Annotated in this window: 40 protein-coding genes and 1 tRNA gene (2 of these 41 cut by a window edge); 22 read left to right on the plus strand and 19 right to left on the minus strand. The window is 71.2% G+C overall.

What is annotated here, in order from left to right; genetic code table 11:
• Both Q9R33_RS06210 and Q9R33_RS06215 read right to left on the minus strand, forming a co-directional pair.
• On the minus strand, window positions 1-1,019 hold the 5' portion of the coding sequence (locus Q9R33_RS06210; RefSeq protein ID WP_311293171.1) for a substrate-binding domain-containing protein. 79 nt of this gene lie to the left of the window's left edge; 1,019 of the gene's 1,098 nt are visible here — the first part of the coding sequence; it begins with the start codon at window positions 1,017-1,019; its stop codon lies beyond the left edge, outside the window.
• 9 nt (window positions 1,020-1,028) lie between these two features.
• Window positions 1,029-2,231: an ROK family transcriptional regulator gene (locus tag Q9R33_RS06215; RefSeq protein WP_310245876.1), complete on the minus strand. Its 1,203-nt coding sequence runs from the start codon at window positions 2,229-2,231 to the stop codon at window positions 1,029-1,031.
• 89 nt (window positions 2,232-2,320) lie between these two features.
• On the opposite strand from Q9R33_RS06215, the gene Q9R33_RS06220 reads away from it, so the two are divergent.
• Window positions 2,321-3,706, plus strand: coding sequence for an FAD-linked oxidase C-terminal domain-containing protein (locus Q9R33_RS06220; protein ID WP_311293172.1), 1,386 nt, complete (start codon window positions 2,321-2,323; stop codon window positions 3,704-3,706).
• Window position 3,707: 1 nt separating this feature from the next.
• Window positions 3,708-4,520, plus strand: coding sequence for an alpha/beta hydrolase (locus tag Q9R33_RS06225; RefSeq protein ID WP_310245882.1), 813 nt, complete (start codon window positions 3,708-3,710; stop codon window positions 4,518-4,520).
• A 1-nt stretch (window position 4,521) separates the two neighbouring features.
• Here the strand turns inward: Q9R33_RS06225 and Q9R33_RS06230 are convergent, their stop codons facing one another.
• Genes Q9R33_RS06230 through Q9R33_RS06240 form a run of 3 tightly spaced genes read right to left on the minus strand, consistent with a single transcriptional unit; the run spans window position 4,522 to window position 7,803 of the window.
• Window positions 4,522-5,397, minus strand: a complete 876-nt coding sequence (locus Q9R33_RS06230; RefSeq protein ID WP_056368154.1) for an NYN domain-containing protein — start codon at window positions 5,395-5,397, stop codon at window positions 4,522-4,524.
• Between the two features lies 1 nt (window position 5,398).
• Complete coding sequence (locus Q9R33_RS06235; RefSeq protein ID WP_311293173.1) at window positions 5,399-6,391, minus strand: Gfo/Idh/MocA family oxidoreductase; 993 nt, start codon at window positions 6,389-6,391, stop codon at window positions 5,399-5,401.
• Window positions 6,392-6,432: 41 nt separating this feature from the next.
• Complete coding sequence (locus Q9R33_RS06240; protein WP_311293174.1) at window positions 6,433-7,803, minus strand: aminotransferase class I/II-fold pyridoxal phosphate-dependent enzyme; 1,371 nt, start codon at window positions 7,801-7,803, stop codon at window positions 6,433-6,435.
• Window positions 7,804-7,918: 115 nt separating this feature from the next.
• On the opposite strand from Q9R33_RS06240, the gene Q9R33_RS06245 reads away from it, so the two are divergent.
• Entirely contained in the window at window positions 7,919-8,770 is an 852-nt protein-coding gene (locus Q9R33_RS06245; protein ID WP_310245891.1) for a sulfurtransferase, read from the plus strand.
• Window positions 8,771-8,797: 27 nt separating this feature from the next.
• On the opposite strand, the gene Q9R33_RS06250 is transcribed toward Q9R33_RS06245, so the two are convergent.
• Both Q9R33_RS06250 and hrpA read right to left on the minus strand, forming a co-directional pair.
• Window positions 8,798-9,739 carry an NADP-dependent oxidoreductase gene (locus Q9R33_RS06250; protein ID WP_310245892.1) on the minus strand — a complete coding sequence of 314 codons (942 nt, stop codon included), beginning with the start codon at window positions 9,737-9,739 and terminating at the stop codon, window positions 8,798-8,800.
• Between the two features lie 29 nt (window positions 9,740-9,768).
• Entirely contained in the window at window positions 9,769-13,713 is a 3,945-nt protein-coding gene (gene hrpA, locus Q9R33_RS06255; RefSeq protein WP_310245894.1) for an ATP-dependent RNA helicase HrpA, read from the minus strand.
• A 79-nt stretch (window positions 13,714-13,792) separates the two neighbouring features.
• Here hrpA and Q9R33_RS06260 point away from each other — a divergent pair, with 79 nt between their 5' ends.
• Entirely contained in the window at window positions 13,793-14,629 is an 837-nt protein-coding gene (locus Q9R33_RS06260; RefSeq protein WP_310245897.1) for an aldo/keto reductase, read from the plus strand.
• Window positions 14,630-14,654: 25 nt separating this feature from the next.
• Window positions 14,655-16,505: a DUF255 domain-containing protein gene (locus Q9R33_RS06265; RefSeq protein WP_310245900.1), complete on the plus strand. Its 1,851-nt coding sequence runs from the start codon at window positions 14,655-14,657 to the stop codon at window positions 16,503-16,505.
• 7 nt (window positions 16,506-16,512) lie between these two features.
• On the opposite strand, the gene Q9R33_RS06270 is transcribed toward Q9R33_RS06265, so the two are convergent.
• Complete coding sequence (locus Q9R33_RS06270) at window positions 16,513-18,096, minus strand: glycosyltransferase family 39 protein (RefSeq protein WP_310245902.1); 1,584 nt, start codon at window positions 18,094-18,096, stop codon at window positions 16,513-16,515.
• A 23-nt stretch (window positions 18,097-18,119) separates the two neighbouring features.
• Here Q9R33_RS06270 and rsmI point away from each other — a divergent pair, with 23 nt between their 5' ends.
• Window positions 18,120-18,938 (plus strand): 16S rRNA (cytidine(1402)-2'-O)-methyltransferase, encoded by an 819-nt coding sequence (rsmI, locus tag Q9R33_RS06275; RefSeq protein WP_310245904.1) that lies wholly within the window; start codon window positions 18,120-18,122, stop codon window positions 18,936-18,938.
• Here rsmI and Q9R33_RS06280 read toward each other — a convergent pair.
• The 6 genes from Q9R33_RS06280 to Q9R33_RS06305 all read right to left on the minus strand — a co-directional run bounded on the left by Q9R33_RS06280 (window position 18,911) and on the right by Q9R33_RS06305 (window position 32,208).
• Window positions 18,911-23,269, minus strand: coding sequence for a hypothetical protein (locus tag Q9R33_RS06280; RefSeq protein WP_311293175.1), 4,359 nt, complete (start codon window positions 23,267-23,269; stop codon window positions 18,911-18,913). The genes rsmI and Q9R33_RS06280 overlap by 28 nt on opposite strands.
• A gap of 179 nt (window positions 23,270-23,448) precedes the next feature.
• Complete coding sequence (locus tag Q9R33_RS06285; protein WP_311293176.1) at window positions 23,449-26,178, minus strand: glycosyl hydrolase 53 family protein; 2,730 nt, start codon at window positions 26,176-26,178, stop codon at window positions 23,449-23,451.
• Window positions 26,179-26,220: 42 nt separating this feature from the next.
• The gene (locus tag Q9R33_RS06290; RefSeq protein WP_056368128.1) at window positions 26,221-27,141 is read right to left on the minus strand and encodes a sugar ABC transporter permease; all 921 of its coding nucleotides are present in this window, start codon (window positions 27,139-27,141) and stop codon (window positions 26,221-26,223) included.
• On the minus strand, window positions 27,141-28,760 hold the full coding sequence (locus Q9R33_RS06295; RefSeq protein WP_311293177.1) for an ABC transporter permease subunit: 1,620 nt from the start codon (window positions 28,758-28,760) through the stop codon (window positions 27,141-27,143). Before Q9R33_RS06295 ends, Q9R33_RS06290 begins: the two co-directional genes overlap by 1 nt.
• A gap of 158 nt (window positions 28,761-28,918) precedes the next feature.
• Window positions 28,919-30,148: a maltose ABC transporter substrate-binding protein gene (locus tag Q9R33_RS06300; protein WP_311293178.1), complete on the minus strand. Its 1,230-nt coding sequence runs from the start codon at window positions 30,146-30,148 to the stop codon at window positions 28,919-28,921.
• A gap of 41 nt (window positions 30,149-30,189) precedes the next feature.
• Complete coding sequence (locus Q9R33_RS06305; RefSeq protein ID WP_311293179.1) at window positions 30,190-32,208, minus strand: beta-galactosidase; 2,019 nt, start codon at window positions 32,206-32,208, stop codon at window positions 30,190-30,192.
• Window positions 32,209-32,420: 212 nt separating this feature from the next.
• On the opposite strand from Q9R33_RS06305, the gene Q9R33_RS06310 reads away from it, so the two are divergent.
• The 4 genes from Q9R33_RS06310 to Q9R33_RS06325 all read left to right on the plus strand — a co-directional run bounded on the left by Q9R33_RS06310 (window position 32,421) and on the right by Q9R33_RS06325 (window position 36,552).
• Complete coding sequence (locus tag Q9R33_RS06310; RefSeq protein WP_396654068.1) at window positions 32,421-33,419, plus strand: LacI family DNA-binding transcriptional regulator; 999 nt, start codon at window positions 32,421-32,423, stop codon at window positions 33,417-33,419.
• 102 nt (window positions 33,420-33,521) lie between these two features.
• Window positions 33,522-35,102 (plus strand): methionine--tRNA ligase, encoded by a 1,581-nt coding sequence (gene metG, locus Q9R33_RS06315; RefSeq protein ID WP_311293181.1) that lies wholly within the window; start codon window positions 33,522-33,524, stop codon window positions 35,100-35,102.
• Window positions 35,102-36,013, plus strand: coding sequence for a TatD family hydrolase (locus Q9R33_RS06320; RefSeq protein ID WP_056368117.1), 912 nt, complete (start codon window positions 35,102-35,104; stop codon window positions 36,011-36,013). The genes metG and Q9R33_RS06320 overlap by 1 nt, the downstream gene beginning before the upstream one ends.
• Window positions 36,014-36,036: 23 nt before the next feature.
• A complete protein-coding gene (locus Q9R33_RS06325; RefSeq protein ID WP_311293182.1) occupies window positions 36,037-36,552 on the plus strand; it encodes an NUDIX hydrolase in 516 nt (171 codons plus the stop codon).
• A 48-nt stretch (window positions 36,553-36,600) separates the two neighbouring features.
• Here Q9R33_RS06325 and Q9R33_RS06330 read toward each other — a convergent pair whose 3' ends face one another.
• Both Q9R33_RS06330 and Q9R33_RS06335 read right to left on the minus strand, forming a co-directional pair.
• Window positions 36,601-37,905, minus strand: coding sequence for an MFS transporter (locus Q9R33_RS06330; protein WP_311293183.1), 1,305 nt, complete (start codon window positions 37,903-37,905; stop codon window positions 36,601-36,603).
• A gap of 48 nt (window positions 37,906-37,953) precedes the next feature.
• Window positions 37,954-39,414, minus strand: a complete 1,461-nt coding sequence (locus tag Q9R33_RS06335) for a sugar porter family MFS transporter (protein ID WP_310245933.1) — start codon at window positions 39,412-39,414, stop codon at window positions 37,954-37,956.
• Window positions 39,415-39,595: 181 nt separating this feature from the next.
• Between Q9R33_RS06335 and rsmA the strand changes: the two genes are divergently transcribed.
• A complete protein-coding gene (gene rsmA / locus Q9R33_RS06340; protein ID WP_311293184.1) occupies window positions 39,596-40,456 on the plus strand; it encodes a 16S rRNA (adenine(1518)-N(6)/adenine(1519)-N(6))-dimethyltransferase RsmA in 861 nt (286 codons plus the stop codon).
• 117 nt (window positions 40,457-40,573) lie between these two features.
• On the plus strand, window positions 40,574-41,494 hold the full coding sequence (locus tag Q9R33_RS06345) for a phosphodiesterase (protein ID WP_056368110.1): 921 nt from the start codon (window positions 40,574-40,576) through the stop codon (window positions 41,492-41,494).
• Here Q9R33_RS06345 and Q9R33_RS06350 read toward each other — a convergent pair.
• A complete protein-coding gene (locus Q9R33_RS06350) occupies window positions 41,442-43,028 on the minus strand; it encodes a stealth conserved region 3 domain-containing protein (protein WP_056368108.1) in 1,587 nt (528 codons plus the stop codon). The genes Q9R33_RS06345 and Q9R33_RS06350 overlap by 53 nt on opposite strands.
• A 174-nt stretch (window positions 43,029-43,202) precedes the next feature.
• On the opposite strand from Q9R33_RS06350, the gene Q9R33_RS06355 reads away from it, so the two are divergent.
• The 6 genes from Q9R33_RS06355 to Q9R33_RS06380 all read left to right on the plus strand — a co-directional run bounded on the left by Q9R33_RS06355 (window position 43,203) and on the right by Q9R33_RS06380 (window position 50,441).
• On the plus strand, window positions 43,203-44,270 hold the full coding sequence (locus Q9R33_RS06355) for an aldo/keto reductase (protein WP_310245942.1): 1,068 nt from the start codon (window positions 43,203-43,205) through the stop codon (window positions 44,268-44,270).
• On the plus strand, window positions 44,267-45,193 hold the full coding sequence (locus tag Q9R33_RS06360; RefSeq protein ID WP_056368104.1) for a 4-(cytidine 5'-diphospho)-2-C-methyl-D-erythritol kinase: 927 nt from the start codon (window positions 44,267-44,269) through the stop codon (window positions 45,191-45,193). Before Q9R33_RS06355 ends, Q9R33_RS06360 begins: the two co-directional genes overlap by 4 nt.
• A gap of 61 nt (window positions 45,194-45,254) precedes the next feature.
• A complete protein-coding gene (locus tag Q9R33_RS06365) occupies window positions 45,255-46,628 on the plus strand; it encodes a GNAT family N-acetyltransferase (RefSeq protein ID WP_311293185.1) in 1,374 nt (457 codons plus the stop codon).
• 92 nt (window positions 46,629-46,720) lie between these two features.
• Complete coding sequence (locus Q9R33_RS06370; RefSeq protein ID WP_311293186.1) at window positions 46,721-47,770, plus strand: iron ABC transporter substrate-binding protein; 1,050 nt, start codon at window positions 46,721-46,723, stop codon at window positions 47,768-47,770.
• Window positions 47,771-47,847: 77 nt separating this feature from the next.
• Window positions 47,848-49,323: an iron ABC transporter permease gene (locus Q9R33_RS06375; protein ID WP_311293187.1), complete on the plus strand. Its 1,476-nt coding sequence runs from the start codon at window positions 47,848-47,850 to the stop codon at window positions 49,321-49,323.
• Window positions 49,320-50,441, plus strand: coding sequence for an ABC transporter ATP-binding protein (locus tag Q9R33_RS06380; protein ID WP_311293188.1), 1,122 nt, complete (start codon window positions 49,320-49,322; stop codon window positions 50,439-50,441). The genes Q9R33_RS06375 and Q9R33_RS06380 overlap by 4 nt, the downstream gene beginning before the upstream one ends.
• On the opposite strand, the gene Q9R33_RS06385 is transcribed toward Q9R33_RS06380, so the two are convergent.
• Window positions 50,416-53,064: an AMP-binding protein gene (locus Q9R33_RS06385; protein WP_311293189.1), complete on the minus strand. Its 2,649-nt coding sequence runs from the start codon at window positions 53,062-53,064 to the stop codon at window positions 50,416-50,418. The two genes, Q9R33_RS06380 and Q9R33_RS06385, sit on opposite strands and share 26 nt — an antisense overlap.
• A 144-nt stretch (window positions 53,065-53,208) precedes the next feature.
• Here Q9R33_RS06385 and Q9R33_RS06390 point away from each other — a divergent pair, with 144 nt between their 5' ends.
• On the plus strand, window positions 53,209-55,023 hold the full coding sequence (locus tag Q9R33_RS06390; RefSeq protein ID WP_311293190.1) for an ABC-F family ATP-binding cassette domain-containing protein: 1,815 nt from the start codon (window positions 53,209-53,211) through the stop codon (window positions 55,021-55,023).
• A 7-nt stretch (window positions 55,024-55,030) separates the two neighbouring features.
• On the opposite strand, the gene Q9R33_RS06395 is transcribed toward Q9R33_RS06390, so the two are convergent.
• Window positions 55,031-55,534 (minus strand): MarR family winged helix-turn-helix transcriptional regulator, encoded by a 504-nt coding sequence (locus tag Q9R33_RS06395; protein ID WP_045299837.1) that lies wholly within the window; start codon window positions 55,532-55,534, stop codon window positions 55,031-55,033.
• A 104-nt stretch (window positions 55,535-55,638) separates the two neighbouring features.
• Between Q9R33_RS06395 and Q9R33_RS06400 the strand changes: the two genes are divergently transcribed.
• From Q9R33_RS06400 to Q9R33_RS06410, 3 genes are all read left to right on the plus strand, one after another.
• A tRNA-Gln gene (locus Q9R33_RS06400) sits at window positions 55,639-55,710 on the plus strand.
• Window position 55,711: 1 nt separating this feature from the next.
• Window positions 55,712-57,184 (plus strand): bifunctional UDP-N-acetylglucosamine diphosphorylase/glucosamine-1-phosphate N-acetyltransferase GlmU, encoded by a 1,473-nt coding sequence (glmU, locus tag Q9R33_RS06405; RefSeq protein ID WP_056368091.1) that lies wholly within the window; start codon window positions 55,712-55,714, stop codon window positions 57,182-57,184.
• On the plus strand, window positions 57,159-57,671 hold the 5' portion of the coding sequence (locus Q9R33_RS06410; RefSeq protein ID WP_056368089.1) for a ribose-phosphate diphosphokinase. 522 nt of this gene lie beyond the right edge of the window; 513 of the gene's 1,035 nt are visible here — the first part of the coding sequence; it begins with the start codon at window positions 57,159-57,161; its stop codon lies off the right edge, out of view. The genes glmU and Q9R33_RS06410 overlap by 26 nt, the downstream gene beginning before the upstream one ends.

Raw genomic sequence — 57,671 nt, forward strand, 5'->3', positions numbered from 1 at the left:
ACGACGGTGTCCATGATGTCGTCGATCGTGACGGCCACCGGGTCGAGCAGAGTGGCCGGTGTTCCCTGGATCTCGAGCGGGGCGGTGACCTTCTCACCGTGCAGCAGCCTGACCGCGACCTCGGCGGCGAGCTCTGCCTGCGGCTTGATCGCCTTGTAGACGGTCATGTACTGGTCGCCGGTGAGGATGCGCTGAATCGCCGAGAGCTCCGCATCCTGGCCCGTCACGATCGGGAGGGGATCGACGTTCGCGACCCGCAGCGCCGCGATGGCGCCGCCCGCCGTCGCGTCGTTCGCCGCGTACACACCGGCGATCGCCCCGCCGTGCTGAGCGATCTGGCCCGACACCCACTCCTGCGCCTTCTCGGGGCTCCAGCCGGGGGTGTCGTACTCGGCGAGCACGCGCAGGCCGCTCCCGTCGATGATGCTGTGCGCGCCGCGCTTGAACAGCGCCGCGTTGCTGTCGGTGGGGGAGCCGTTGACCATCAGGATGCCGCGGCCCTCGTCCTCCGCGTGCACGCCCTCCACGAACGCGGTGGCCTGCAGCACCCCGACCTTCTCGTTGTCGAACGAGATGTAGTACGCCAGGTCGCCGCCGGCGATGAGGCGGTCGTACGAGATGACGGGCACGCCCTTGGCGTTCGCCGAGCCCACGATGCTGACGGCGGCGTTCGCGTCGACCGGGTCGAGCACGAGCACCCCGGCGCCGGCTGTGAGCGCCGATTCCGCCTGCTGCTGCTGCTTCGCAGCGTCCTGGTCGGCGTTGGCGTAGAGCACCTCGTAGTCGCCGAGTTCGGCGACGCGGGCCTCGAACATCGGCCGGTCGAACGTCTCGTACCGTGCGGTCTTCGCGTCGGGCAGCAGCAGCGCGATCGTGTCGTCCGACGGGGTGCCGCCCGGGCTGGGTGCGCCGGTGCAGGCAGACAGCATCGCTGCGGCGAGGAGGAACCCGGATGCCGCCGCCACCGCGCGACGCCCGCTCGGGCGCCGTCGCGGCCGATCCAGTCGCGTACGGGGCATCGGACGAGCCTATGCGGTGATGGGCAGCGACGGTGCAGTCGGGAGCTGGGCGTCGACCGTGACGTGGTCGAGGGCGATCGCGATGGCGCCACGCGTCTCGGCCCACTCCCCGAACGAGGCGCCCACGATCTCGGGGAGGCCGTCGGCCGACGGGAGCGCGGTGCGCTCGAGCGAGTGACGCATGGGGGCCATGAGGATCTCGCCGGCCTGGCCGAGCTCGCCGCCGACGACGATGATCTCGGGGTCGAAGAGGTTGCACAGGCTCGCCGCGGCGATGCCGATGTGGCGGCCGGCGTCGGCGATCACGCGACGCGCGGCGCCGTCACCGAGTTCGGCCGCGTGCAGCAGGTCGCCGAGGCGGTGCATGCCTTCGCTCGGCGGGAAGAGCGACAGCAGTGCCGGGCCGCCGGCATAGGTCTCGAGGCATCCGCGATTGCTGCAGCGGCAGATGGGGCCGTTCTCGTCGAGCGTCACGTGGCCGATCTGGCCCGCCTTGCCGTTGACGCCGCGGAAGAGGTCGCCGTTCACGACGAGGCCGGCGCTGATCGTGTGGCCGACGCGGATGAACACCGATGATGCCGCAGCCCGCCCGTTGCCCTCGCGGGCCTCGGCGAGCCCGCCGAGGTTCGCCTCGCTGTCGACGTGCACCGGGCGTCCGATGCGGATCGCCAGGCTCTCGGCGACGTCGACGTTCTCCCAGCCGCGCAGCAGGCCCGGCGTCGACACCATCCCTGTGCGGGGGTCGATGGGCGCCGGGAGGGCCAGGCCGACGCCGAGGAGGTCGGTGATGGATCCGCCGAGGGACTCCATCATGTCGCCGAGCAGCAGCGCGAGGCGGTCGAGTTCGGAGTCGTGGCGGTGGTCGAGGGGCAGCGGCAGAGACGACTGCGTCACGATGGTGCGCGCGGTGTCGGCGATCGCGATGTGCAGGTGGCGGGAGCTGTAGTGGACGCCGGCGACGAGGCCGAGGCGGCGTGCGAGCGACACGAGAGTTGCGCGGCGTCCGCTGCTCGTGGTGAATGACGTGTGCAGGAGGCCCGACGCGGTCAGCTCTTTGACGATGTTCGAGACGGTGGCGGGCGAGAGGCCCGTGCTGCCGGCGAGCTCGATCTGGGTGAGACGGCCGTGGCGCTTCAGGGACTCGATGACGCGCGCGCGATTGGCCTCGCGGAGCGAGGTCTGCGAGCCCGGCGGGGCTTGACGGCGTGCCACAGGTCACACTGTATCCCACGGCCGATTTCCCAGGTCGGCTGTGGGATCACGCGCCGTCGCGTACCCGGCTCGCATAGCATCGGTACGCCATGCACACCGTCGTCGAGGCGCTCCGCGCCGCACTGCCCCCGCACGCCGTCGTCACGGACGACGCGACGCGCGACCGTCTGAGCCACGACGACGCCGAATGGGCCGACTACGCGCTGCCCGCCGCGGTCGTCTTCGCATCGTCCATCGACGACGTCGTCGCGGCGGTCCGCATCGCCGCCGCACACGGCGTGCCGGTCGTGCCGCGCGGTGCCGGCACGGGGTTGTCGGGAGGCGCGAATGCGACGGACGGATGCCTCGTCCTCTCGCTCGAGCGCATGACCAGGATCACCGAGGTGAACGTCGCCGAGCGGTATGCGGTGGTCGAGGCGGGCGTGCTCAACGACGACCTGCGCCGGCACGTCGCGGGATCAGGGCTCTGGTATCCGCCGGACCCCGCGAGCCAGGCGATCTCGACGATCGGCGGGAACGTCGCGACGAACGCCGGCGGCATCTGCTGCGTCAAGTACGGAGTGACGCGCGACTACGTGCTCGGCATGACCGTCGTGCTCGCCGACGGGAGCGTGGCGAACCTCGGACGCACCACCGCGAAGGGGGTCACCGGCTACGACCTCGCCGGCCTCTTCGTCGGGTCGGAGGGCACGCTCGGGATCATCGTCGACGTGACACTGAAGCTCCGCCCGCTCGGCGGTCGCGAGGAGCGCGCGGTGGTGGGCTACTTCCACTCCTTGACGGACGCGGGCGCCGCCGTCGCCGCCGTCACCGAGGCGGGCATCGTGCCCTCGGCCCTCGAGCTCATCGACCGCACGTGCCTGCACGCCGTCGCCGAGTGGCAGGGATGGGATCTGCCCGACGAAGCGTCGGCGCTCCTGCTGGCCAAGGTCGACGAAGCCGGCGCCCGCGGCGAGGAGCTCGCCGCGGCCGTCGAAGAGCTGTTCCGCACCGCGGGCGGCAGCCGTGTCGAGCGCGCCGCCGATCCTGACGAGGTCGACCGGCTGTTCACCGCCCGTCGGCTCGCCTACCCCGCGCTCGAAAGGCTCGGTCCCGTGCTGACGGAGGACATCTGCGTACCGCGCGCTGCCGTCCCCGAGATGCTGGCGCGCATCGAGGCCGCCGCCTCGGACGCCGGCGTCGTGATCGCCAACATCGCCCACGCGGGCGACGGCAACCTGCATCCGCTGATCATCGCGCCGGAGGGCGACGACGACGCGAAAGCGCGGGCGAAGGTCGCGTTCGATCGCATCGTCGACGACTGCCGCGCCCTCGGCGGCACGGTGACCGGCGAGCACGGCGTCGGGCTGCTGAAGCTGCCGGGTGCGGCCGCAGAGCTGAGCCCCGCGGTGCTGCGCCTGCACCGCGCGATCAAGGGCGCGCTCGACCCGGCGTCGATCCTCAACCCCGGCAAGGCCTTCCCGAACGGAGAATGACATGCCCTCGATCCGCGCCGACGACGGCGTCCGGCTGGAGTACCAAGAGTCCGGCGATCCTGCGGGCCGCCCCGTGGTGCTTCTCGCCGGGTTCAAGGCCGCCGCATCGAGCTGGACGTACCAGCTGCCGGCGCTGGAAAGCGCCGGGTACCGCGTGGTCGCCGTCGACCTCCGCGGTCACGGCGGCGCCGAACGCCCGTCATCTGGTGTCGACATGGACCGCAGAGGGCAGGACGTGCGCGACCTCCTCGAGGCGCTGGATCTCCGCGGCGCGGTGCTCGTCGGCGGGTCGATGGGCGCCAGCACGATCTGGTCGTATCTCGGGCAGGAGGGCGCCGACCGGGTCGCCGCGGTGGTGAGCGTGGATCAGACGCCGAAGATGCTCAACACCCCGGACTGGCCGCACGGGTTCTACGGCTACACCGAGGGCAACGTCGACACCTATTTCGCCGAAGGCATTCCCGACACGGGGCACGGCACGCCGATGCTGCGCCGGGGGAGGCGACTCGTGCGACTGCTGCGCGCCATGAAGGGCGCCGAACGGGCGTTCACCCACGGCGAGCTCGCGCTCCTGAACGACCACGCCCAGGCGGACTGGCGGAAGGTCATCGCCGCGACCGACGTGCCGGTGCTGTTCGTCGCCGGCGCCGAGAGCGAGTTCTGGCCGAGCTCCCACGCCGCAGCATCGGCGGCGCTCGCCTCGCGAGGCGAGTCGGCCGTGATCGCCCAGGACGGGCACGCCGCCAACATCGAACAGCCGAAGGCCTTCAACGCGGGGATGCTCGAGTTCCTCGCTCGCGTCGCCCCCGCCTGACTCAGCGCCGGTCGGCGGCGAGGCGGATCAGGACGATGTTTCCGGACTCGTCGACCTCGGCGACGCCGGGGTGGGCTTTCACGAACTCCGAGAAGCTCTTGTGCCCCAGGGCCTTCTCACTGAACGACGGGTCGAGCCGCTTGATGAGGCTCTTCACCGCCGAGGCGTGCTGCCACTCCACGCCCTCCTTGTCGCTCTCGAGGCGCAGCGCGCGTTCGAGGAGCGACTCGGTCGGGTCGACGGCGGCCTTCCTCGAGCGCCGGCTGCCGGACGCGCGCTGCGGCGCGGCATCCTTCTTCCCCGTCGGCGGAGCAGCCACACCCGGGAGCGCGTCGTACGAATCGAACTGGTCGCACGCCGCGGCGAGGGACTTGGCGGTCGATCCCGCCACGCCCACCCCCACGACGAAGCGGCCGAGGCGGCGGCAGCGCTGGGCGAGCGGCACGTAGTCGGAGTCGCCGGCGACGATCACCACATGCGTGAGGTCGGGGAGGCGGAACATGTCCTCGACGGTGTCCACGGCGAGGCGGATGTCGGCGCCGTTCTTCGCGTAGGCGGCCGCCGGAAAGAGCTGCACCAGGTCGACGGCGCGCGCCACGAGCTGCGAGCGGTACTCCGCGTTGACGGGTGCCGACCAGTCCGCGTACGCCCGGGTGAGCACCAGGGTGCCGAACGACGTCGCGTAGTCGATGATGGCGCCGACGTCGATCGTCGCGGCCGCGAGGCGCTCGGCGATCTCGGGGTCCGAGGCATCCGTCGCGATCTTCTGACGGTCGCGCGAGTAGGAGTTCTTGCCGTGCACGCGGTCGTACCACGACATCACGATGTTGTCGAAGTCCAGGTACACCGCCACGCGGGGGCTCAGCAGATCGGGCATGTCACTCCTCACCGGGATAGTGGACGCCGACGAGGTCGCGGATCTCGTCGAGCGTGGCCATGATCGCGACGGTCTCGTCGATCGGCAGCACGTCGGAGTCGGTGCGGCCCTCGGCGAGGTACCGCTCGGCTGCGAGCGCCTGGTACTGCATGCCGCGGCCGTCGATGTCGGAGCGGAACTCCTCGATCACCGTGCCGTCGGGGCTGACGAGGCGGAACGAGGTGGCCGAGTACCAGACGCTGTCGATGTCGATGCGGGCCTCGGTGCCGATGATGGTCGCGATGTTGGGGCCGGCGCCGCGGGATGCGGAGATCGACGTCGACAGCGCACCCGATGCGTGCGTCATGATGGTCGCGACCTCGGTGTCGGAACCGGCATCGCCGATGCGTGCGGCGGCCGCGATCGACAGCGGCGCGCCGAGGATGTCCCACGCGAACGAGACCGGGTAGATCCCGAGGTCGAGGAGGGCACCGCCGCCGAGTTCCAGCGCGTTGATGCGGTGCGCCGGGTCGGAGGGAAGCAGCTGCGTGTGGTCGGCGGTGACGGCACGGATCTCGCCCAGGGCGCCCGACTCCACGAGTTCGCGGATGCGGACCATGTGCGGCAGGTACCGCGTCCACATCGCCTCCATCGCGAGGAGACCGCGTTGCGCTGCCGCGTCGCGCACCGCCAGGGCCTCCGCCGCGTTGAGAGTGAACGGCTTCTCGACCAGCACGTGCTTGCCCGCCTCGAGGGCGAGGAGGGCGTTCGCCGCGTGCATCGGATGCGGCGTCGCGATGTACACGATGTCGACATCGGGGTCGGCGACCAGCTCCTCGTACGAGCCGTGGGCGTGCGGGATGCCGAAGTCGGCGGCGAAAGCCTCGGCGGTCTCGCGGCGCCGCGACCCCACCGCGGCGACGTCGAGTCCGGCGGTGCGCAGGTCGCTGGTGAACGCACGGGCGATGCCGCCCGGTCCGAGGATCCCCCAGCGGGGGGAAGAGGGCGAAGTCATGGAACGAGGCTATCGGCGCGATGCCCCCCGTGCGCGGGCGACTAGCGGGCGACGCTCTCCGCGAGCTCGACGCGGCTCTCGGCCACGAGGATCTGGTCGAGAGCGCGGGCGAGGTCGTCGACGATGTCGCGGGCGTCCTCGAGGCCGATCGACAGGCGCACCGTGGTCGGGCCGATGTGCGCCTCGGCGAGCTGCGTCGGGGACATGTGGCTGTGCGTCATCGACGAAGGGTGCGCGACGAGGCTGCGCGCGTCGCCGATGTTCGCCACGAGACGGATCACCTGCAGGCGCGAGATGAACGACTCGACGAGGCGGAAGTCCGCCTCGGCGTCGCCCGTGGCGGGCAGGTCGAACGCGAACACCGAGCTCACGCCGTCGGGGAGGTACGCCTCGGCCTGCGCGCGCCACGGGCTCGACTCGAGCCCGGGGTGGTGCACGCGCGACACGGCGGGGTGGGTCTCGAGGAAGCGGGCGACCGCGAGGGCGCTCGCGGTGTGGCGCTGCATGCGCAGGTCGAGGGTCTCGAGGCCCTGGAGCAGCTGGAAGGCGTTGAAGGCCGACAGAGACGGACCCAGGTCGTGCACGTACTTGGTCTTGACCAGCGCGATGTACGCAGACCCGGTCTCGCCGAAGCGCTCGATGAGGCTGCCGTCCGGTACGCGCGGGTAGGTCTGGGTCAGCTGCGGCCAGCGCTCGGGCTCCGCCGTGAAGTCGAAGGTGCCGAGGTCGACGACGACGCCGCCGAGAGAGGTGCCGTGGCCACCGAGGAACTTCGTGGCGGAGTGCACCACGATGTCGGCGCCGAAGTCCTTCGCGCGCTGCAGGTACGGCGTCGCGACGGTGTTGTCGATCACCAGGGGCACGCCGGCCTCCTTGGCGACGGCGGCGACCGCACCGAGGTCCAGCACCTGCGCGATGGGGTTCGAGATCGACTCGGCGAACAGCGCGCGGGTGGTCGGCCGAACGGCGGCGCGCCACGCGTCGAGGTCGTCCTGATCGACGAAGCTCACCTCGATGCCCCAGTCGGCGAAGGTGTCCTGGAGCAGGTCGATGGTGCCGCCGTAGAGCTGACGGGCGGCGACGATGTGCTCGCCCTGCTTGGCGAGCGCCAGGAGTGCCACGGCGACGGCGGCCTGCCCCGATGCGACACCGGCCGCAGCGATGCCGCCTTCGAGCTCGGCGACGCGACGCTCGAACACGAGAACGGTCGGGTTCGCCGCACGGCTGTAGATGTTGCCGTCCTTGCGCAGCGCGAAGAGGTCGCGTGCCTCGGCGAGCGAGCGGAACTCGAAGCCGTTGGACTGGTGGATCGAGGGGACGGCGGTGTTCTCCGCGATGCCGGAGTCGAACCCGGCCTGCACCTGCGCCGTCGCGAACGAGCGAGGGGCGGCAGGACGAGTCTGTTCAGGCATGCAGACCATTGTCGAGCCGCGGTGCCCGGGGCGGTGTTTCGTGTGTCGAACTGTTGCGCGCCCGGCCCGGCGCCGCTCGAGGAGCGGTAGCGCGCGGGCACGCGAGAATGGTCGGGTGGCGCAGCTGATCACCCCCGCAGAACTCGACGATCTCCTCCGGTCCTCCGCCGTGCGCGTACTCGATGTGCGCTACCGGCTCGACCGCCCCGACGGCAGTGCCGAGCACCTCGAAGGTCACGTGCCGGGCGCCGTGTACGTCGACATGGAGACGGAGCTCTCGCAGCACGGCCGTCCCGACGAGGGGAGGCATCCGCTTCCTCCCCATGAAGCGCTGCAGGCGGCTGCGCGCCGCTGGGGCACCGACGACGGCGACACGGTGGTGGTGTACGACGACGATCGCGCCCTGGGAGCATCGCGCGCTTGGTGGCTGCTGACGCGCTCCGGCATCGCGGACGTCCGCCTCCTCGACGGCGGTCTCGGCGCCTGGGCCGCGGCCGGCCTGCCGCTGGAGTCCGGACCCGTCACGCCCGAGCCGGGCGCGGTCTCGCTCGCGCCGATCGCCGAGCCGGTGCTGTCTATCGACGGTGCCGCCGCGCTCGCCTTCTCGGGCGTCCTCATCGATGTGCGCGCCGCCGAGCGCTACCGCGGCGAGGTCGAGCCGATCGACCCGATCGCCGGCCACATCCCCGGCGCCGTGAACCTCCCCACCGGCGCCTACATGGACGGCGAGCGATTCCGGGATGCTGCGACCCTGCGCGCACTCTTCGCCACGGTCGGCGCCGGCGAGGGCGTGACGGCGGCGGCCTACTGCGGGTCGGGCGTCACCGCCGCGCAGGCGGTGTTCGCCGCCGAGCTCGCCGGGCTGGAGCTGGGGATCTACCCGGGCTCGTGGAGCCAGTGGTCGAACACTCCGGGACGCCCGGTCGCGACCGGCGCGGCGCCCGCGGAGATCACCGGCACCGTGTGACCGGCGCGGTGGCCGGCCTCGCCGGGGTCACGGCACGAGCGTGATCTTGCCGGCGACGCCGGATTCGATCGCGCGATGCGCCTCGGCGGCGTCGGCAAGCGCGAAGGATGGACCGAGTTCGACCGAGAAGCGTCGAGCGGCCATGAGCGCGAGCGCGACGGGCACCGCCTCGGTGCGCCAGAGCTGCTGCTGCGCGGTGAGCGGTTCGGGCGAGCCGCCCGAGAAGGCGCGGATGCCGAGGCCCGCGGCATCCCGTCCTCGCACGAGCGTCGCGATCCGCTGCCGGTCGGCGACGAGCTCCAGGGAGGTGTGAAGGGCCTCGTCGGTGCCGGCGGCGTCGATCGCGACGGTCACGCCCTGCGGAGCGCCTGCACGCACGCGGTCGGCGAGCCCCTCGCCGTATGCGACCGGGAGGGCGCCGAGCTCGCGGACGCGGTCGAATCGGCCTTCGGACGAGGTGGCGACGACGGTCGCTCCCCACAGCACGGCGAACTGGATGAGCGCCTGGCCGACCGCGCCCGAGCCGCCGTGCACGAGCACGGTGTCTGCGCTGCCGACCGCGAGCGAACGGAGCGCCTGGTACGCCGTGCCGATCGGGATGCCGAGCGCAGCGCCTTCGGCCGCACTCACCTGCGGGGGTCGGGGGAAGACGTGAGCGGCGGTCACCGCGACGTCCGTCGCGTACGCTCCCGACGCCCCGGCGAACACCACCGGATCGCCGACGCGGAACCCGTCGACCCCTTCGCCGACGCCGGTCACCACACCCGCGCCGTCGCCGCCGACGCGACGTGGCGCAGTGATCTCGCCCGAGGGCCGACGACCGGAGCGGAGTTTGCCGTCGATCGGGTTGACGCCGGCGGCCGTCACGCGGATCGCGAGCTGCCCGGCTGCGGGCACCGGCTCGGGAACAGGGATCTCGTGCAGGACCTCAGGGCCCCCGAACTCGGTGTAAGCGATCGCAGTGGTCATGACGGGGGCAACTCCTGTCGTCGAGACGGCTATTCCCTGAGGGCTTTCTGGATCCGCTGCAGCGATACGGGCTCGGCCGTGCCGAGGGACTGCGCGAACAGGCTCACACGGTACTCCTCGAGCAGCCACCGGGCGTGCACGAGCGCCAGCGGGGCGTCATCGGCCGGCGGGATCACGCCGCCGGCCTCGGCGAACACGGTCGCGGCGCGTTCGAACTCGGTCATGCGCTGGCGGTCGCGGCCCGGATTGTCGGCGAGTGCCCGCACGCGATCCAGCGCGCCGCGCAGGTAGCGGGGCAGCTGCGCCAGCCGGGCAGTGCCGGTGCGCGACACGAAGCCCGGGAACACCAGGCCCGCCAGCTGGCCCTTGATGTCATTCAGCGCGCCGAGCAGAGTCAGCGAGTTCGCGTCGCGCATCGCGCGCTCCACGTCGCGCGCGGCCGTGAGGATGCGGGCGGTCAGCGACACCGTCTGGAACAGCTCGTCGACGACCGCGCCCGAGAACGCGTCGCGCACGGCTTCGAAGCCGGCCCGGCTGCGCACGACCGCGTCAGGAGCGGTGCGTGCGATCACGGCGTCCGCCACCGCGACGCGGCCGTCCTCGATGAGCGCCTTCGCGGACGGATACGGGGATGCCGCGAGCGCGAGCTTCTCGGCGGACGTCAGGTGCTCGAGAACATAGGCCGACGGCGACGCGACCGACAGGAGCACGAGGCGCCGGACGCCGGCCCGGGTCGCGCGGGTCGCGGCTTCGGGGGTCGTCTCGATCCGGAGCGCGACCGAGGCGCCTTCGTCGACGATCGCGGGATAGCCGCGCACGACGCCGCCGGCGACCTTCGTGTCGACGACGTCGGGGAGGTCCCCGAACGTCCAGTCGGTGAGGCCGGTGCGCTCCGTGAACGTCGACTCGGGCCGCGGGGCACCGCCGGGTGCACCCGCGAGGCGGGCCGCGGGGCCCGTCGCGGCGCGATCGGCGCGCCCGTTGGCCGGCGCCGTCGCGGTGAGCGAACGGGACACGGATGCGCGAGCCCGGTCGGCCAGCCGCGCCTGCAGTGCGGCCAGGTCGCGGTCGGAACCCACCGCACGCCCGCGCTCGTCGACGGCGCGGAACGACACCTGCAGATGCCCGGGCACCCGCTCCATCTCGAAGTCGGCGGCGCTCACGGGCTGGCTCGCGACGCGCTGGATGCGCGCCGCGAGCGCGTCGCGGAGCGCCACCGGCGGGACGCCGTCGTGAGCCTCGGGACCCTGCCCGGCGAGGTCGGCGGCGAAGGTCGCCGCCCAGTCCGCGGCGGGGACCACGTGACGGCGGATGGACTTGGGCAGCGAGCGCAGCAGCGCCGTGATGAGCTCGTCCCGCATCCCCGGCACCTGCCAGTCGAAGCCGTCGGGGCGCAGCTGTGCGAGGAGGGCGAGCGGAACGACGGCCGTCACGCCGTCGTCGGCGGCGCCGGGCTCGAACCGATACGCGAGCGAGAGCACCTGGTCGCCCTGGGTCCAGCGTGCCGGGAAGTCGCGCTCGTCACCGCGCGACGCCTCGTCGACGAGGTCGGCCTCCGTCATGTCGAGCAGGCGCGGCGTGCGGGCCGAGGCATCCTTCCACCAGGCTTCGAAGGAGCGTGCGTCGAACACGTCGCGGGGAAGACGGGCGTCGTAGAAGCGGAACACGGCCTCGTCGCCCACGAGGATGTCGCGGCGGCGCTCGCGCTCCTCGATCTTCTCGAGGCGCCGGCGCAGCTCGAGGTTGCGGCGCTCGAACGCCGTGAGCTTCTTATCGAGGTGCGACGAGTCCCACTCGCCCTCGACGAGTGCGTGGCGCACGAACAGCTCGCGCGCGAACGGCCGGTCGAACCGCGCGAGCTGCACCCGGCGCTTCGGCACGATCTCGAGGCCGAAGAGCGTGACCTTCTCGTAGGCGGATGCCGCGCCGGACGCTTTCGACCAGTGCGGCTCGCTCAGCGAGCGCTTGGCGAGGTCGCCCGCGAGCGGTTCTGCCCAGGCCGGATCGATCGCGGCGACGGTGCGTGCGAACAGGCGGCTCGTCTCGACCACCTCGGCGGCCATGACGGCGGTGGGCCGCTTCTTCTTGAGCCCGGAGCCCGGGAAGATCGCGAACCGGGTGCCCCGCGAACCCAGGTATTCGGCGCCGCGCCGCTGTTCCACGCGGTCGGAGCCGGTGCGGCCCCGCGTTGCGGACGACGTGGTGCGCTCGTCGAGGAGGCCGAGGTGCGAGAGCAGCCCCGACAGGATGGCCTTGTGGAGCTCGTCGGGGTCGGCGGTGTCTCCTCCACCGGTCCCGGAGCGTGTCGACGTGCGCGGGGCGTTCACCAGCGCGCTGAGCTGACGGTGCACGTCGGCCCATTCGCGCACCCGCACATAGTTGAGGTGCTCTGCGCGGCACAGGCGCCGGAACGCGCTCGAGCCCAGCTCGGCCTGCTTCTCCTGCAGGTGGTTCCACAGGTTGAGCAGGCTCAGGAAGTCGCTCGACGAATCGGTGAACCGCGCGTGCAGGCGGTCGGCCTCCTCGCGACGGTCTTCGGGGCGCTCGCGCACGTCCTGGATCGACATCCCTGCGACGATCGCCAGGACGTCCCGCAGCACACCGGTGCGCCGCGCCTCGACCAGCATGCGCGCGAAGCGCGGGTCGATCGGCAGGCGCGAGATCTCGCGGCCCAGGTCGGTGAGCGTGGGGTGGTCGCGCCCGGCCTTGACCGCGCCGAGCTCGACGAGGAGATCCAATGCGGCCTTGACACCGCGCGAGTCGGGGGGAGTGAGGAACGGGAACGACGAGATGTCGCCGAAGCCGAGCGAGAGCATCTGCAGGATGACCGAGGCCAGGCTGGTGCGCAGGATCTCGGGCTCGGTGAACTCGGGCCGGGTGCCGAAGTCCTCCTCGGAGTACAGCCGGATCGCGATGCCGTCGCTCGTGCGTCCGGCGCGGCCGGATCGCTGCTGCGCGGACGCCTGCGACACCGCCTCGATCGGCAGCCGCTGCACCTTGCTGCGGTTGCTGTAGCGCGAGATGCGCGCCGTGCCGGTGTCGACCACGTACCGGATGCCCGGCACCGTCAGGCTCGTCTCGGCCACGTTCGTCGCGAGGATGACACGGCGACGGATGCCGGCCACCTGCGACCGCTCGAACACCCGGTGCTGCTCGGCCGCGGACAGGCGCCCGTAGAGGGGGAGCACCTCGGTGGGTGCGGCATCCTTCGCGTACATGCCCCGCACGGCGTCCGCGGCATCGCGGATCTCGGCCTCGCCCGGGAGGAACACGAGCACATCGCCGGCGGCCTCGCGGTCGAGCTCGCGCAGGGCCGAGGTGATGCCGTCGACGTCGTCGGACTCCTCCTCGCCCTTGGCCGGCCGTGCGGGCGGGCGGTACCGGATCTCGACCGGATACGTGCGGCCCGACACCTCGATGATCGGCGCCGGGGTTCCGTCGGGCTTCGCGAAGTGCTTCGCGAAGCTCTCCGGGTCGATCGTCGCGCTCGTGATGACGACCTTGAGGTCGGGGCGCTTGGGCAGGATGCGCCGCAGGTACCCGAGGAGGAAGTCGACGTTGAGCGAGCGCTCATGGGCCTCGTCGACGATGACCATGTCGTAGCGGCGCAGGAGCCGGTCGCGGTGGATCTCGTTGAGGAGGATGCCGTCGGTCATCAGCGCGATGCGCGTGTCTTCCGACACCTTGTCGGTGAAGCGGACCTTGTAGCCGACTGCCGAGCCGAGCGGCACCTGCAGCTCCTCGGCGATGCGCTCGGCGATCGTGCGCGCCGCGATGCGGCGCGGCTGTGTGTGCGCGATGCGCGTCCGCCCGAGCTCGAGCGCGATCTTCGGCAGCTGCGTGGTCTTGCCCGACCCGGTCGCGCCCGCGACGATCACGACCTGGTGGTCGCGCACAGCGCGCGCGATCTCGTCGCGCGCGGCGCTGACGGGGAGCTCCGGCGGATAGGAGATGACGGGTTCGGACGCGGACATAGCCTTCGATCGTATCCGCTCGGGCCGGGCGCCGGATCGACCCGTCCGACGCCGCGTCCGCGCGCCTAGGCTGGGAACCATGACAGTCCCCAGCGTGACCCTCAACGACGGCAACACGATCCCTCAGCTCGGCTACGGCGTCTTCAAGGTGCCGCCGGCGGACACGGAGCGGGCCGTCGCCGAGGCGCTCGAGGTCGGCTACCGGCACATCGACACCGCCGCGATCTACGGCAACGAAGAGGGCGTGGGCGCGGCCATCGCGGCGAGCGGCATCGCGCGCGACGAGCTGTTCATCACCACCAAGCTCTGGAACGACCGCCACGACGGCGACGAGCCCCACGCCGCGATCGTGGAGAGCCTCGCCAAGCTCGGACTCGAGCAGGTCGACCTGTACCTCGTGCACTGGCCGACGCCCGCCCAGGACAACTACCTGCACGCGTGGGAGAAGCTCATCGAGCTGCGAGGCGCCGGTCTCACCCGCAGCATCGGCGTCTCGAACCACCTCGTGCCGCACCTCGAGAAGATCGTGTCGGCCACCGGAGTGGTCCCCGCCGTCAACCAGATCGAGCTGCACCCCGCCCACCAGCAGCGCGACATCACGGACTGGGCCGCCGCCCACGATGTGAGGATCGAGTCGTGGGGACCCCTCGGACAGGGCAAGTACGACCTGTTCGGTGCGGCCCCGGTCGCCGCGGCCGCCGAGGCGCACGGCAAGACGCCGGCGCAGGCGGTGCTCCGCTGGCACCTCCAGAAGGGCTTCATCGTCTTCCCGAAGTCGGTGCGCCGCGAGCGCCTCGAGGAGAACCTCGACGTGTTCGACTTCGAGCTCACCGCCGACGAGATCGCCGCCATCGACGCGATGGAGCCGGGCGACGGCACGGGGCGCGTGAGCGCGCACCCCGACGAGGTCAACTGACCGCTCGCGAGCGGGAGCGGATGCCGTGAACCCTCGCCTCGCGGAAGCGACGAGCCCGTACCTGAGAGCCCACGCGGGCAATCCGGTCGCGTGGTTTCCGTGGGGCGAGGAGGCGTTCGCCGAGGCACGACGCCGGGACGTGCCGGTCATGGTGTCGATCGGCTACTCGACATGCCACTGGTGCCATGTGATGGCCCGGGAGTCGTTCGAGGACGAGACGACCGCCGCCGAGCTCGACGCCGGCTTCGTGTCGATCAAGGTCGACCGCGAGGAGCACCCCGAGGTCGACGCCGCCTACATGGCCGCAGCCTCCGCGTTCTCGCCGAGCCTCGGCTGGCCGCTGACCGTGTTCGCGACGCCTGAGGGGCGGCCGTTCTACGCCGGCACCTACTTCCCGCCGCAGCCGCGCGCCGGCATGCCGGCGTTCCGGCAGGTTCTCGCCGCGGTGCACGAGGCGTGGACCGAGCGGCGCGAGCAGATCGACGAGACGGCGGATGCCGTCGCCGGTGCTCTCGCGGAGGTCCGCGACTCCACGCCCGCCTCGGAAGCGACGACGCCGTCCGCCGAGGACCTGATCGGCGCCGCACGCGCCCTCGCGGGTCGGGAGGATCCGCGGCACGGCGGGTTCGGCGATCCCGCCGCCGGCGCCCCGAAGTTCCCCGTCGCCACGGCGCTCCGCTTCCTGCAGGCACGGATCATCCGCGAGCACGCCCCCGAGGCATCCGCCGTCGCCGACCGTGCCCTCGGCGCGATGGCAGCCTCGCCGCTGCGCGATGCGGTCGAGGGGGGTTTCTTCCGCTACGCGACCCGGCCCGACTGGACGGTGCCGCACTACGAGCGGATGCTGACCGACAACGCTCAGCTGCTCGATGTCGCGATGGACGCGGTTGTGCCCCGCGACGACGTCGCTCGCGGCATCGCCGGTTTCCTGCGCGACGTGCTGCAGCAGCCGGGCGGCGGCTTCGGCGCCGCGCAGGACTCGGAGTCCTGGATCGACGGTGCCCGCAGCGAGGGCGGCTATTACGGACGGGATGCCGCGGCCCGGGCCGGTCTCGAGCCCCCGGCCGTCGACGGCAAGGTGGTGAGCGGCTGGAACGGCCTCGCGATCGGAGCGCTCGCGCGCGCCGGCGCACGGCTGGACGAGCCGTCGTGGATCGAGTCGGCGCGCTGGGCGGCGGACGCCGTCCTCGAGGTGAACGTCACCCCGGACGGCCGGCTGCTGCGCGCCTCCCTCGACGAGGTGCCGTCGCGCGCGCACGCGACGCTCGCCGACCACGGCCAGCTCGCCACGGGGCTCATCTCCCTCGCCGTCGCCACGGGGGAGGTCGCCTACGCCGTGCGGGCGCGGGAGCTGATCGACGCATGCGTCCACGAGGAACACCGCGTCGCCGTCCCCGGCGGGGGAGATCCGGTGCTGTCCCGGCAGGGGATCGGTGCGCCGGACACCGCCTCCGACGCCGATGAGCCGTCCGGGGCCGCGTCTGTCGCGGCGGCCGCCGCGGCGCTCTGGGCGCTGGGCGCCGGAGACCGCTATCGGTCGATCGCCGAGCTGCTCGTCGCAGCCCACGCGCCCGCAGCCCTCGCCCAGCCGCTCGCGTACGGCGCGCTCCTGCGGGTCGCCGCCGGCCTCGCCGAGCCGCCCCGGCAGGTCGTCGTCGTCACGGACGATGCCCGAGCCGCGCTCGCGACGGCGGCGCGCAGCATCCGTGCCGATGTCGTGGCCATCGTGTCGCCGGAGCAGTCGCTCTCGTGGGCTGAAGCGGGATTCGAGCTGTTCGCCGAGAAGGGGCGGCGCGACGGACGCCCGACCGCGTACGACTGCCGGGACTTCGCGTGCCGGCTGCCGGTGACCGAGGTCGCCGACCTGCAGGCCTGAGAGAGGGTCACACCCAGCTGGTGATCCACATGTGCAGGTGCCAGAAGTCGTAGGGCACGGTCATCGCGGAGATGATCGGGTACCAGAACGCCGACAGCGCGAGCGCGACGACGAGGAAGACCAGCACGAGGCGCTGACCCGTGAGCCGGCGGTAGGAGTCCGCCGAGGGGGGACCGGCGATGTCCTTGAGGGCGAACGTGAGCGCGAGCAGCATGAACGGCAGGACCAGCACCGTGTAGAACTGGAAGATCGTGCGCTCGGGCAGGAACAGCCACGGCACATAGGTGACGGCGACACCGGTGAGCACGAGGGCGTAGCGCCAGTCGCGCGCCACCACGAATCGGTACGCGAGGTACAGCACAGCGGCCACCCCGGCGTACCAGATCAGCGGGTTGGGCATCGTGGAGATCACGTCCACGCAGCCGCTCGGCGCGGTGCAGCCGTTCACGCCCAGCGCATCGTGGTGGTAGTACACGCCGGTGGGACGCCACAGCAGCGGCCACTGCCATGCGGGGCTCGCGTAGGAGTGCCCCGACGTGATGCCGGCGGTCGACTTGTACATCGCGACGTGGTAGATCCAGAGGCTCTGGAGGGGGTTGCTCCCGGCCTGGCGGTCGTAGCCTCCCGAGCTGAACAGCCATCCCGACCACGACGCGACGTAGACGACGAGAGCCACCGGGACGAACAGCACGAACGTCGCGAGACCCTGGCGCACCGCATCCGTCGGCCAGAACAGCACGCCCGCGCGGCGTCGGGCCAGCGCGTCCGTGACGACCAGGTAGACCCCGAGGCCGGCGAGCACCCACGCGCCCGACCACTTCACCGCGCTGGCCGCCCCGAGCGCGGCGCCCGCGGCGATGATCCAGGGCCGGTTCCACAGGACGGGTCCCCAGGAGGGCGGCGTGTCACCGTCGTAGCGCGCCGCGACCGTCTGGGCGATGCGCGTCATCGTGCGCTCGCGGTCGCGCAGCACGAACAGGACGGCGAGCAGCACGAAGAACATCAGCGACGTGTCGAGCAGTGCGATGCGGCTCATCGAGACGGCGAGGCCGTCGACCGCCATGAGGAGCCCCGCCACGACGGCGAACGTGGTCGAGCGGGTGAGTCGCTTCGCGATGAGCATGAGCAGCAGCACCGACGCGATGCCGAGGAGCGCCGTCGTGATGCGCCAGCCCCAGCCCGAGTCGGGGCCGAGCACCGCCATGCCGAGCGCGATGATCCACTTGCCGAGCGGCGGATGAACGACGAACGACGGATCGGTCGTGAACACGTTCACATCGCCCGAGAGGAAGCTCTCGTTGGCGCCAGCGGGCCAGGATGCCTCGTACCCGAGGTTGAGCAGCGTCCAGGCGTCCTTGACGTAGTACGTCTCGTCGAACTGGTTCATGAGGTCGTGCGCCGCGGCGAGGTTCCACAGCCGCAGGACCGCGGCGATCACCAGCACGACCGCAGGACCGAGCCACCGATACAGTCGCCGAGCGCGCGCGTCCTCGCTCAGCCGGCGGGCGAAGCGGTCGTACAGGCTCGGTCGTGCCGGGGGGTTCAGCGGCGCGGCGGGCTGGTCGGCCTCGAGCCGCGGGGCATCCGTCACCCGGTCAAGTTTAGGCTGAGGGGGTGATCATCCTCGCGGCGACCCCGATCGGAAACCTCGGGGACGCGTCCCGCCGGCTCGTCGAGGCCCTCGAGGCGGCGACCGTCGTCGCCGCGGAGGACACCCGCACGACCCAGCGTCTGCTGGCCGCACTCGGCATCGCGAACCGCCCGCGGCTGATCGCGCTGCACGATCACAACGAGAAGGAGCGGGCGCCCGAGCTCGTGGAGCTCGCGCGCGAGCAGGACGTGCTCGTGCTGAGCGATGCGGGCATGCCCACGGTGAGCGACCCCGGCTACGGCCTCGTCGCGGCTGCCGCGGCGGCCGGCGTCGACGTCACGGCGATCCCCGGGCCGAGCGCGGTCGTGACGGCGCTCGCCGTCTCAGGGCTGCCCACCGACCGCTTCACGTTCGAGGGCTTCGTGGCCCGCAAGGCGGGGGAGCGCGGGGCGGAGTTCCGCGCGCTGAGCACCGAGCCGCGCACCATGGTCTTCTTCGAGGCGCCGTCGCGCGTCGCGGCGACGCTCGCCGACATGGCGGCCGCATTCGGCGACGAACGTCGCGGCGCGGTCTGCCGGGAGCTGACGAAGCTGCACGAGGAGGTCGCGCGCGGCACCCTCGCCGAGCTCGCCGCGTGGGCCGAGGGCGGCGTCCGCGGTGAGCTCGTGATCGTCGTGGAAGGAGCGCCTCCGCGCGGCGTCGCGTTCCCCGATGCGGTGACCCAGGTGCTCGAGCTCGTCCGCGGCGGCACGCGCTTGAAAGAGGCCGCGGCCGAAGTGTCCGGACTCACCGGACACTCCAGCCGCGAGCTCTATCAGGCCGCGCTCTCCGTCCGCGGGTAGCGCCGCCGGCGGATCACGAACAGGATGACGCCGCCCGCGAGCATCGTGAGACCCACCCACAGTGCGGTCAGGGTCACGCCCGTCGGCGGCAGGACCGCCGGCACCGGCGCGCAGGCCGTCGCGGTGGCGTCCCCGCCCGTGAAGAGCACCGTCGCCGCGTTGAGGAGCCCGGTGCCCTCCGCGTCGGATCCGGTCGTGCAGTCCGCCTGATCGGTGGTGATCGTCGACGACACCCGCGCCGTGGCTTTCACGTCGTAGGTGTGGGTCAGGCCGCCGTCGATCGTGATGCCGGTGGCGATCCGCAGATCGGTGAGGCCGTCCCATCCGGCGTTGACCGGAAGACCCTCGACGGACGAGACGCCGGCCGAGACGACGGTGATGCCGCTCCCGAAGCGGAGCTCGTCGTCGAGGTCGTAGGTGTCGGTGAGTGCGCCCGGATTCGTGACGGTCACCGAGTACGCGATCGCGAATGTGCCGTCCGCCTGCTTCGTCGGCCCCGATGTCACGGTCTTCTCGATCTCGAGCGGGGCCAGATACGCGTTCACGAACGTGCAGTACACGGCGGCCCGCAGCGGCACCTCCACCGACACCGATGCCCCTTCGATCACCGGGTCGCCGTCCGACCCGACGCACTCGATGTCGTCGAGCAGCCAGCGCTCGAGTTCGCTCGTCTCGGTGACGGTGTACGAGCCGGGGGCGATGAGTCCCGTCGAGTACGGGTCGGCCTCATCGGTGAGCGTGAACGCCTCGCCGTCGGGACCCCACTCGAAGTCGAACTCCTGCGTCGAGCCGGCGGGCAGCGTCGCCTTGTCGACGATGAGTGAGCCCCACTCCGTGTTCGTGAACGTGCAGACGACCGTCTCGCCCGGATCGAGCACGATCGACCCGACGAGCCCGTCCACCGTCGACTCGCCGCCCAGCGGGCGGCCGTCGACGCAGACGAGATCGGTGTTGTCGTAGCCCGCAGGCGTGACCTCGCTCACCTCGTACTCGCCGGGTGCGAGCTCTTCGAACGTGGCGGAGCCGGTGCCCCCGGACGTCTCGATCGAGAAGTCCTCCGGATCGAGCCACGTGCCCGTGAAGTCGAACACGCCATCGGCGCCTTCGACGTTCTTGACCACGACGATGCGGCCGACCGCGAAGTTCTCGATCTCGCACTCGATCTGGTCACCGGGTTCCACGCGGAACCCGGCGATGTCGAGGGCGTCGACCTCGCCGTCGGCGTGGGCGACGGTGCAGGACAGCGGGCCCTCGATCCACCCCGGCAGATCGCGTTCGGCGAGCGAGTAGAGCCCGCGCGCGGTGAGACCCGTGAAGGTGGCGGTGCCGAAGCCTCCCTCGGTGACGACGGACGACACGATCGCCTCGCCGGCGGGGTCGAGCGGTGTGAGGACGTACTGGAACGTGGCATCGCCGCCGCGCGCCGCCTTGAAGATGGTGATGTCGATCGGCTCGGGGGTGTTCTCGATCTCGCAGCTGATCTCGGCGCCCGGTTCAGCCATGAAGGTGAAGGAGGCCGGGTCCTCGTCCATGTCGCCCTCGAACCCGGCACAGGTCAGCGTTCCCTGCACCCAGCCCGGGACCGGCAGCTCGGTGATCGTGTAGATCTCTCCCGCGAGCAGGCCCGTCCAGGTCGCCGTCTCCGAGCTCTCGCCGGTGCCCGAGATCGACTGCTCGCCGCCTTCCGGCGTCACGCCATCCGACGGCGTGAGCGCGAACGGGAACGACCACTCGTAGTCGTCGGTCACGCCGGTGACGGTCTTCGTGACCGAGACGGATGCCGGCGCCGCCGTGTTCTCGGCGGAGCAGGAGAACGACGTGCCCGGCTGGAGATTGAACTGCCAGCCGTCGTCGGCAGCACGGTTGTCGACCACTTCGCAGTCGAGCGTTCCGGCCCAGCCCTCCTTCGCGACCTCGACGAGGCTGTAGTCCGCTCCGGGCACGATGTCGGTGACCTCGATGGACGGCCTCTCCGACGTCAGCGTGATGACGCGCACGTCGCCCGTGCTCTCATCGGTCAGCTCGAAGTCGAACGACCAGGGGAAGCCGTCGGCGACGCCGACCGCGGTCTTCTCCAGTTGCAGCGAGACCGGCTCGGCCGTGTTGGTGAACACGCATTCGGCCACGCCCGCTGCGGCGAGGTCGACGGTGACGGCGCCGTCACTCAGGCTCGGCGTCCACGTGGTGCCGGCGCTCGTGTCGCAGACGATGTCGGTGAGCTCCCAGCCGGGCACGTCGAGCAGCTCCGAGATGTCGTACTGCCCGGGATCGAGCGTCCCGCTGTCCCATGTCGCCTGTCCGGGCAGCGGGTTCAGCGTGAAGTCCACCTGCTCGCCGTCCGCGGGCGTGAAGACGAAATCGAAGTCCTGGTCGTACTCGAACGGATCCGTGGACTTGACGACGAGGATCCGCCCCGGCATGACGTTCGCGTAGTAGCAGGTGACGGTGTCACCGGGGGCGAGGTCGAAGTTCGCGGAGGCGACGTCGAAGTCGACGTCCTGGCCGCCGATGGTGCAGATCAGCGACCCCAGGACGGTGCCGTGCTGGTTCGGCAGCTCGGCCACCGTGTAGTTCCCGGGCTCGACACCCTCGAAGGACGCGTAGTAGTTCGTGCCGTCTCCGGTCTCGGCGGTGATGGAGAAGTCGCCGTCGTCGGGGAGGGCCGGAGATCCGGTCGTCCAGGTGCCGGTGAAGTCGAAGACGAGGCCGTCGGCAGTGCCGAAGGCCTCCTTGCTGATGACGATGTTGCCCAGCTGCGTGTTGGTGAAGGTGCAGGAGATGTCCTGCCCGGCCACGGTGGTCACCTGTGCGCTCGCGGTCGTCGGCGTGATGACCGCATTCTCGTCGGAGCAGGTGATGTCGGGGCTGTCCATCCACCCGTCGGGGATGGTCTCGCCGATGACCACCGTGGTGCCCGGCGTGAACGCGTACGTGACGCTCTCCCCGTCGGTGAGCGTCGTCGAGTTCGCGCCGACGGTGAAGTCGAATTCTTGCGGCGACCCGTCGGGCAGCGTCTGCTTCGTCACGGTCACGGTCGAGGTGGCGTTGGTGATGACGCAGTCGGTCTGCGTGTTCGGGAAGACGGTGAACGGGTCGCTTGGACTGGTCAGCACGAACTCCACCGGCTCACCGGTGCCTGGCTGCGCGGTCGTGCAGACGGCCGACTGCTGCTGCCACGGGTCGGCGACCGTCTCCGCGAGCCGGTAGTCCGTCGCTCCGAGCACGTTCTGGAAGGTGTCGGTCTCGCCGATGCCGAGGTCATCGACGATCTGCCTGGCATCCGTGTCAGGCAGCACGATGCCGCCGCTCGCGCGGTCGACGCGATAGCCGAAGCGGTCGTCCGACTCGTAGCCGGCGGGCACGACGTCCTTCGTGACGCTCAGCGAACCGCAGTTCGAGAGCACGAGCGGGTCGGCGGCGTCGAGGTAATCCTGCGTCTGCGCGCCGAAATCGGATCCGGTGCGGGAGAGCTCGGTCGACACCTCGAACGTGGTGCAGGAGTCGGGGTTGAACAGGCCGGCCGTGGTGAGGTCGACGGCGAACTCGCCGAACGTCGCCTGCGGCTGGTTGCCGACGGGCATCGGCCCCTCGGTGCGCACGCCGACGGCGTAGGCGAAGTCGATGGCCTGCCCGGTGGGCAGCCATTGTCCGGCGCCGTTCGGGTTCGCGCATCCGTCGTTCGCGTTCGGCGTCCACCGGCGGAAGTGCACGGTGACGGTCCCGAGATTGGCCTCGTAATCGAAGACGACGAGCACGTCGTCGCAGCGGCCGGCGGCGGGACCCTCGAGGTTCTGGAGGAGGCTCAGGCTCCCGTTGCCGACGAGGCGCGTCCAGTAGGAGTAGAGGATCGCGTGGCGGGCACCCTGCGCATCGACGACCACCTCGTACGCAGCTCCCGTGCTGCACATGTTGCCCTTGTCGTTGACATTGGCGCTACCGGGCGCCCACGGAATGGTGTCGGGGATCTGGGAACCCGGCGACCCCGTCGCATCGGGCGCGGTCGCGGGGCACGCGCCGTCGAGGCTTCCGTTGTCCCAGCCGAACGTGGCATCCAGGATGCCGGTCGACGACAGCCCGGTCGCCGTCGTGTACGGCCCGGTCGGGGTGAAGGTGTAGCTGCCGTCGGGTACGGGGGTCGTCAAGAACGAGTCCCAGTCGAAACTGGTCGGCGGGGTGCCTCCGGCCTTGTCGCCGTCGAGCTGGAATCCCGTCTGCAGTCCTGAGGGCTGGAGCGTGGCGGCCGAGGCCGCCCCGGCTCCGGCCAAGGGCACCAGCAGGGCGCCGACGAGCGCTCCGATTCCGACCAGCGAGATCACACGAGCACGCGACATGGCGCTTTCCTCCCCAGGAAAAGGGCCGTCGCCAGGCGCCGAGGCCCCCACAGCCTCCCGTCGAGACCCGCGAGAGCGCACGGATCATCGACTTGAGGGCGAACATACCGGATGCCGGGGTTCGGCGCGACCCCCGGCATCCGTGCTCCTGCACCGCGGAAAACGATCCGCGACCGGCGCTATTTGCGCACGGTGACGGCGAGGTCCTTGCTCGTGGTGGCGCCGGCGTCGTTCGCGAAGACGACGCGGTAGGTGTGCGTGCCACGCGTGGCGCCGGTGACGGAGAGCGTCGCACGTTGCGCGCCCGGCGTCGCCGCGACGAGCGCGCCCTCGCCCACGAGGGTGTCGCCCTCGTAGAAGCGGTAGGTCGTCGCGTTCGTGCCCCACCACAGATCGGCGGTCAGCGCGTAGGTGCCGTCGCCGTCCTTGTTGTCATGGCTCAGCACGGGCTTCGCGGGGGACGCGTCGGTGACCGTGACGGTGACGGGCTGCAGCGCGGTGCTGCCCTGCGAGTTCACGAGCTCGCCGGTGTAGACGTACACGCCGTTCTTCTTCCCGGTGACCGGGATCTCGGCCGACTGCGCGCCGACGCCACCGTACCCGAGTGCCACGGTGGCGATGCGCTCGCCGTTCTCGAACACGCGCAGCTTCGTCGCGTTCTCGCCCCACCAGAGGTTCATGCGCACGGTGTACGCACCGTCCTTCAGGCCGGTGTCCCACCCGTTGTCGTGCGACAGGATGCCGCGGCCCGGGGCTCTGGCGGCCGTGTCGAGCACCAGGAGCCCGTCGACAGCGTCGGCCAGGGCGGTCGTCGCGCCGTCCACCGCGGTGCGGGACGGGGCATCCGCCGACAGCACGATCCGCGCCCGCTCGATCGCTGCCTGCAGCACATCCGCCGTCGCGGGCATGTGAGCGGACAGGTCGATGGCCTCAGCGTCCGCGAGTGCCGCGGCGAGGGCGGAGGTGTCGACACCGGTCGGCGCGGCACGCACGAGCTCGACATCGTCGACAGTGCCCCACGCGCCGCCCGAGAGGGCCGCGGTGACGGTGACGGTCACGCTGCCGCCCGCGGGGACCTCGATCGGTGCGGTGGTCGGCACCGACCAGTTGCGCCACCCGTCCATCGAGAAGGGGATGGATGCCTCGCCCGACGCGCTCGAGACGCTCAGGCGCACGCTGCTCGCGGCATCCTCTCCGTCGCCCTGCAGTGCGCCGCGCACGACGTAGGATCCGGCCGGGACGCCGTCCACGCGCTGCGACAAGGTGAAGGAGTACGCGTTCGCGGCCCAGAAGTGCGCGGAGTGCGCACCGGTGCGCGGGTCGTCCCACGCGCCGACGGTGAGGCCTGCGCCGGTCTTCGTCCAGGCGCTGTTGTCGCCTTCGAAGCCGGGGCTGCGCAGCAGGTTCGCCTGTGCGACCACGACCGTGGCCGTCGCCGCGAGCCCCGACGCGGTGACGCCTGAGATCGTGTACGTGCCGGGGCCGTCGATCCACTTCGCGGTGTCAGACCATGTGACCGGCTGCGTCTCGGACGAGCCGTCGTTGTACGACACCGTCACGGTGGCGGGCAGGATGACCGCATCGCCCTCCGCGAGGGTGAGGCTCACCGGCGCGACCGCGGTGACCTCCCGCGGCGCGACCGCGCCGGTGCGGGCGTACGCGAAGACGTTGAGCGACTCCAACGGTGTGCCGTCGTGCGCGAACAGCGCCTGGTTGTCCCACGCGGACCCGCCGTACCACTGGCCGGCGTCATCGGGGTCGTACTCGCCGGCGTAGCTGGAGGCCCAGCCCGACCCGTGCGTCTCCCACAGCGCCTTGTTCGCGTCGAGTGCGGAAGGCGGTCCGACGGGCAGCCACGCGGGCTCCCAGTAGAAGACGCCGATGCCGGCGGAGCCGACGTTCGCGACCGCCTGGATCACGTCGCGCACGGCGTCGGCCTGCCCCTGCACGCTGACCGGGTACTGCGTGGCCTCCGCGGGGAGGTCGATGACGTTGCCGTGGCCGTCGCCGTCCTCGAGCGTGTACGCCCACGAGGTCTCGGCCACCATGACCTTCTTGCCGTACGTATCGGCGACGTTCTCGAGCACTGCGGTGAGGTTCGCGACGGTGCCGTGCCAGTACGGGTAGTAGCTGGAGGCGAACACGTCGTAGTCGACGCCGCGTGACGCGAGGTTCGCCGCGTAGCCGGCGTAGCGCCCGCTGGACTCGGGGTTGGTGAAGTGCACCGCGACGAGGGCGTCGGGGAACACCGCGCGCACGGCCGCGGATCCGGCGGAGAAGATCTGCGCCATGCCGTCCCACCCGCTGACGCCGGCGACCGCGTTGTTGGTCTCGTTGCCGACCTGCACCATCTGCACGTCGACGCCCGCGGTCTTGAGCTCCTCGAGGGCATCCGTCGTGAAGGCGGTCACCGCGACGGTCTTCTGCGCCACGGTCATTGACGCCCAGGCCTTCGGCGCCTGCTGCTTCGCGGGGTCGGCCCAGAAGTCGGAGTAGTGGAAGTCGACGAGTACGCCGAGTCCGGCATCCGTCGCGCGCTTGCCGATCTCGACGGCGTGGGCCACGTCGTTGTCACCGCCGCCGTATCCGTTGCCGGCGGCGTCGAACGGATCGTTCCACACGCGCACGCGGACGTCGGTGACGCCGGCGTCGGCGAGGACGTCGAACAGGTCGGCGGGCCGCCCGGCTGCGTCGCGGAACACGACGCCGGACTCCTCGAGCGCGATCGCCGACGACACGTCGACGCCGCTGATGAAGTCTGCCGGAAGGTTCTCGACCTTGGGGACGGTGATGCCGGCCTCGACAGGGCCGTCGTCTGCGGCGGCGGGGGCCGCCGCGAGCCCGGTGATGACCAGGGCGAGGGATGCCGCGACCGCCGCAAGGCGCGCGGATCGAGGGTGGTGGGACACGTGGGTTCTCCGATCGACGTTGATCCAGGGGTGGGCTGAGGCTCAGCCCTTGACGGACCCCGCGGTGAGGCCGCCGACGATGTAGCGCTGCAGCGACAGGAACAGGACCAGCACGGGGATCGCGGCGATCACCGCGCCGGCGGCGAACAGGCCCCAGTTGGAGGCGAGCTGGTTCGAGACCCACTGGTACATGCCGACCGCGAGGGTCCAGTTCTCCTCCGAGACGAGCACGATCTTGGCGATGATGTAGTCGCCGAACGCCGCGATGAAGGCCAGCAGCGCGACGACCGCGAGGATCGGGGTCACGAGCGGGAAGATCAGCCGCCAGAAGATCTGGGCGTGGGATGCGCCGTCGATCTTGGCGGACTCGTCGATCTCGATCGGCACGGTGTTGAAGAAGCCGTACATGAGGAACGTGTTGACGCCGAGCGCGCCGCCGAGGTACACGCAGATGAGCGCGATCTTGGAGTTGAGGCCCAGCGCCGGCACGACCTCGCCGAGGCCCAGCAGCATCAGGAAGATCGCGACGAACGCGAGCGCCTGCGGGAACATCTGGATGATGAGAAGTCCGGTGAGCCCCGCACGGCGGCCCGAGAACCGGAAGCGCGAGAACGCGTACGCGGCAGCCGCGCCCATCAGCACGGCGCCGACCGAGGCGATGCCGCCGATGAGGAGGGTGTTGCCCGCCCACGTCCAGAAGCTCGTCTCACCGAGGGCGGCGTAGTTCGACAGGTCGACGACGCTGAAGAGGGCGTTGCTCGCGGCGAGCGTGCCGTTGGGGTTCAGCGACGCCGACAGGACGTACACGAGCGGGAAGATCGCGTAGAAGATCACGACGACGGCGAGCAGGTACTTCCAGCCGACCTCGAGCAGCCAGCGGCGTCGGCGTGCGGAACGGCGGTCGCGGGGCGCGCCGGGGGTGCGGGTGGTCGGTCCCGTGGCGACATCGGTGGCGGTGGACATCACTGGAACTCCTCGAGCTTGCGGGTCTGACGGAACGCGATCGCCGAGATGCCGCCGACGACGGCGAACACGAGGATCGACAACGCGCTCGCGAGGCCGTAGTCCGCGGCGCCGCCCGACACCCCGGAGATGTCGTAGATGGCGGAGATGAGGATGTCGGTGGCCCCGAGCGCGTACGGGGCGCCCGGGATCGCCGGGCCGCCGTTGTTGAACATGTAAATGACGGTGAAGTTGTTGAAGCTGAACGCGAACGACGAGATCAGCAGGGGCGCGGTGGCCACGAGCACGAGCGGCAGGATGATCGAGCGCAGCTGCCGCGAGCGGCCGGCGCCGTCGAGGGAGGCCGCTTCGAGGGTGTCCTGCGGGAGCGCCTGCAGCGCGCCGGTGCACACGAGGAAGTAGTACGGGTACGTGAGCCACAGGTTCACCCATACGACGGCCGCGCGGGCGAGCCACGGGTCCCCGAGCCAGTTGATGTTCGCACCGAAGAAGAACAGATCGTTGATCACGCCGAACTCGGCGTTGAACATGCCGCGGAACAGCAGCGCCGACATGAACGCGGGGAACGCGTACGGGAGGATGTACAGCGTTCTGAGGAACCGGCGGCCCTTGAGGCGCGCGTCGTTGTAGATGAGCGCGAGCAGGAGCCCGAGCGCGAAGGGCAGCACGACCGACAGTGTCGCGAAGACGAACGTCCAGACGGTGACGGACAGCAGGGTCTGCGCGAGCGCGGGGTCGGTGAACAGCCGGAAGAAGTTCTCGAACCCGACGTTGACATACCAGCCCGTGGGCAGCGCCGAACCGTCCGCGGCGACGAACAGTCCCTTGTCGTTCGCGGTGTAGACGGTGCCGGTGGTGGTGTCGGTGATGGTCTGGGCCTCGGCATCCCATACCAGCGTCGATTCGTAGACCGCGCCCGAAGAACCGTCACGTGTGCGGATCGAGCCGTCGTTGGGGTCTTCGGAGACCGGCACGCGAAGGCTCGCGATCTGCTCCTGCAAGGCGGCGTCGGTGATGACCGTGGCACGCGGCACGACGTCCCAGCCGGGGACCTCCGTGGGCGAGCCGGCGCTGCCGACCTCGGCGCCGCGGGCCTCCTCGAGAGGCTGCTCGGCAGAGCCGACGAGCACGTCGCCGTTCTCGTCGACGATCGCGAAGCCGACCTCGCCGACGCGCTCGACGACCGAGAGCGGATAGGTCGGGGAATCCTCGATGCGACGCTCGCCCTGGATGAGCGCAGCCTCGACCGCCTGCTCCTGGGTGCCGGCGTGACCGGTGCCGTAGTTGGTGAAGGCGATGTACGCGGTGTAGCCGAAGATGAAGACCTGGAACACGAGCAGGAACGCCAGGCCCGGCAGCAGATACTTGAGCGGCAGCGCGCGCTTGGTGAAGTAGACGACGTCGGCGGCCAGGAGCAGCACGAGCGTCGCCGAGAACACGACCCACGACTCGACGCGGAACGCGCTCAGCAGCGTCATCACGCCGAAGGCGTTCACGAGGGCCATCAGGGCGAGCTTGGCGAGGAAGCCCCAGCCGGGGCCGCGCCAGCGGCGGGCGTGCGATTCGCGGGGCGGCGTCTTCGCCGGCGCCTGGGGGAGGGTGGGGGCGTCCACCGTCATGCGTCTGCTCCTGTCACGGGGCCTCATCGCCGGGCGTGAGGGGGATCGACGGGGTCGATCCGGGAAGGGGTTGGGATCCGGGAGGCGGGGAGAGGCACTCACCCGCCTCCCGGAACATGTCGGCCACCGTGGCGGTGACCGGGTTCAGCCGGTCGGGATCAGCCCTCGACCGCAGTCTGGACATCGGCGACCATCGTGTTCCACGTCGACACGGGGTCGGCGCCGCTGATGATCTGCGACTGCGCGGCGTTCCAGAGGTCCCACACCGAGCCCATCTCGGGGATGCTCGGCATCGGGACGCCGTTCTGCGCCGAAGCGAGGAAACCCGCGATGATCGGGTCGGACGAGACCTCGGTGGCCAGCGTCGACCACGCCGGGATGCGGGGGTCGGCCTCGTAGAGGGCGCGCTGCGCCTCCTCGGTGCCGAGGTAGTTCACGAGGAACTCCTGCGCGAGCAGCGCGTTCTTCGACTGCGAGCTGAGGTAGAAGCCCTGCACGCCCACGAACGGAGCGGCCGTCTCTCCACCCGCCGAGGGGATGGGGTTCACGGCGATGTTCTTCACGTCGGTGTAGGCGCTGATCGCCCACGGACCCTGGATCGTGTAGGGCGCCTTGCCGGTGTTGAAGAGCTCGTTGTTGATGTCGTAGTCGACGGTCGTCGAGATGTAGCCGGTGCCCGAGGTGCCGTTGGCGCCGAGCCAGGTCGCGAAGGCCTCGCCCGCGGCACCGCCCATGCCGACCTCGGTCGTGTACGAGCCGGACGCGTCCTGCACGAAGACCGGGGCGCCGAACGACGTCTGGAAGCCGTACATGGTGTAGCCGTCGCCGGTCTCACCGGCGGTGTTGATGACGAACGGACGCTCGGCGCCGGACGCCAGGCCCTTCTGGATCATCTCGTCCCACGTCGCGGGGGCCTCCGCGCCCACGAGGTCGACGTTCTGCACGAGCGCGATGGTCTCGAGCGAGTAGGGGAGGGCGTACAGCTGACCGTCGTAGGTCATCGCCTCGAGGGCGACGGGCTCGAACTCCGACGCCTTGTCGCCGAGGTCGATCGTGTCGACGACACCGGCGGCGACGAGCGCGCCCAGCCAGTCGTGCGCGCCGACGGTGATGTCGGGGCCCTCGCCGGTCGGCACCTGCGCGATGAAGTCGTTGCGGAGGTCCTCGAAGTTCTTCTTGACGATCTTGACGGTGGCGCCGGTCTCCTCCTCGAAGGCCTTGGCCGCGTCCTTGACCGCCGTCTGGCGCTCCTCGTCGGTCCAGACGACGAGCTCGGCGCTGCTGTCGGCCGCGTCGTCGGAGTTGTCGGACGAACCTCCGCCGGCACAGCCGGCGAGGACGACCGCTGCCGTGAGCGCCAGCGCTCCGAGTGCGATCTGCTTTCGCATGATTTCCCTTTCGGTGATGTGGTGTTGCAGGGTTCGGTGGGTCAGGGGGTGTGCGGCGTGCGGACGACCGCGAGGCCGCCGGCGGGCACGACGAGTTCGCCGTCGACGTCTGCGCCGGTGAGGAGCTCGACGCCGGATGCCGCGAGGGAGGCGTCGTCGTCGCGGTGGTTGATCGCGATCGCGTAGTCCGCGTTCTCGCCGCGGCGCACGACGACCTCGAGGCCCTCGGGGTGGGCCGACGGCGCCACCCCCGCGTCGGCGTACACGTCGGACATGACGGTGCCGAGGCTCGCGGCATCCAATCGCGTGCTGATGTACCAGCCGTGTCCGGTGCCGTGCGCATGACGCGTGATCGCCGCCTTGCCGGCGCCCGGGCCGTCGACGTACGTCGCCTTCACCTCGGCACCGTGCAGGACGAGGTCCTCCTGCCACGCGTCGGCGGCGAGCGTCTGCGCGGTCGAGCCGGCCCATCCGACCGTGTGCCGCGCGCCCTCGCGGAGCGGCAGGAACTCCTCCACGACGACGCCGAGCGCGTCGCGCAGCGGTGCGACGAAGCCGCCCGGGTGCACGGCGTCGTTCTCGTCGACGATGGCCGAGAAGAAGGAGACGACGAGCGTGCCGCCGGCCTCGACGTAGCGGGTGAGGTTCGCGGCGTCCGCGGCGCTCAGCAGGTACTGCGCCGGGGCGAGCACGAGCTTGTACGCGGACAGGTCCTGGCCGGGCAGGGCGAAGTCGACCGTGATGCCGTCGCGCCACAGCCGCTCGTAGAACGCGCGGATCTGGTCGGCGTGCGACACGTCGACCGACGGGCGCCACTCGAGGTCCTGCGCCCAGAACGACTCGAAGTCCCACAGGATCGCGACGTCCGCCGCGACCCGCGAGCCGCGCACCTCCTCGAGGCGTCCGAGCGCGTCGCCGAGCTCGACGACCTCGCGCCAGACGCGGGAGGAGGTGCCGGCGTGCGGGATCATCGCCGAGTGGAACTTCTCGGCGCCGGAGCGTGACGCGCGCCACTGGAAGAAGAGGATCGCGTCGGCCCCGCGCGCGAGGTGGGTCAGCGAGTTGCGCGCCATCTCGCCCGGTCGCTTGGCGACGTTGCGCGGCTGCCAGTTGACCGCCGACGTGGAGTGCTCCATGAGGATCCACGGCGTGCCGCCGCCGACCGAGCGGGAGAGGTCGGCCGCGATCGCGAGCCCGATCTCGCCCTCGGGATCTGCCGCCCACAGGTAGTGGTCGTCCGACACGATGTCGACTTCGCGGGCCCACGCCCAGAGGTCGGTGGTCCAGCTCTGGTTCGCCATGAAGTTGGTGGTGATGGGCTGCGTCGCGTGGGCGCGGATCGCGTCGCGCTCGGCGACGAAGCAGGCGCGCAGCTGGGCGTCGGTGAAGCGGGCGAAATCCAGGCGCTGTGCGGGGTTGACGACGGAGGGTGCCGCCGCCGGGGCGCCGATGTGGTCCCATTCGCCGTAGCGCTGACCCCAGAACGTGGTGCCCCACGCCGCGTTGAGCGCGTCGAGCGTGCCGTATCTCTCGCGAAGCCAGCCGCGGAAGGCGCGCACCGACTGGGCGGAGTAGTCCTCGCCGACCGGCACGCCGTACTCGTTGTGGACGTGCCACATGACGACCGCGGGGTGCGACCCGTAGCGCTCCGCGAGCGCCGAGGCGATGCGCACGATCGCCTCACGGTAGGCGGGCGACGCGTGCGAGGCCATGCCGCGTGCGCCGAAGCCCATCGTGACGCCGTCGCGGGAGACGACGTGCGCGTCGGGGTGGTCGGCGAAGAACCATGCCGGGGGAGACGCGGTGGGCGTGCCGAGATCGACCGAGATGCCGTTCTCGTGCAGCAGGTCGATCAGCTCGTCGAGCCACGCGAAGTCGAAGACCCCCTCGCTCGTCTCGATGAGGGCCCAGGCGAAGATCCCGACGCTGACCAGGTTGACGCCGGCCTCGCGCATGAGGGCGGCGTCCTCGCGCCACACCTCTCGCGGCCACTGCTCGGGGGTGTAGTCGCCTCCGTAGGCGATGCCCCGGATCTCGGGCCAGCGGTCGGGCGAGGTCATGGACGCTCCATCGGGTCGGTGCAGTTCGTGCAGTGCGCTTCGGTCGCGGCGGTGGCTGTGACCGGTCACAGTCTTACCCGGACGGATGCCTCGGCGCAGGCTGGGCCCGGGAACCGTTATGTAACTGTGACCGGTCACAGTCGTGATCGTGTCGGCGCGCGAATCGCCCCGTCACGGGGGTAGAGTCGCTCGTCGTGGGGGAGACGACGTCCGTGCGACGCAAACCGACGATCCGCGATGTCGCGGCGGCCGCCGGCGTCTCGCGCGGCACCGTGTCGCGGGTGATCAACGGCGGGCACTGGGTGTCGCCCGACGCGCGGGTGGCCGTCGAGGAGGCGATCCGGCGCACCGGGTACACCGCGAACCACGCGGCGCGGAGCCTCGCGACCGGGCGGGCGGGCTCGCTCGCGTTCCTGCTCACCGAGCCGCAGCACCTGCTGTTCCAGGACCCGACGTTCGCGCTCCTCCTGCGCGGCGCGGCCGAGGCTCTCGCGCAGCGCTCCATGACGCTCGTGCTGCTGGTCGCGGGCACGCCGGCGGAGCGCGCCAACGTCGCCCACTTCGTGAGCGCCGGTCACGTCGACGGCGTGCTCCTGATCTCGTCCCACGAATCCGACCCGCTCGTCGACGAGCTGCTCGAGGCGGGCGTGCCCACCGTGTGCTGCGGCATCCCGCTCGGTCATGAGGCCCAGGTGCCGACGGTCTCGGTCGACGAGATCGCCTCCGCCCGCGAGATGACGCGGTATCTCCGCGGCCGCGGACACCGCCGCATCGCGATGATCGCCGGCCCCCACGACACGCCGGGCGGCAAGTTCCGCCTCGTCGGGTTCGAGGAGGAGATGGGCGACGACTTCGACCCCGTCCTCGTCGAGGAGGGCGACTACAGCCAGGAGTCCGGCGCTCTCGCGATGGCGCGCCTGCTGGAGCGCACGCGCGACATCGACGCGGTCTTCGCCGCCAGCGACATGATGGCCGCCGGCGCCATCGCGACGCTGCGCAAGGCCGGCCTTCGCGTACCGGACGACATCGCGGTGGCGGGTTTCGACGACTCCGGTCTCGCCGCGACGCATGAGCCCGCGCTCACGACGATGCGCCAGCCCTGGGAGCGCCTGAGCAGCGAGATGGTGTCGACGCTCCTGGACGTGATCGCCGGCGCGGCGCCCGAGCCGATCACGCTCCCGACGACGCTGGTCGTCCGAGACAGCGCCTGACCCGACACGCCCGAGTGTTACATCCGGGCGTCTGAGAGGGTCCGGACGAGGGCGTCCGGTCACAGCGGCGGGCGGGGCATCCGCGCTGACTAGACTCGTCGGGTGACTTCCGGCCCCTCGTCCTTCTACATCACGACGCCGATCTACTATCCGAGCGACGTGCCCCACATCGGCCACGGCTACACCACCGTGGCGGTCGACACCCTCGCGCGCTGGCACCGCCAGGCGGGCGACGACACCTGGATGCTGACGGGCACCGACGAGCACGGCCAGAAGATGATGCGCGCCGCGTCGGCGAACAACGTGACGCCCCAGGAGTGGGTCGACAAGCTCGTCACCGAGGCGTGGTTCCCGCTGCTGAAGACGCTCGACGTCGCCAACGACGACTTCATCCGCACGACGCAGCAGCGCCACGAGGAGCGCGTGCAGCAGTTCGTGCAGGCGATCTACGACCGCGGCTACATCTACGCCGGCGAGTACGAGGCGCTCTACTGCGTGGGCTGCGAGGAGTTCAAGCCCGAGTCCGAGATCGTCGACGGCACCGGCGCCTTCGAGGGCCTGAAGGTCTGCGCCATCCACTCGAAGCCCCTCGAGCTGCTGCAGGAGAAGAACTACTTCTTCAAGCTCAGCGAGTTCCAGGACAAGCTGCTCGAGCTCTACTCCACGGTTCCCGATTTCGTGCGCCCCGAGTCGGCGCGTAACGAGGTCGTGTCGTTCGTGAAGAACGGCCTCAAGGACCTGTCGATCTCGCGCTCGGCGTTCGACTGGGGCATCCCGCTCCCGTGGGACGAGTCGCACGTCATCTACGTGTGGGTCGATGCGCTCCTCAACTACGCCACCGCGATCGGCTACGGCGAGGACCCCGAGGAGTTCGCCCGCCGCTGGCCGGCGTACCACATCGTCGGCAAGGACATCCTGCGCTTCCACGCGGTCATCTGGCCGGCGATGCTGATGGCCGCAGGACTCGAGGTCCCGCGCGGCGTCTTCGCGCACGGCTGGCTGCTCGTCGGCGGCGAGAAGATGTCGAAGTCGAAGCTCACCGGCATCGCGCCGACCGAGATCACCGACGTCTTCGGCTCGGACGCCTACCGGTTCTACTTCCTGTCGGCGATCGCGTTCGGCCAGGACGGCTCGTTCTCGTGGGAGGACCTCTCCGCCCGCTACCAGGCCGAGCTCGCGAACGGCTTCGGCAACCTCGCCTCGCGCACGACAGCGATGATCGAGCGGTACTACGAGGGCGTCGTGCCCCCGGCAGGCGCGTACACCGACGCCGACCTGCACATCCAGAAGACGGTGGCGGATGCTGCCGCCCACGCGGACGCCGCGATCGAGCGGTTCCGCATCGATGAGGCGATCCACGCGATCTGGACGATCGTCGACGCGCTCAACCTGTACATCACCGAGAACGAGCCGTGGGCGCTCGCCAAGGACGACGCCCAGCGCGAGCGTCTCGGCACGGTGCTCTACACCGCCGCCGAAGGGCTGCGGGCCCTCGCGGTCCTGCTGTCGCCGGTGATGCCCGTCTCGACCGAGAAGCTCTGGATCGCGCTCGGTGCGGCCGAGTCGATCGGACGCCTCGAGGACCAGCCGATCCGCGAGGCGGGCACGTGGGGCGTGCTGAAGCCGGGCTCCAGCGTGAACGGCCTCGCGCCGCTGTTCCCGCGCGTCGAGCAGTCGGTCTGATGGCGGCACCGCCGGTTCCGTACCCCGAGGCGGGTTCCGACCCGTCGCAGTACGTGCGCACCCGCGAGAAGGGGTCGCGCGACGTCACGTATCCGGCGGCGCCGGAGCCGCTCGCGGTGCCGGTGTACGACAACCACGCGCACCTCGAGATCGAGGACGGCGTCGGCCTGTCGCTCGACGAGCAGCTCGCGCGCGCGGGCGAGGTCGGCGTGGTCGGCGTCGTGCAGGCCGGAGGCGACATCGACTCGAGCCGCTGGTCGGCGTGGGCGGCAGCATCCCACCCCCGTGTGCTCGCGGCAGTCGCCATCCACCCGAACGAGGCACCTGCATACCAGGCCGCCGGACGCCTCGACGAGGCGATCGCGGTGATCGACGAGCTCGCCGCGCAGCCGCGCGTGCGGGCGATCGGCGAGACGGGCCTCGACTTCTTCCGCACCGACGAGGACGGCCGGCCCGCGCAGTTCGAGAGCTTCGAAGCGCACATCGCCCTCGCGAAGAAGCACGGCATCGCGATGCAGATCCACGACCGCGACGCGCACGACGCCGTGCTCGAGACGCTCGAGCGCGTCGGCGCTCCGGACCGCACGGTCTTCCACTGCTTCTCGGGCGACGCCGACATGGCGCGCATCGCGGGCGAGCGCGGCTACTGGCTGTCGTTCGCCGGCAACGTGACCTTCAACAACGCCCAGAACCTCCGAGATGCGCTCGCGGTGATCCCGCGCGAGCGGATCCTGGTCGAGACGGATGCCCCGTTCCTCACGCCGACCCCGCATCGTGGCCGGCCGAACGCGCCCTATCTGATCCCGGTGACGCTGCGGTACATGGCCGCCGAGCTCGGCGTCGACGTCGACGAGCTGTGCGCGCAGATCGCGGCCAACACGCTCGAGGTCTACGGGGCGTTCGAGGACTGATCATCGACGGCGAGCTGTGGGACGTGACGGATGCCGACGGCCATCCGATCGGCATCACGCACCGCCGCGGCGACCCTGACTTCCCGCTCGGGCGCTTCCACATCGTCGCCTCGGTCTGCCTCGTGCGGGGCGACGGCCGGGTGCTGATGACCCGGCGCGCCGCGATCAAGGACTACCCGCTGTCGTGGGAATTCCCCGCGGGAAGCGCCCTCGCGGGCGAGACCAGCGCCGAGGGCGCGGTGCGCGAACTGCACGAGGAGGCAGGCGTGCCGCTCCAGGTGGCGCAGCTGGTCTTGGTGGGGCGGGTCGTCGAGGCGACGGCGCTGTTCGATCTGTACGCCGCGCATGTGCCGGGGGATCCGCCGGTCGTGCTCGACCCCGAAGAGGTCTGCGAGAGCGAATGGGTCACGTTCGCCGAAGCGCTGCGGCGCGGCGACGCGGGCGAGATGGCCGACCCGTGGGTGCCTCGGCTCGCGCAGTTGGGCGACCGCCTGGCCGAACTCGTCGACACAGGGGATTCGCGCCGACACCTTGGGTGAGGTCCCGCGTCTCGACGGGAAGCCCTTGGCTCGGCGCGGTGACAGTTGTCAGTCGATCAGCGGGAGCCCGCCCGCGCCGGGTTCGTCCTCCTCGGCGACCTCCTTCGCGGACTCGTCATCCAGCACCGGTTTCGCGGCTGCGATGTGGGAGATCGACCGCCACACGAGCAGCAGCGTGATGAGCGAGCCGCCGAAGGCGAACCACCAGGGAGCGGTGAGTCCCCACACCTGGGCGAGGATGCCGCCGATGAACTGCCCGATCACGAGGCCGCCGAAGACGCCGACCATGTTCACCGATGCGATGCGGCCCTGCAGCTCCATCGGCACGAGGCGCTGGCGGACGGTCGTCGAGATGGTGCCCCACACGAACGCGTACAGGCCGAAGCCGAACATGATCACGAAGGCCACCGCCGGTGACGTGGTGAGGGCGAATGACAGGTGCATGAGCACCTCGAGCGACAGGCACACCCGCATGAGCGTCGAGAACGACACGTGCTTCTCGAGCCGGCCGAAGCTGAAGATCGCGACGATGCCGCCGAGCGCGGCCGCGGTCGTGAGGGCGCCGTAGCCGACCGGTCCCATTCCCAGGTGCTCTGTGGCGTAGAGCACGAGCACACCCCAGGGGGCGGCCCAGGTGACGTTGAACACCAGGATGATGATGACGAGCGTGCGCACCGGTGCGTTGTGGCGCAGCCACTGCAGTCCCTCGCGGATGGCGTGCGCCTTGGTCCCGCGCTCCGAGTCCGGGTGCTCGGGCGCCGGCGTGCGCGCGATCCGGGAGATGAGCAGCACCGCGAGCGCCACGCACAGCACCTGCAGCACGAACGGCCAGAACGAGCCCACCGCGAAGAGGAAGGCGCCGAGCGGGGGCCCGGCGAGCTGGTTCGCGACGAGGTAGCCCGCCTGCATGCGGGCGTTGCCGATGCCGAGGTCGGCCGGCTTGACCAGCATCGGCAGCAGCGTGCTGCCGGCCGAATCGGCGAAGACCTCGGCGGTGCCGTAGAGGAACGCCACGGCCAGCACCAGCCACACGGTGGCCTGCCCGCTGACGAGGAACGCCACGAGCACGGCCACGATCACCGCGCGCAGGCCGTTCGCCAGCATCACGAGGCGGCGCCGGTCGTGGTGGTCGGCGACGGCGCCTGCGAAGAGACCGAAGAGGAGCCACGGCAGGAACTGCATCATGGCGCCGGCCGCCACGAGGACCGGCGACGACGTGAGCGACGCGATCAGCAGCGGAGCGGCCGCGAGCGCGATGCCATCGCCGAGGTTGCTGGTCCACGACGACGCGAGCAGCCACCGGAAGTCCGTTCCGAGGCGCCGCGGTGCGATCAGTTCCCCGAGCGAAGGCATCCCGCCATCCTAGGAGCAGTGGCGGACCTCTCCTTCACCGGGGGCGCGTCAGCTGGCGGTCTTCGCGTCCTTGCGGAGGAACAGCGTCTCCGTCTGCTCGATGTCCATGCCCTTGGTCTCCGGGATCCGGAACAGGACGTAGAAGAACGACAGCGCCGCGAACGCGGCGTACATGCCGTACGTCAGCGGCAGCGACCACGACGACATCGCCGGGAACGAGATCGTGATGAGGAAGTTCGCGATCCACTGCGCGCCCGCGGCGACGCCCAGGGCCTTGCCGCGGATGCGGCTCGGGAAGATCTCGCCGAGCAGCACCCACACCAGCGGGCCCCACGAGGCGCCGAAGCCGACGACGAAGACGTTCGCCGCGACGAGCGCGATCGGCCCCCACGGGGCGGGCAGAGTGACCGCTCCCTCGGCGTCCGTCTCGGAGAACACGAACGAGATCGCCATCAGGCCGAGCGACACCGCCATCATCACCGAGCCCGTCAGCAGGATCGGCTTGCGCCCGACGCGGTCGACCAGGAAGATCGCGACGAGTGTCACGAGGACGTTCGTGATCGACGTCACGACGCTGATCGTGAACGAATCGCTCTCGTCGAAGCCGACGGACTGCCACAGGCTCGTCGAGTAGTAGAAGATCACGTTGATGCCGACGAACTGCTGGAACACCGACAGGATGATGCCCACCCAGACGATGCGCTGAAGACCGAGCACCGGCCCGCGCAACGACACACCCGCGTTCTTGCGGTCGGTCTCGATCGCGGTCTGCAGGTCGCGGATGGTGTGGTCGAGGTCGGCCGGCGGCACCAGCCGGGCGAAGATCTCGCGCGCCTGGTCGTACCGGCCCTTCGCGATCAGGTATCGCGGCGACTCCGGCAGGGTGAACGACAGGATGCCGTAGACGGCGGACGGGATCACCCCGACGAGGAACATCCAGCGCCAGGCCTCCAGGCCGAACCAGAGCACGTTGTCGGCGCCGCCGGCGGAGTTCGCGAGGAGCGCGTCCGACAGGAGCGCCGCGAAGATGCCGAGCGTGATCGCGAGCTGCTGCAGCGACGCCAGTCCGCCGCGGATCTGGCGGGGCGCGATCTCGGCGATGTAGGCGGGGGCGACGACCGACGCGATGCCGATGCCCAGACCGCCGACGACGCGCCACAGCGCCAGATCCCATGCCGAGAACGCGAGTCCGGCGCCGATGGAGCTGACGAAGAACATGATGGCGCCGAGGAACATCACCCTGAGGCGCCCCCAGCGGTCCGACAGGTTGCCCGCGATGATCGCGCCGACGGCGCAGCCGAGCAGGGCGATCGCGACGACGAAGCCGGTGATGACGTCGTTGAGTGCGAAGTCCTGGGAGATCGAGTCGACGGCGCCGTTGATCACCGACGAGTCGAAGCCGAACAGGAAGCCGCCGACCGCGGCCGCGACCGACAGGCCGATCGCTCGTCGCCCGTACGGGCTTCGGAGGGAGAACGCGTCTGCGGGGATCGATCCGGTCGAGTTCATGCTGGTCACGCTAGCGTCCGGGTCGCCGCCACGGCAGGTGGCACGCGTGCGCAAGATCGGATCCGCACGAGCGGACCGGTGAGAAGAAACGCCGGGTGGCAGCATCCGCAACCGGCGTGTCGTGCCGGTGATCCGCACCTGCGGATCCGAGATTGGGTGGCGCACGCCGTACAGTGAACGCATGCCCGTGACACTCCTCGGTGCGGCCGAGATCCGCGCGCTGGCCGCCGAACTCGACGTGACGCCGACCAAGAAACTCGGGCAGAACTTCGTCGTCGACGCCAACACCGTCCGCAAGATCGTGCACGTCGCCGAGGTCGAGCCGGGCGATCGCGTCGTCGAGGTGGGCCCGGGGCTCGGATCGCTCACCCTCGCGATCCTCGAGGCCGGGGCATCCGTCACCGCCGTCGAGATCGACCACCGGCTGGCTGAGCGGCTGCCTGCCACCGCCGCTGCGCACGGCGTCGCCGACGGCGCGCTCACGGTCGTCGACGCCGATGCCCTTCGCGTGACCGAGCTGCCCGGCGACCCGACCGTGCTCGTCGCCAACCTGCCGTACAACGTCAGCGTGCCGGTGCTGCTGCACTTCCTCGAGCACTTCCCGGCGCTCGACCGCGGCGTGGTCATGGTCCAGGCCGAGGTGGGGGAGCGACTCGCCGCCCCGCCCGGGTCGAAGGTGTACGGGGCGCCGAGTGTCAAGGCCGCCTGGTACGGGCCATGGCGTCTTGCCGGCACGGTGTCGCGCCAGGTCTTCTGGCCTGTGCCGAACGTCGACAGCGTGCTCGTCGGCTTCCATCGCGCGGACGAGCCGCGCGGCGATGAGGAGCTGCGCAGACGGACCTTCGCGATCGTGGATGCCGCGTTCCAGCAGCGGCGCAAGATGCTCCGGCAGGCGACGGCCGGCGTGCTCGGCGGGTCGGCGGCCGCAGCATCCGCGATTCTGGAGAGTGCGGACGTCGCGCCGACCGCGCGCGGCGAGGAGCTCTCGATCGACGACTACGTGCGCATCGCGGTCGCCGCGGGAAGCATCTCGGAAAGCTGAAATTCAGCGAATCCTCACCGCGTCGTCGGGAACCGTGCGAAACATGCCGGTAACATTCGAGCGTCCGTCGTCCGGTTCCTCGGCACCTCGCCTCCCGGCGGACCGGAGTGATCTGACATGCGCACCGCCGAGTACCCGGCTCCCGAACGCATCCTGCTGCACCTGAGCGACACGCACCTGCGTGCGCCCGCGACCCCGCACCTCTTCGACGCGATCGACGGCACCGCGCGGCTGACCGAGACGATCGGCACGATCGAGTCGAGCGGCATCCGCCCCGACGCGATCGTCGTCACCGGCGACCTCGCCGACCTCGGCGAGCCCGGCGCATACGCTGCGCTGCGCGCGCTCGTCGAGCCGTTCGCCGAGCGCATCGGCACGCGCGTGCTCTGGGTGATGGGCAACCACGACGAGCGCGGGGCGTTCCGCGCGGGGCTGTACGACGAGGCATCCGATGCGCGTCCCGTCGACCGCGTCGACGAGCTCGACGGCCTGCGCGTGATCACGCTCGACACGAGCGTGCCCGGCCACCACCACGGCGAGCTGCGCGACGAGCAGCTCGCGTGGCTCGCCGACGAGCTGGTGACGCCCGCGCCGCTCGGCACGATCCTCGCCATGCACCACCCGCCCGTGCCGAGCGTGCTGCCGCTCGCCGCGAGCGTCGAGCTGCGCGACCAGCGGCGGCTCGCGGCGGTCCTGCGCGGCACTGACGTGCGTGCGATCCTCGCGGGTCACCTGCACTACTCGACCTTCGCGACGTTCGCCGGCATCCCGGTGTCGGTGGCGTCGTCGACCTGCTACGCGCAGGACCTCACGGTGCCCGTCGGCGGTACGCGTCCTCAGGACGGCGCGCAGGCGTTCAGCATCGTGCACGTGTACGACGACACGGTGGTGCACTCGGTCGTGCCGGTAGACGCGCCGCGCACCCTCGAGTACATCGACCCCGACGAAGCGGCGCGCCGGCTCATGTCGGCCGGGGTGGCACCGCTCATCGCCGCCCGGAGGGATGCGCCGACCGAGCCGATTCCCGTGCTGCGCTGAGCTCGTCGCGCTCCCACGGCGCCCGCACGGGGAACATGCGCTCGAGCGCGCTGCGGAGCGCGCGTACCCGGATCTCTTCGGGCACCTCGGCCTCGCCGCCGTCGTTGAGGCAGAACATGTCGGCGTCGCAGCGTTCGACGAGCCGCTCCATGCGCCGCATGCCCGCCGCGAGCGTCGTCTGGGCGTAGCGCACGCGCGGGGCGCGCGTGGCGATGGCGCGTCCGGTCAGCAGCGCGTAGTAGTGGTACAGGCTGTTGGTGACCGAGATGTCGGTCGCGGAGCGGAATCGGGATGCCGCCGTCCGGGCGAAGTCCTCGGCGAAGGTCTGCTCCAGCTCCGCCATGACGCTGCGGCGCAGCGGCGCCGCGCAGTGCTCGAGGTCGCGGACGATGGTGCGGCCGAACCGCTCCCGCAGGAGCGCGCGGTTCACGCGCAGGCCGTTGTCGTGGCCGCTGCGGTGGAGAGCGGGCTCGCCGGCGCCGATGCGCACCTCGCACTCGACGAACTTCGTGACCCCGCCCGGCGTGAAGAACAGCTCGGGCTCGACGGCGCGTCCGAAGAACATGTCGTCGTTCGAGTAGAGGAAGTGCTCGGCGAGCCCCGGGATGCGATGGAGCTGCGCCTCGATCGCGTGGGAGTTGTGCGTCGGCAGCACCGACGGGTCTGCGAAGAACTCCTCGCTGCGCACGATGGTGACCTTGGGGTGCTCGAGCAGCCACGCCGGGGCGGGGGAGTCGGTGGCGATGAAGATGCGCCGCACCCAGGGTGCGTACATGTGGACGCTGCGCAGCGCGTAGCGGAGTTCGTCGACGTGCCGGTACCGCGCCGGTCCGTCATCGCCCTCGCCGACCACGTACTCGGACAGCTGGGCCGCCCGCTGGCGCCGGAAGTCGCTCGACGAGGCATCGACCCACGAGAAGACGATGTCGATCTCGTCGGTGACCTCGAGCGGCTGGGCGGCGAACATGCCGGCGACGGTGCGCCACGTGCGACCGTGGCGCTCGACCGTCTCATAGGCGAGATCCTCGACCGGTGTCTGCTTGCGGATGAGCGCGTTGTCGCGCGGAGCCTCGACCGTCTCCTCGCCGAAACGCCAGAACTCCAGGTGCACGCCGAGTGCCGCACCGTAGCGGAGCGATCCGGACCGGCTCAGGCGGGGGCGGTACACGCGCATCGCGGATGGCGCGTCGGGAGCGGGTGGGGCGTCGCAGGCGAGCAGCGGTGCCCGGCCCTTGGACTTGACGTACAGCGGCTCGCGCGTGCAGACCGCGGCCAGGGCCGCCGTCGCGGCCTCGCGATCGCGGACGTCGACCACGAGCGCGGGGATGGTGCGGTCGTGTCGGATCAGGAGCGTGTCGACGCCGGCGTCGTCGAGTGCGGCGGCGACCAGCAGCAGGTCGGCATCGCGCGCCTCGTGCGGCGCGACATCGTCGTGGACGAGATGCAGGATGCCGCGGTCGACGACCACGTCGGCGCGCTCCACGAGCACGCTCCAGGGGTCGGCCGCGTGGGGCAATGCGGACAGCAGCGTCATGCGGTCCTCCTTCTCGTCGACCCGGGTGGTGGCGCGGATGCGCGCCCCCGGGGTCTCGACACTACGGAGCGTCCGTTACGACGACGTTTCGCACCTAGGCCCTTGACATGGGCCCGGTCGATGTGTCTCCCATCCTTCCCTGCGCGAGCAGGCCGACCTCGCTAGCCTGGACCGGTGACCGAAGACGCGCGCTACCTGTCCCGTGGAGGAGACCTCCACCGCCCTTACACCGCCGACGCCGACCGGTACACCGGTGCGGACTACCGCCGGGTCGGCACCTCCGGGCTCACGCTGCCGCCCGTGTCGCTCGGACTCTGGTGGAACTTCGGCGACAACATCCCGTTCGACAATCAGAGGGCGCTGCTGCGCCACGCGTTCGACCGCGGCATCACGCACTTCGACCTGGCGAACAACTACGGCCCGCCCTACGGCACCGCCGAGACGAACTTCGGGCGCATGATGCGCGAGGACTTCGCACCGTACCGCGACGAGCTCATCATCTCGTCGAAGGCCGGCTACGACATGTGGCACGGCCCCTACGGCAATGGCGGCTCGCGCAAGTACCTCATCTCCAGCGCCGAGCAGTCGCTGAAGCGCATGAGCGTCGACTACGTCGACATCTTCTACTCCCACCGCGTCGATCCCGATGTCCCGGTCGAGGAGACGGTGGGCGCGCTCGACACCCTGGTGCGGCAGGGCAAGGCGCTCTACGTCGGAATCTCGTCCTACAGCGCCGAGCGGACGGCGGTCGCAGCATCCGTCGCCCGCTCGCTCGGCACACCGCTCGTCATCCACCAGCCGGCGTACTCGATCCTGAACCGCTGGGTCGAAGACGGCCTGACCGGGGTGCTCAGGCAGGAGGGCATGGGCGCGATCGCATTCACGCCGCTCGCGCAAGGGCTGCTGACAGACAAGTACCTCGGCGACGGCTCGGCCGAGCGCGCGCAGCAGCGCGGGTCGCTGCCGAACGGCTCGCTGAGCGAGAGAGGCTTGTCGACGCTGCGGTCGCTCGACGTCATCGCGAAGGAGCGCGGGCAGACGCTCGCGCAGATGTCGATCCAGTGGGTGCTGCGCGACCCGGTCGTCGCGTCCGCGCTCATCGGCGCCTCGCGTCCCGCGCAGCTCGACGAGAACCTCAAGGCGCTCGAGGGGCCGGCCTTCACGGTCGAGGAGCAGGAGCGCATCGACGCCCTGTCGGACGGCATCGACGTGGACCTCTGGGCGGAATCGGCGAACCGGTGAGTCAGGCTCTCGCCGCGGACGGCGTCCGGGTGCGGGCGCCGGGCAAGCTCAACCTCTTCTTCGAGGTCGGCGGCGTGCACGACGACGGGTACCACGACGTCGCGTCGGCGTACCAGGCGGTGTCGCTGTACGAGGATGTGTGGGCGTCGCCTTCCGACGAGTTCACCGTGTCGATCTCCGGCACCGTCGATGTGACCGGCGTCCCCGCCGACGACCGCAACCTGGCCGTCCGCGCCGCGCGGCTCGTCGCGCAGCGCATCGGCCATGCGGGCGGCGTGCACCTCGACATCGTGAAGCACGTGCCGGTCGCGGGCGGCATGGGCGGAGGATCGGCGGATGCTGCAGCCGCCCTCGTCGCGTGCGACGCGCTGTGGGGGGCCGAGCTCGGCACCGCCGAGCTGCACAAGCTCGCGGCGCGGCTCGGCGCCGACGTGCCCTTCGCCCTGATGGGCGGGACGGCCGTCGGCACCGGGCGCGGCGACCAGCTGAGCCCGGCGCTCGCCAAGGGCCGCTTCGACTGGGTGGTGGTGCCGTCGGAGGACGGACTGTCCACCCCCGAGGTCTACGCGCACCTCGACGAGCTGCGTGCGCGGCCCGACATCGACGCGGGTGCCCGGGTGCCGGCGGTCGCGCCCGGCGTGCTCCACGCGCTGCGCGCCGCGGACCCCATCGCGCTCGCCGAGCACACGCGCAACGACCTGCAGATCGCTGCGCTGTCGCTGCGCCCCGAGCTGCGCGAGGTGCTCGAGCTCGGCGAGGAGTCCGGCGCCCTGGCCGGAATGGTGTCGGGGTCAGGCCCTACGCTGGCTTTCCTGACCGTCGACCCGGAGTCGGCGCTCGAACTGCAGATCACCTTGTCGGCCGCGGGCTACGAGGCGCTCCACGTGCACGGACCGGTCGCCGGCGCGCGCGTGGTCACCTGAGCCGTCCCTCGACCGGCCGCACACCCACCCTGAGCCCGCGCAGGCGCGGAGAGGAAGAACAATGAGCACGTCCGTTTCGACATACGGCCGCATCGGCGAGACCGAGCGCGCCGCCTTCCGCGCGGGTCCGGTCGACGAGGAGTCGGCCGCGCGGCTCGCGACGAACGGACTGGACTACCGGCGCATCGCCGTCGACAGCGACGAGTACGTCGGCTGGCTCCAGTCCGTCGCGCGCGGCTTCCAGGACGGAGAGCGCACCGCGGAGCAGATCTCCGCGTCGCGCGAGCGCAGCGGCTACCGGCGGCTCACCGGCGTCTTCGACCCGGAGTCGCCGATGGACGCTCCCGTCGCGACCATCGCGTCGTGGCTCGGCGAGCTCACGGTGCCCGGCGAGGCGATGATCCCGTCGTGCGCGATCTCCGCCGTCACCGTCGCACCGACGCACCGGCGCAAGGGCGTGGCCCGCGCGATGCTCGAGGGGGAACTGCGAGCGGCCCAGGCGGCCGGCATCCCGATGGCGATGCTCACGGTGAGCGAGTCGCCGCTGTATGGGCGGTACGGGTTCGCGCCGGCAGCTGCGGGCGCCTCGTGGACGATCGAGACCAAGCGCGCCGGCTGGATCGGCCCGCAGCCCGCCGGGCGGATCGACTTCATCGGCCGCGAGCGTGTGCGCGAGCTGATGCCGGCCCTGCACGAGCGGGTGCGGCACCGCCACCCCGGCGAGATCGACGTGCCGGGGAGCCACTGGGATGGGTTCGCCGGGACCAACCCCGCCGCCGAGAAGACCGCCGAGAAGCGCGCCGTGCAGTACTCCGACGCCGCGGGCGAGGTGCGCGGAGTCGCGGTGTACGCGGTCCGCGAGAACCACGACGACTTCACGAAGGCGACCGTCTCGGTCCACTACCTGCTGGCCGAGACCGACGACGCGTACGCGGCGCTGTGGCGGTTCCTGCTCGAGCTCGACCTCGTGGCCGAGGTGCACGCGGGCGAGCTGTCGGTCGATGAGCCGCTGCTGTGGATGATCGCGGACCAGCGCGCGGCGAAGGTCAGCGTGCGCGACCACCAGTACCTGCGGATCATCGACGTCGTCGCCGCGCTCGAGACCCGTCGCTACGGCGGCTCCGGCACGCTGGTGCTCGACGTCTCGGACTCGCTCGGCATCGCCGCCGGCCGTTACCTGCTCGAGGTCGATGAGCGCGGCGCCGCCCGCGTGCGGATCCTGAGCGACGGCGAAGCGATCGATGCGCCGACGGTGGCTCTCGGCGTCGCCGAACTGTCCGCCACGTACCTCGGCGGTGTCGCGCTCGCGACCCTGGCGGCGGCAGGACGCGTGACGGTGACGGATGCGTCGGCCGAGGCATCCGCGGACGCGCTCGCCAAGGCGACCCGCGTGCTCGGCTGGCACACGGCGCCGCGCCTGAGCATCTGGTACTGAGCGAGCGGGCGGGAGAGGTGGCGGAACCGGACGAAACACGGCGATCGAGTGCTTTAGGCTAGCCTTACCTGTCTGTTTCCGAGGGGTTCCCCATGCCTTCACGCCTCCCGTCTTCCGCGCGCCTGCGCCACTTCCTCGTCGTACCGGTGGTGGTCGCGGGCCTCGCCCTGGCCGGCTGCGCCGGCGGAGCCGCGGGCGAGGACGCCGCCGATCCGGACGCCCTCGTCGTGTACAACGCGCAGCACGAGCAGCTGACCGAGGAATGGGCCGACGCGTTCACGGCGGAGACCGGCATCGATGTCGTGCTCCGCAACGGCGACGACAGCGAGCTGGCCAATCAGCTCGTGCAGGAGGGGAAGGCCTCCAAGGCCGACGTGTTCCTCACCGAGAACTCCCCGGCGATGTCGCTCGTCGAAGATGCGGACCTCTTCGCCCCCGTCGACGAGTCCACCCTGACCCTCGTTCCCGAGCAGTTCCGTCCGGCCTCGGGTCTCTGGACGGGGATCGCCGCCCGCTCGACCGTGCTGGTCTACAACCCCGAGCTGATCTCGGAGGGCGAGCTCCCGGCATCCCTTCTCGACCTCGCGGACCCGCAGTGGAAGGGCAAGTGGGGTGCCGCGCCTGCGAAGGCCGACTTCCAGGCGATCGTCTCGGCCGTGCTCGCGACCCAGGGTGAGGACGGCGCACGCGACTGGCTGGACGGCATGGCCGAGAACGCGGTCGAGTACCGCAACAACATCGTCACCATGAAGGCGGTCAACGCCGGCGAGGTGCCGATGGGCATCATCTACCACTACTACTGGTTCCGCGACCAGGACGCCGCAGCCGAAGACAGTGCCGACACGAAGCTGCACTACTTCGGCAACCAGGATCCGGGAGCCTTCGTCAGCATCTCGGGCGGCGGAGTGCTGAAGAACGCCCCCCACGCCGACCAGGCGCAGCAGTTCCTCGCGTTCATCGCGGGGGAGCAGGGGCAGAAGATCCTCGGCGAGGGCTACAGCTTCGAGTATCCCGTCGCCTCCGACGTCCCGGCCAAGCCCGAGCTGCCCCCGCTCGCCGAGCTCGACGCACCCGTGATCGACCCGTCCACGCTCAACGGGCCCGCGGTCATCGAGCTCATGACGGAAGCCGGACTCCTCTGACCCAGCTCCAGACGCGAACACCCGCGCGCGGCTCGACCGAGAGGCGTCCGCCCGCCGGGCTGGTCGTCGTCGTCGCGGTGCTGGCCCTCGGCGCGCTGATCCCGATCGGCTACGTCGTCCAGGCGGCGTTCGCGATGGGGTGGGACCAGCTGTCGGCCCTCGTCTTCCGGCCGAAGGTCGCCGAGCTGCTCGTCAACACGGTGCTGCTGGTGGTGATCGGCGTACCCGCGACCGTCGTCCTCGGCGTGGGCGGCGCCTGGCTCGTCGAACGCACGACGCTGCCGGGCCGCGGGGTCTTCAAAGTCGCCCTGGCTGCTCCGCTCGCGATCCCCGCGTTCGTCGCGAGCTATGGCTGGGCGAGCGCCATCCCGTCGATGAACGGACTGTGGGCGGCGGTGCTGGTCGCGACGCTGGCCTACTTCCCGCTGGTGTACCTGCCCGCCCTTGCGGCGATCCGGGGTCTGGACCCTGCGCTCGAGGAATCGGCGCGCTCCCTCGGCATGGGCTCGTGGGCCGTCTTCTTCCGCGTCGTCGCGCCGCAGCTGCGCCTCGCGGTGCTCGGCGGCGCCCTCGTGGTCGCCCTTCACCTCGTGGCGGAGTACGGCGCGTTCGCGTTCCTGCGCTTCGACACGTTCACCACGGCCATCGTCGTCGCGTACGAGAGCATGTTCGCCGGCCCCAACGCGGCCGCGCTCGGGCTGGTGCTCGCGCTCCTGTGCCTGATCCTCCTCGGCGCCGAGTCGGCCGCCCGCGGCCGCGCCCACTACGCCCGCGTCGGCGGCGGCTCTCCGCACCCGGCGGAGACGCTGGGGCTCGGCCCGCTGACGGTGCCGGCGCTCGCCGCGGTGGCGGCCGTGCTCGCGGGCGCTCTCGTGGTGCCGCTCACGAGCGTGGTCCGATGGCTCATGAGAGCGGATGCCGCAGCCTTCGGCGACGTCGGCATCGCGGCGCTCCAGACGCTCGGTCTCGCGCTCGCGGGTGCGCTCTGCACCATCGCCGTCGCCCTCCCGTTCGCGTGGCTGGCGGTGCGCTACCCGGGACGGCTGTCCCGGCTGCTGGAGGGTGCGGCCTATCTCGCGAGCAGCCTTCCGGCGATCATCGTGGCGCTCTCGTTCGTGGCGGTGACGCTCGCCTTCGCGCCGTCGCTCTACCAGACGGCGTTCACCGTGGTCGCGGCCTACGTCGTGATCTTCCTGCCGCGGGCGCTCGTGCCGCTGCGCGCCGGGCTCTCGCAGGTGCCGGAGTCGCTCGAGGAGGCCGCGCGCGCCCTGGCGGTGCCTCCTGCCGCCGCCCGGCTGCGGGTCACGGTGCCGCTGCTGCTCCCGGCGATCGGCGCCGGCGCCGCCCTGGTGGCGCTGGGCGCGGCCAACGAGCTCACCGCGACCCTGCTGCTCGCCCCGACCGGCACGAGCACGGTGGCCACGAGCTTCTGGTCGGCGGCATCCGCCCTCGACTACCCGACCGCCGCACCCTACGCGGTGCTGCTGGTGCTCCTGTCGGTGCCCGCGGTCGCTCTGATGTTCACGCACGCGACGGGGAGGACCCTCAGATGACTCTTCGGCTGGAGGGTGTGTCGAAGGCGTACGGCGGCACCGAGGTGCTGCGCGACGTCTCGCTCGACGTTCCCCGCGGCACGCGGCTCGCACTCGTCGGCGCCTCCGGAAGCGGCAAGACCACGCTGCTGCGCCTGGTCGCAGGATTCGTCGACCCCGACGCCGGGGTGATCAGCCTCGGCGATCGCGAGCTGTCGGGACACGGAAGGACCGTGCCCACGCACCGGCGCGGCATCGGCTACGTCGCCCAGGACGGCGCGCTGTTCCCGCACCTGTCGGTGGCCCGCAACATCGCCTTCGGGCTTCCGCGCGGACCCGGTCGCGCGGCCCGCGTGCGCGAACTGCTGGAGCTCGCGTCCCTGCACCCTGACCTCGCCGCGCGGATGCCGCACGAGCTGTCCGGCGGTCAGCAGCAGCGGGTGGCGCTGGCGCGCGCGCTCGCCCAGAATCCCGGGGTGATCCTGCTCGACGAGCCCTTCAGCGCGCTCGACACGGGCCTGCGCTCGGCAACGCGCGACGCCGTGGTCGACGTCCTGGAGCGCAGCGGCGTCACCGCCGTGCTGGTGACGCACGATCAGCACGAGGCCCTGTCGTTCGGCCACCAGGTCGGGGTTCTCGTCGACGGTCGCCTCGTGCAGTCCGGCGACCCGATGGCGGTGTACGACGCCCCGATCGACGCGAGCGTGGCGCTGTTCCTCGGTGATGCACTGGTGGTTCCCGCGCGCTCCGACGCGGACGGTGTCGAGTGCGGGTTCGGTCGGCTGGCCGTGCGGCACGACCTGTCGGGCGGAGCTTCGCGCGTGCGGGCGATGGTGCGGCCCGCACAGCTGCGCGTGGCCGCGGCGGCGCACGGGGCGGCCGCCACGCTGGCCCCGGTGGCGAACGGCACCGTCGTCGCGGTGCGTCCGGCCGGGTCGACCGCCGATCTGCGGCTTCGCGTCGGCACCGGCGAGTTCGAGGCCGAGCTCATGTACCGTGTGCCGCAGCACCGCGCAGCAGCGTTCGCGCCCGGCACTGCCGTGCGCGTGATCGTCGAAGGCGGCGTCGTGCTCTACGCCGCGGCAGGCGAGGCCACCGCGACGGGAAGCGTCATCACGCGCGGCGCAGCCGCAGGCTGACCGGTGCCGTCGCGCGGCGCAGCCACGCCCACCCGGCCGCAGCACCGGCGCCGGCACTGACGTACAGCCGGTACGCGATCACGCCGACGACGAACGACAGCAGCGTGCCGAGCCACGGTGCGCTCTGCTCGAACGGCGGATACACCTGCCAGTGCGTGAGGTACACGAACAGGGATGCGCCGGCCACGGTGACGACGAGCGGCACCGCGAGGCGGGGGAGCGGGATGGCCCTCACCCAGACGAGGGCGAGGATCCCGCCCGCTACGATCGCCTCGCGCCACGGCTCGCCGAAGAAGCCGAAGGTCGCTGCGACGGCGACCACGGAGACGACGATGCGCCGGGCGGTCGTGTCCGCTCGAGCGACGAGCCATCCGAGGACGACGAGCCACAGGACGACCGGTGCCGAGTACCGCTCCACGTACTCGGCGGTGGGCCCGGTGATCGCGAAGCGGGCGGTGAGCGCGACCGCGAGCGCGACCAGGGCGAACCCGAACGGCGCCCGGCGCTCGAGTCGCTCGATGCGGCGCACCGCGAACAGCGCCGCTGCGCCCGCGAACGACCAGAGCATCGCCTCGAGGAACCAGAACTGCCATTGCTCGTTCCACCGGCCGTCGCCGGGGACGAAGTTGTTCAGGAGCGCGACGGTCGTCGGCGCGTACTGGCCGGTGACGAGCGCCACCGCGCCGATCCACAGCACCGCGGGGACCGCGAGCTGGGCCGCGCTGCGCCCGAGGCGCCGCAGGCGCGCGGTGCCCGGGGCGGGCGCCAGCTGGAATCTCGCGAGGTTGTAGCCGGCGACGGCGAGGAGAAGGTGCGCACCGCCCTTGAGGGCGAACAGATCGGCGTGGGTCGCGACGATGACGAAGATCGCCGCCGCCCGCAGCACGACCGGCGTCTCGAGGCGCGTCCACGAGAACCGGCGACGCCAGGGGCGCATGACCGACGTCGCCGCCGCACCCGCGGGCGCGGCATCCGATTCCGTGTTCGTAACGGGCTGCTGCGGAGGTGAAGCGGATGCCGCGAGCTCGCGCGGGGTGCGTGTCGGCCAGTCCCGGGGGAGCGCGCCGACCATCTCCTCGAGTCGCAGTGAGAGCTCGACGTAGCTCAGAGAGTCGCCGCCGAGCCCCGCGAACGTGTCGTCGATGCCCGCGTCGGGCTCACCCAGAAGCGTCGCGTACAGGTCGCGCACGGTCTCGGCGGTGACGACGGCCGGATCCGTCGGTCGGAGGGCGGCCGGGCTGCGCTCGTGCGCGGCGAAGCGCACCAGCGCCGCATAGTCGCGCTTGCCGTTCGAGGTCCGCGGGAACTCGGTCACCGCGTGGGCGCCGATCACCCGCGCCGGAACACCGGTGAGGGCCGCGGCGCGCTCGCGAGCACGGTCGGCCGCGCGCGGGGAGGTCGCGAACAGGAGCAGCCGCTCGTCGGCGCTCGCCGCGCGCACCTCGATCCCCTCGTCGGCGAGGAGGTGCTCGACGCGATCGAGGTCGAGGCGCAGGCCGAAGACCTTCACGAAGCGGTTCATGCGGCCGACGATCTCGTACAGCCCGTCGGTGCGCAGCCGCGCCACGTCTCCGGTGCGCAGCTCGGTCACGGTGCGCCCGAGCCGGAAGTCCTCGGGCCCGTGGGCGTACCCCATCATGACGTTCGGGCCCTCGTACACGAGCTCGCCGGACTCGGCGCCGTCGGCGGCATCGATGCGGAAAGCGCCGCCGGGGACGGGGCGTCCGATGGCGCCGGCGTGCGTCATCGCGAGGTCGGGTGGGAGGTACGCCATTCGAGCGGTGGCCTCGGTCTGCCCGTACATCACGAAGAGTTCGAACCCGCGCTCGCGGCCGAGGTGCGCGAACCGCCGCACCGCGTCGGGAGCCATCCGGCCGCCCGCCTGGGTGAGGTAGCGCAGCGACGGCAGGTCGCGGCCGTCGAAGCCCCGCGCCTCGAGCAGCTCGAACGTGTACGGGACGCCGGCGAACGAGGTGACGGCATGCGTGCGCGCCCGGCGCCAGAACTCCTCGTCGGCGACCGAGCGCTCGGTGAGCAGCAGGCTCGCGCCGGTCAGCAGGTGGCTGTTGACCACGGACAGCCCGTAGCAGTACTGCAGGGGAAGCGTCGTGGCCGCGCGATCGGCCGGGGTCAGCTGGAGATACTCGGCGATCGCCGCGGCGTTGCTGCGGACGTTCTCGGCCGACAGCCGCACGAGCTTCGGCGAGCCGGTGGAGCCCGACGTGCTCGAGAGGACGGCGAGATCGGGGTGGAACTCGTGGCGGCTGCCGGCGCGCCGCTCGTCGAGCGTCCAGCCCGAGACCCCGTCGTGGGCGACGACGTCGGGGTCGAACCGTGCGATCAGCGACGCGCGGTGTGCCCGCGCGGCCTCGTCGTCGTCGCCGGAGACCAGGAGCACCGGGTGTCCGCCTTCGAGCGCGGCGAGATAGGTGACGATCGGCTCGACGGCGTTGCCCGCGGCGATCATCACGAGGCGGCGGACGTCGCCGAGTTCGTCCCGGCGCCGCATCACCCGATCGCGCAGTTCCGCGTAGTCGAGCCGCGTGCCGTCGGCGATCAGCGCGGTGTGGTCGGGATCCCCTCCGAGGAGGGACAGGCCGAGAGCGGGCGCAGTCGCGGTCATAGAGGGAGTGGCTTTCTCCTGACGCGCCGCCGCGGGGAGGGTCGCCGGCGCAAGTCCAAGGTATGCCTAGCCTAACCTGTCCGGTCTCTGGTCCCCGCAGTGTGACGCCGGGTGCCGCCCTCGGTCGCCTAGCCTTGAGGGGACATGGCACATCTTCTGGGGGCCGAGGCCCTGCACCTGGAATTCCCGACCAAGGTCGTCTTCGACCGGGTGTCGCTCGGCATCGACGAGGGCGACCGCATCGGCGTCGTCGGCCGCAACGGTGACGGCAAGTCGAGCCTGCTGGCGATGCTCGCCGGGCGGCTCGAGCCCGACGGCGGCCGCGTCACCGTGCGCGGCGGCGTGCGCGTCGGCGTGCTCGACCAGGCCGACACCCTCGACGACGCCCTCACGATCCGGGAGGCCGTCGTCGGCGAGCGCCCCGATCACGAGTGGGCGGGCGACGCGCGCACGCGGGACGTCATCGCAGGCCTCCTCGGCGACCTCCCGTGGGACGGTCCGGTCGCGGGGCTCTCCGGTGGTCAGCGACGACGAGTATCGCTCGCGGCGCTGCTCGTGGGCGACGACGACGTCATCTTCCTCGACGAGCCCACGAACCACCTCGACGTCGAGGCGATCGCATGGCTCGCCGAGCACATCAAGCGCCGCTGGCCGGCGAACCAGGGCGGCCTCCTGGTCGTGACGCACGACCGGTGGTTCCTCGACGAGGTGTGCAACACCACGTGGGAGGTGCACGACCGCATCGTCGAGCCGTTCGAGGGCGGGTATGCCGCGTACATCCTGCAGCGCGTCGAGCGCGACCGCCAGGCGGCCGTCATCGAGCAGCGCCGCCAGAACCTCGCCCGCAAGGAGCTCGCATGGCTGCGCCGCGGTGCGCCGGCGCGCACGTCGAAGCCGAAGTTCCGCATCGACGCCGCCAACGTGCTCATCGCCGACGTGCCCGAGATCCGCGACGCGACCGAGCTGCGCTCGCTCGCCGTCTCCCGGCTCGGCAAGGACGTCGTCGACCTCCTCGATGCGGCGGTCTCCTACGACGGCCGCGAGGTGCTGCACCCGGTCGAGTGGCGGATCGCCCCCGGTGAGCGCACCGGCATCCTCGGCGTCAACGGTGCGGGCAAGTCGACGCTGCTCGGCCTCGTCTCGGGCGACGTGGAGCCCACCGCCGGGCGCGTGAAGCGCGGCAAGACCGTGAAGGTCGCGACCCTCACACAGCGTCTCGACGAGCTCGAGGAGCACCTCGGCGACCCGGTGCGCGTCGTCATCTCGCGTCTGCGCACCACGTACACCTTCGGCAGCGGCTCGAAGGCGCAGGAGCTGACGCCCGGCCAGCTGCTGGAGAGCATGGGATTCCAGAGCGCTCAGCTCTCCACTCCCGTCAAGGACCTGTCCGGTGGCCAGAAGCGCCGCCTGCAGCTGCTGCTGATCCTCCTCGAGCAGCCGAACGTGCTCATCCTCGACGAGCCCACCAACGACCTCGACACCGACATGCTCGCCGCGATCGAGGATCTCCTCGACTCGTGGCCGGGCACGCTCCTGGTCGTCTCGCACGACCGGTACTTCATCGAGCGCGTGACCGACCAGCAGTACGCGATCCTCGGCGGCCACCTCCGCCACCTCCCCGGTGGCGTCGACGAGTACCTGCGCCTGCGCGAGCGTGAGCGCACGGCGGGGCCGGCGACCTCGAAGGCGGCCGATGCTGCACCCGCAGCATCCGTGTCATCCACCACGCCGTCGCTGTCGGGGCAGGAGCTGCGCGCCGCGCAGAAGGAGGTCGCGTCGCTGGAGCGCCGCCTCGAGAAGCTCGAGACGCAGATCGCCGCCGCGAAGACCGCGCTCGCCGACCACGACCAGTCGGATTACGTCGGGCTCGGCGCCGAGATGGCCCGCATCGGCGAGCTCGAGAAGGAGCGCGACGGGGTCGAGGAGCGCTGGTTCGAGCTCACCGAGCAGCTCGGCTGAGCCCGGGTCAGTCCGCGGCGTCGAACCCGAGGCTGAGCTTGCGCAGCAGTGCGGCGAGCCGGTCGCGGTCGCCGCGTGACAGCGCGTCGAGCAGGAGCGCCTCGGCGTCGACGAGACGGGTGATCGCGGCATCCACCCGGATCTTGCCCTCGTCCGTGAGGGTGACCAGGATGCTGCGGCCGTCGTCGGGATCTGATTCGCGGCGCACCAGCCGGCGGCCGACGAGGCGGTCGATGCGGTTGGTCATCGTGCCGCTGGAGACGAGCGTCTGCTGCAGCAGCTGCTTCGGGCTGAGCTGGAACGGCTCGCCCGCTCGGCGCAGCGCCGAGAGCACGTCCCACTCCCACGGCTCGAGCTCGCTGCGCTTGAACGCGTCGCGGCGCGCGCGGTCGAGGTGGCGAGACAGCCGGTCCACGCGGGACAGCACGCCGAGGGGTGAGAAGTCGAGGTCGGGGCGCTGCGTGGTCCAGGCCTCGACGATGCGGTCCACCTCGTCGCTCTGCGCCGTCATGCCCCCATTATCCTGACCCGGCCCCCACACCCCGACGCGGACGGGCGCGCACGGGGCATCTGGCAGACTTGACGGGCGGCGCCCGGCACCCGGGAGCGCCGCGGTCCGCCGTGGTGTAATGGCAGCACGACAGCCTTTGGAGCTGTGAGGTCTAGGTTCGAGTCCTGGCGGCGGAGCATGACCGACACGACCCGCGACAACGCTCTGGCCGTCATCGTCCTGGCCGCAGGGCAGGGCACCCGCATGAAGTCCTCGACGCCGAAGGTGCTGCACCGCATCGGCGGTCGCCCGCTCGTCGGGCACGTGCTCGACACCGCGATCGCCCTCGGGCCCGAGCGCGTGGTCGTGGTCGTGCGGCACGAGCGCGACCTGGTGGCCGACGCCGTCGCGAGTGCCGTTCCGGGCGTGGTCGTGGTCGACCAGGACGAGGTCCCCGGCACCGGCCGCGCGGTCGAGGTCGCGCTCGACGCCCTCGGCGACTTCGCGGGCGACGTGCTCGTGCTGAGCGGCGATGTGCCGCTGCTCGAGGCCGACACGCTCGCAGCGCTCGTGCGCACCCATCGCGACCGCGCCGTGGCCGCGACCGTGCTCAGCGCCTCGCTCGACGACGCCACCGGCTACGGCCGCGTGATCCGCGATGCCGACGGCGCCGTGTCGCGCATCGTCGAACAGAAGGACGCGTCGGCGGATGAGGCATCCGTCACCGAGATCAACGCCGGGGTCTACGTCTTCCAGGTGCAGGCACTGCGCACCGAGCTGGCGCTCGTGGGCACCGCGAACGCGCAGGGCGAGAAGTACCTGACGGACGTCGTGGCGCTGCTGCGCGGCGACGGCCTCCTCGTCGCGGCGCAGACGGCTCCGGATGCCGCGGCCGCCCTGGGCGTCAACGACCGCGTGCAGCTGGCCGAGGCCGCCCGCATCCTGAACGCGCGGACGGTGCGGCGCTGGCAGCTGGAGGGCGTGACGATCCTCGACCCGGCGACGACGTGGATCGACGTGGACGCGAAGCTGGCGCCCGATGTGACGGTGCTGCCGAACACCCACATCCTGCGGGCGACGGTGATCGCGTCCGGTGCGATCGTCGGTCCCGACACCAGCCTCGTCGACTGCGAGGTGGGGGAGGACGCCACCGTCACGCGCACCGATGCGACGCTCGCCGTGATCGGCGCGAGGGCCACGGTCGGCCCGTTCGCCTACCTCCGCCCGGGTACGTATCTCGGCGAGAAGGGCAAGATCGGCACGTTCGTCGAGACCAAGAACTCCACGATCGGCGAGGGGAGCAAGGTTCCGCACCTCTCGTACATCGGCGACACCACGATCGGCAAGCACGTCAACCTCGGCGCCGGCGCGATCACCGCGAACTACGACGACCTGAACAAGCACCGCACCGAGATCGGCGACGAGGTGCACTCCGGCTCGCACAACGTCTTCGTGGCGCCCGTTAGGATCGGAGACGGCGCGAAGACCGGGGCCGGGGCGGTCATCCGCAAGGATGTGCCCGCCGGTGCCCTCGCTCTCAGCGTCGCCCCTCAGCGCAACGTCGAGGGGTGGGTCGAGAAGAACAGACCGGGTACCGGAGCGGCGGATGTCGCCGCCAAGGCCCGCAGCGCACAGAAGGCGGACGATGGCGCGCAAGAAGAAGACCGTTGAACTCGACCGGGCGAATGACATCGCCCCGGGACTCGTGGCCAAGACGAAGAAGCGTCTCGTCATCGCACGAGGCAGTTCCCATCCCGAGCTCGCGGCCGAGGTCGCCGCACAGCTGAGCACGGAGCTGGTGCCGACCGAGTACCGCACCTTCGCGTCGGGTGAGATCCTCACCCGATTCGAGGTCTCGATCCGCGGCTGCGACCTGTTCCTGATCCAGAGCTTCGGCCCGCCGGTCAACGAGTGGATGATGGAGACCCTCATCATGCTCGACGCCGCCAAGCGCGCGTCGGCCAAGCGCATCACCGTCGTCGCGCCGTACTTCCCGTACTCCCGTCAGGACAAGAAGGGCCGCGGCCGCGAGCCGATCAGCGCCCGCCTCGTCGCCGACCTCTTCAAGACCGCGGGCGCCGACCGCGTCATGAGCGTGGACCTCCATGCCGCGCAGATCCAGGGCTTCTTCGACGGTCCCGTCGACCACCTGTTCGCG

Origin of the sequence: Microbacterium sp. PRC9 (assembly GCF_031844125.1) — a bacterium.
Classification (GTDB): domain Bacteria; phylum Actinomycetota; class Actinomycetes; order Actinomycetales; family Microbacteriaceae; genus Microbacterium.

Bases quoted from the DNA above. Each gene is read 5' to 3' on its own strand.
- Q9R33_RS06220 (WP_311293172.1), top strand. From the start codon at position 2,321: ATGCACACCGTCGTCGAGGCGCTCCGCGCCGCACTGCCCCCGCACGCC.
- Q9R33_RS06225 (WP_310245882.1), top strand. From the start codon at position 3,708: ATGCCCTCGATCCGCGCCGACGACGGCGTCCGGCTGGAGTACCAAGAG.
- Q9R33_RS06230 (WP_056368154.1), bottom strand. From the start codon at position 5,397: ATGCCCGATCTGCTGAGCCCCCGCGTGGCGGTGTACCTGGACTTCGAC.
- Q9R33_RS06235 (WP_311293173.1), bottom strand. From the start codon at position 6,391: ATGACTTCGCCCTCTTCCCCCCGCTGGGGGATCCTCGGACCGGGCGGC.
- Q9R33_RS06240 (WP_311293174.1), bottom strand. From the start codon at position 7,803: ATGCCTGAACAGACTCGTCCTGCCGCCCCTCGCTCGTTCGCGACGGCG.
- Q9R33_RS06250 (WP_310245892.1), bottom strand. From the start codon at position 9,739: ATGACCACTGCGATCGCTTACACCGAGTTCGGGGGCCCTGAGGTCCTG.
- hrpA (WP_310245894.1), bottom strand. From the start codon at position 13,713: ATGTCCGCGTCCGAACCCGTCATCTCCTATCCGCCGGAGCTCCCCGTC.
- Q9R33_RS06260 (WP_310245897.1), top strand. From the start codon at position 13,793: ATGACAGTCCCCAGCGTGACCCTCAACGACGGCAACACGATCCCTCAG.
- Q9R33_RS06280 (WP_311293175.1), bottom strand. From the start codon at position 23,269: ATGTCGCGTGCTCGTGTGATCTCGCTGGTCGGAATCGGAGCGCTCGTC.
- Q9R33_RS06290 (WP_056368128.1), bottom strand. From the start codon at position 27,141: ATGTCCACCGCCACCGATGTCGCCACGGGACCGACCACCCGCACCCCC.
- Q9R33_RS06295 (WP_311293177.1), bottom strand. From the start codon at position 28,760: ATGACGGTGGACGCCCCCACCCTCCCCCAGGCGCCGGCGAAGACGCCG.
- Q9R33_RS06300 (WP_311293178.1), bottom strand. From the start codon at position 30,148: ATGCGAAAGCAGATCGCACTCGGAGCGCTGGCGCTCACGGCAGCGGTC.
- Q9R33_RS06305 (WP_311293179.1), bottom strand. From the start codon at position 32,208: ATGACCTCGCCCGACCGCTGGCCCGAGATCCGGGGCATCGCCTACGGA.
- Q9R33_RS06320 (WP_056368117.1), top strand. From the start codon at position 35,102: ATGGCGGCACCGCCGGTTCCGTACCCCGAGGCGGGTTCCGACCCGTCG.
- Q9R33_RS06330 (WP_311293183.1), bottom strand. From the start codon at position 37,905: ATGCCTTCGCTCGGGGAACTGATCGCACCGCGGCGCCTCGGAACGGAC.
- Q9R33_RS06335 (WP_310245933.1), bottom strand. From the start codon at position 39,414: ATGAACTCGACCGGATCGATCCCCGCAGACGCGTTCTCCCTCCGAAGC.
- rsmA (WP_311293184.1), top strand. From the start codon at position 39,596: ATGCCCGTGACACTCCTCGGTGCGGCCGAGATCCGCGCGCTGGCCGCC.
- Q9R33_RS06345 (WP_056368110.1), top strand. From the start codon at position 40,574: ATGCGCACCGCCGAGTACCCGGCTCCCGAACGCATCCTGCTGCACCTG.
- Q9R33_RS06350 (WP_056368108.1), bottom strand. From the start codon at position 43,028: ATGACGCTGCTGTCCGCATTGCCCCACGCGGCCGACCCCTGGAGCGTG.
- Q9R33_RS06365 (WP_311293185.1), top strand. From the start codon at position 45,255: ATGAGCACGTCCGTTTCGACATACGGCCGCATCGGCGAGACCGAGCGC.
- Q9R33_RS06370 (WP_311293186.1), top strand. From the start codon at position 46,721: ATGCCTTCACGCCTCCCGTCTTCCGCGCGCCTGCGCCACTTCCTCGTC.
- Q9R33_RS06380 (WP_311293188.1), top strand. From the start codon at position 49,320: ATGACTCTTCGGCTGGAGGGTGTGTCGAAGGCGTACGGCGGCACCGAG.
- Q9R33_RS06385 (WP_311293189.1), bottom strand. From the start codon at position 53,064: ATGACCGCGACTGCGCCCGCTCTCGGCCTGTCCCTCCTCGGAGGGGAT.
- Q9R33_RS06390 (WP_311293190.1), top strand. From the start codon at position 53,209: ATGGCACATCTTCTGGGGGCCGAGGCCCTGCACCTGGAATTCCCGACC.
- Q9R33_RS06395 (WP_045299837.1), bottom strand. From the start codon at position 55,534: ATGACGGCGCAGAGCGACGAGGTGGACCGCATCGTCGAGGCCTGGACC.
- glmU (WP_056368091.1), top strand. From the start codon at position 55,712: ATGACCGACACGACCCGCGACAACGCTCTGGCCGTCATCGTCCTGGCC.